This is a genomic window from Colwellia sp. D2M02 (genome assembly GCF_018860755.1).
GTDB lineage: Bacteria > Pseudomonadota > Gammaproteobacteria > Enterobacterales > Alteromonadaceae > Colwellia > Colwellia asteriadis.
Map to the genome: position 1 here is coordinate 63,556 of NZ_JAHKPW010000060.1, position 45,562 is coordinate 109,117.

Here is a 45,562-nt window from a genome sequence, read left to right on the forward strand (position 1 = left end):
GAGTACTTTTAGAGAGTACCTTTAGATAGTACTTTTAGAAAGTACCTTTAGATAGTACTTTTAGATAGTACTTTTAGAGAGTATCTTTAGATAGTACTATTAAAAACAATAATTCAGGTATTACAAAGTCAGATTATTTACTATTTCGCTGCTTTTTGATTTTATATTTAAATGCAGCGAACTTTATTAAATTATAACAAGTATTATCACACTTATAGCCTGTAAATCACTTCAATCTTATACTCCATTCGTAACCACATTAGGCGCAAGCGCTTGAAAGTATATTCATGGACGCCTTAGTATTAGAATGTCTTTTGTTCGTTTATTACTATTAACTTACCACTTCGTATGTGCTTTTTGCTTCCTCATTACCAAGACAGTTAACCACTTGCCTTATCGCTTAACCTAGCAGCTGAGTAGCTAATTATTAGAGAAAGCCACCATAAAAAGAATAATAAAAAAGGGCTAATGCCCTTCTCTATTAACTTTAGCTATCTAAGCTAGGTGCTTAGCAAATTATACTTACTTGCGTAAAATATTATCTACTGTGCCTTGTGCTAAGCCGTGGTAACCAGGGCGAGCTTTATCATATACTCTACTTGCCCATACTTTACTCTCAGGATTTTTAGCTAACTCTTTATAAAGAGGAACAATTAGCTTACGTCGACCTATGCCTTCCAGATACTTTTCCATGGCAGGGTAAACTTCGTTGTAGCCCACTCGAATCGATAATAAATACCAAGCATGTGCTATTTCAGCATTTTTACTATTGGTTAAGTCAAAAGCATTATCTAGGCTCACCATACGATCAGAGCTAATATCAAGTGGTAAGTTATTGATAAAGTGCAACCACTCATGCAAGGTCCAGTTTTTAGTTGGTAGCTCAGACAAGCTAACTTCATCGGCAAGCAATTGTGCTATTTGATTATCAATCACACTAAACGCATTTGATGTCGGCTTAGGCACATAACTTGGTAAGCCTTGCTGGTAAATCCACTCATTAAGCTCTTTATGGCTTACAATACCTGGGTATTTATCAATAAGGTTTGCTTTAATATATTTAACAAAATTTTCAGTCCCTAAACTTTCAAAAGCATGACCATCAAAGTAGTCGAGTACAAATTTATCAAAACGTTCACGTCCATATTTTTGCTCAAGATAAATTAAGAATAGTTGCCCTTTAATGTAAGGTACACCTGAAAAAGCGTCATCGGGATCGCGCCCTTGTAAATCAATATAAAGCTGAGTATCGTTTGGTGCTAGCTCTGCTATTTCAAAGTTTAAGTCTTGCGCCGATAATGCCTGTTCCATAACAGCTCTGTCTGTACCAAATACCGCTTCCATGATGCGATTTTCAACATAGCTAGTAAAACCTTCATTCAACCATAAGTCACGCCAACTTTCATTGGTGACTAAGTTGCCTGACCAAGAATGTGCTAATTCATGAGCAATAAGGTTAACTAAGCTTTTATCACCGGCAATAACGGTTGGGGTAATAAATGATAAGCGAGGATTTTCCATACCGCCAAACGGGAAGCTTGGTGGTAAAATTAATAAATCGTAGCGTCCCCAACGGTATTTACCGTACATAGCTTCGGCTTTATCAATCATCATTTGTGTATCGTCAAATTCAGCGACGGCAGCATCTAAAATATAACTTTCTGCATAAATACCTGTTTGATGACTCATGGCTTTAAAGTGCAAGTCACCTACACCAATGGCAATCAAGTATGGTGGAATAGCTTGTGGCATTGAAAAAAAGTAATCGCCATCACGCTCTGTTGTCGGTTCATTATTAGCGCTCATTACGGCTAATAAATCTTTATCAGTAGTTATACGAGCCGTATAAGTTACACGTACACTTGGTGTGTCTTGAATTGGTATCCACGAACGTGCATGAATAGCCTGGTTTTGGCTAAATAAAAAAGGCTTATCCTTACCCGCTGTTTGCTCTGCAGATAACCATTGTAAACCTGACGCTTTTTCAGTTGAGTTATAATAAACTCGGACTTTTTTCGCTTTAAACTGAGTATTAATCGTTAACTTGCTACCTAAAACGTCATCTCGCTTCGCTAAGTTATAATCAGTTTTTTTCCACTCACCTTGACTATTTTGTGCCATCACCCGGTGAATAACTAAATCACGAGTATCAAGAATTACTGGCGCTGGTTTATCGCTTAACCAGTTTAAGGAAAGATCAACAAAGCCTTTAAGTGATTTTTTATCAAAATCTACATCAAGATCCAAATATACATGCGTTGTTTTTACTTGATCATAATTTGCATAAGTATAAGCATCAGTTAATACTTGAGCTGATACGTTATGATGAGCATGTTCTTGCGCTGACAATGCTGGTGCTGACGATACAGCCAAACAGCTAAGCAACAGGCAAAGTTTTGAAAAATTTTTCATAGCATTTTTACCTTAGTTAGACTAAAAATGGTGGGCTGTATCAAATAATTGAAACAATGTAGCCCAAAACAAACAAGCCCGTAGATTACAGTGTATCTACGGGCTTGTTCAATAATAAATCCGAGTCAATCAATTAAATAACTTAGGATTTTGTTCAAAATCAGTTACGGTTTTTGCATTTGAATAACCACACGTCTATTTTTACCGCGACCTAATGTGGTGTCGTTAGAAGCAATATGACGTTTTTCACCATAACCACTCGCCTCTATTCGGCTTGCATCTATGCCGTTTTGCACAAAATAATCTCTAATTTTTGTTGCTCGACGCTGTGATAATCGTAAGTTAGCATCACGACCGCCATAGCTATCTGAATATGCATCAATAAGCACTAACTCTAATTCAGGATCTAAACTTAAGTATTCACGAATCATATTCATGCGTCGCTGCGAAGCTTTAGTAAACTTGTCACTATTTGATTGATAATTCAGTACGGTATAAGAAATATCATCAAAGCTATAGTTTAATAAGTTACCAATACAGCCGACAAAATCTTGATAAGCTTTTCTAAAGCGTGCCGTAGATAAACCCACTGATATTTTATCACTGTCGCTATACCAGTCGTTATAATAAAAAGTGGGGCTCATGCCCTGCTCTAGTTCACTCAACATAGTCCAAGCCACTTTTTTAGGTAGACTTGGGTTGAATTGTTTATATAACTTCATATCAGCTAAACGACGAGAGCCATTACCTGGCTGCCAGCTTGGTGAAACACTACGTACCTCGGCCAACGAATAATTGTCAGGTAGTAACATCATATCAAGCTCAAACTCCATATTTAATTGACGGTTTGCTTTAGCGTAAAAGCGAGCTTCGCCATATTGAGGTATTTGATGTGATAATGTGCACTGTAAGCGCGAATCGTTAGATAAAAGCCATGTAGAGTTTTGAATATTAGCGCTATATTGACGAATTCCCGCCTGCGCATTGTTACTCCAAAACCCAGCAGTTAAGCTAGTGGCTAATAAAGAAAATAATGTAATTGATATGAGTGTTTTTTTCATAATGTTATGCACAATACTAATAAACAATGACCAACCAATAGTCACTAATTATCACTAATATAGAGTAATATAAAGGATATATAGGTTATCGTCCTAATCTAAGATAACTTTAGCAGTTTCTTCTCAATTAATCGCCATTTAGTGATAAATAATGAGACCTAATACATCAAAATCCTTTTGCACCTCGTTTTTAAAACACTTTTCTGAGATAATTGCTGAAATTTTTGATGCGTGCTTTTATTTATCTTATGTCTAATCCAATACCAGAAATAACACCTACACCAGCCAATAACGACCCATCATCAACAGTTCAGTCTCAAGAACTGACTTCACCTGCCTTAGCCCAACGTTTTAGGGGGTACTTTCCTGTAGTAATTGATGTAGAAACAGCAGGGTTTAATGCACAAACTGATGCGTTACTCGAGCTAGCAGCCTCAGTATTAACGCTAGACGAAGAAACCGGGCTAATGTCGATTGATGAAACAATTCAATTTAATATTAACCCTTTTGAGGGAGCCAATTTAGAGCCTAAAGCATTAGCTTTTACCGGTATTGACCCTACAAATCCGTTACGTTTTGCGGTAGATGAAGATGAAGCACTAAAGTCATTATTTAAACTCGTGAGAAAAAAAATGAAATTGGCTGGTTGCCAACGCGCCATCATTGTTGCTCATAACGCGGCTTTTGATTTAGGATTTTTAAATGCAGCCACCGAGCGCTGTAATATAAAGCGTAGCCCTTTTCATGCATTTGTGAGCTTTGACACGACAACACTGTCAGGGCTTGCTTTAGGGCAAACCGTATTAGCTAAAGCCTGTGTTGCCGCCAATATAGAGTTCAATAATAGTGAAGCGCATAGCGCCTTATACGATACCGAAAAAACTGCTGAGCTATTTTGTTATATTGTTAATAAATGGAAAACTTTAGGTGGTTGGCCAATGCCAACCATAGAAGAGTAATGTCACTCAGCTAAGTCAACCTCCTTAACTGAAAAACAAAAAAACCGCCGAGGCGGTTTTTTTATATGCTAATTATAATAATTAGCGCTTAAAAGCTAATTTACTCGTAGTTAACCAAAAAGACGAGTAAGTACTAACAATTAAAGCTGTTCAGCGTTGTCTGTAAGGTAAGACGCAACACCTTCTGGAGAAGCTGTCATACCTTTATCACCTTTGTTCCAACCAGCAGGACATACTTCACCGTGTTCTTGGTGGAATTGTAATGCATCAACCATACGTAACATTTCATCAACGTTACGACCTAATGGTAAATCGTTAACTACTTGGTGACGAACATTACCTTCTTCATCAATTAAGAATGAACCGCGGAATGCAACACCAGCTTCTGGATGTTCTACATCGTACGCTTTACAAATTTCATGTTTAACATCAGCAACTAATGTGTATTGTACTGGACCAATACCACCTTCGTTTACTGGCGTGTTACGCCATGCATTATGAGAAAATTGAGAATCGATAGAAACACCGATAACTTCAACACCACGGCTTTTGAACTCGTCCATACGGTGATCAAATGCTAATAACTCTGAAGGACATACAAAAGTAAAATCTAATGGGTAGAAAAATACGACTGCTTTTTTACCTTTGATTGCTTCACTTAACGTAAAAGAATCAACAATCTCACCATTACCTAATACAGCTGCTGCTGTGAAATCTGGTGCTGAACGACCAACTAATACACTCATTTTATGCTCCGTTTTTATTTATTTTCAAAAAATTTAATAATTTTTACATCACAATACTGTAAAAAAAACATTGTTATGTAAAAGGTTTACTACTCGGCAGAGTTTTCTTCTGCTGAACTATATTTTGCTGTAGTTTCGGTAAGTAATGTTTGTAACTCACCTTGTTGAAACATTTCAATAATAATGTCACAACCACCAACTAATTCACCATCCACCCATAACTGTGGAAAAGTAGGCCAATCTGCGTAAATTGGCAATTCCGCACGAATATCAGGGTTTTGTAAAATGTCGACATAAGCAAATTTTTCATTACAAGAGATTAGCGCTTGTGATGCTTGTGATGAAAAACCACAACTTGGTAACTTAGGTGAGCCTTTCATATATAGCAATACAGGATTTTCGCTAATTTGTTGCTTAATACGTTCAATTGTATCCATGGTAACCTCTTTATTAATGCTCATGACTTGAAATGCACTGCGTTTATTAAGAGATAGTGCCTAAAAATAAACTTTCAATACCAATCAAAAAAAAATATGACTATTATATGCTAATTAACTCTTGAAACTGAGCTAACTAAGACCAATATAATAATACCTGAGTATTTTACTCAAGTTTTAACAAAAACACAGTAAAAAATAACTATAACCTGGAGAGCAAAATGGCAATTGAATTACCATCACTACCTTACGAGCAAAATGCACTAGAGCCACATATCTCAGCTGAGACATTATCATTTCACTACGGCAAGCATCACAATACCTATGTTGTAAAGCTAAATGGTTTAATTGAAGGCACTGAATTTGCTGATAAATCATTAGAAGAAATCGTAAAAACTTCTTCTGCAGGTATTTTTAATAACGCTGCACAAATTTGGAACCATACGTTTTACTGGCATAGCCTTAGCCCAACAGGTGGCTCTGAGCCAACGGGTTCATTAGCTGACGCAATTAATGCAAGCTTTGGTTCTTTTGCTGAATTTAAAGCAAAATTTACTGACAGCGCAATTAACAACTTCGGTTCAAGCTGGACTTGGTTAGTAAAAAATGCTGACGGTAGCTTAGCTATTGTTAACACCTCTAATGCAGCTACACCATTAACAGATGAAGGCGTTACTCCTTTATTAACCGTAGATTTATGGGAACATGCTTACTACATTGATTACCGTAACGTGCGCCCTAATTACTTAAATGGTTTTTGGGCATTAGCTAACTGGGATTTTGCACAAGCAAACTTCAGCTAAGTGAAATAAACTATTTATAATAGTAAAAATAAAAAACGAGCTATTTAGCTCGTTTTTTGTATTTAAATGCATTGGCATATTGTTTGACATTATGTGCCAGCTTTATAAAAGCTTAACGTGAGGCTAACCTATTTTGTCTTGATTCAAGATAAATTAATAGGTTTTAATTACTTTCACAGAGTCCGTAACACTTTCAGCAGAAATATAACCAATAGCACCTGGGTTTGACTGGATAAAATCAATGACTGCTTTATCGTTTTCAAGCTCTTTTGGCGGTTTAGCTTTACCCGAAAACATTAATTTAGACCAGTACGCCTTTATTTGTGTGGCACTTTTATTTAAAACTTTATCTTCAAATTCAGCTCTAGCTGACTGATCCGAGTTTAAGTTAACTAAAGTAACTTTATCTCCCGTCGAATAACTTTTAATTTTACCTAAAAAAATACGAGGAATATCCCCCTCATCTATTGCTGCTGTATTAGCACTATTAACAATAACCGCTACATCAGCGAGTGCACCTACACTATAAACAAGAAAAAATGTTATTAGTGAAAGCTTTATTTTATATTTGTTAAGTAATTTCATTGGCATCCCCTTAAAAAACAGTAACTAAAGCGGTTCTAAAAACACCCGCATCATGTAAACTATTTAAGTCATCGCTAAAGTCTGTATATTCAAATTTAAGAGCTGCTGACTCATGAAAATTCCAACGTAACCCAAGGGTAATATAGCTCTCATCGGCTTTTTGCTGATTAACTAAACCTTGCGTACTCGCTTTTAAAAAGTCAATACCAGGGTCTAAGCCCCAAGGCACTCCAGCAGTTAAGTCATTTTTACTATTTTCATCAACGCCGTAGGTAACATGTAAAAGCATATTTGAAAAACGCCAACCTGCCATAACATAGTAAGACTCTTCATCCGCTATCGCCATATCATCTAGCGTTAGCTCAGTGTACTCCCCAACAATAAGGAAATTTTCAAAGTCTAACTGAAAACCTAACTCAACGAATAGAGCTTTATCTTCTTCAATTAAAACATCACTTGCAACATCAGTAAAACCGGCTTGTTGCCAGCCATAGGCAATTTCATTTATCCCCGAGTGTGGAATAGTAGTATCGGCTTGAAATATGCCTGCACGTAAAGTTAACCAATCGCGAGTTAAAGTAAATGAGCCGCCAAGTAAGTCTTTAAAATCTGGACTAACGGTTTCACCAAATACATCGAGTTTATCTGTATTACGCCCATACATAACTTGGAAGGTACTATCAAACTCTCCTAGACTAGTACTATAAATAGCGCCAACGCCATCAAAAGTATCAAAAATCAAATCGTATACACCTGCTGGGGGCGTAATCCAAGTATAAGCATAAGAGACATCAAGAAAATCAGAATACATATAAAAAGGCGCTCGTTGACGTCCCACTAAAAAGCGTAAGTCATCAGTCGCATCATAGCTGATATAAGCCCATTCAAAATCGACATCCCAGTCATTTTTACCTCGAGAAATAATTTGCGCAGTTACGCCAATACCATCCGTTAAATCGGCGCTAGCTTGTAAAGCAAATAACGAGTCATTTTTAAAGTCAAAACTGTCATCGTAACCATATAACTCATCTTTACTAGATGTAGTCACTCCTCCAACAATAGAAGAAAAGCCATTAAACACTATTTCTGCGTGTAAGTTACCTGCAAATAACGCGCTAGTAACGATAAGAGCTTTACATGTATGTTTCATATATATCCACCTTAACCGTTTATTATAATTAACTTAAAAACTATTGATTAACCACTACACTTTAAATTGACGAGCAACTGCCTCTAACTCTGACGCCAAACTTAATAAACTATCACTTACCCCTGCAATTTCTTGTGATGCAGAGGAAGCTTCATTAGCACATGTTTGTATATCTTCAACATGCCCAACCATTAACCCCGAGACTTGGTGCTGTTCTTCTGTAGCAACTGCTATAGCGCCATTCATATCAGCAATGATATTCACGGTATCTGTTATAGCAACTAAGCTATGCCCTGCTTCATTGGCACTTTCGACACTCACTTCCACACTTGCTTGTGAGTTTTCCATCATAGTAACCGCCCGCTTAGCTGCACTTTGTAATTGGCTTAACATTTGGTTAATTTCTTCAGTTGACTCTTGAGTTCGAGACGCTAAGCCTCTTACCTCATCGGCAACCACAGCAAACCCTCTGCCTTGCTCTCCAGCTCTAGCGGCTTCAATAGCAGCATTTAATGCCAATAAATTAGTTTGATCAGCAATACCGCGAATAACCTCTAAAACCACATTGACACGACTAGTATCCTCTTGGAGCTGATTTATAGACTCTGCAGCTTGAGTAATGTTATCAGCAAGAACTCTAATGCCTTCGATGGTTTTCTCAACCACCTCCTTGCCTTTTACCGCTTCATTATTAGCATTTTTAGCCGCGTCAGCGGCATCTGCTGCATTGGTTGTTATTTCTGCAACACTTTGACTCATTTCTTCAACTGAGCTTCGAGATTGATCTACGCTATCAGATTGTCGTTTAAACGACTCAATGGTATTATTTGATAACGTTGAAATGTTATTTGCGGTATCTGCAAGTGGTAAGGCGGTATCAACCACATTTTTGATGACGTTTTGTAGCTTTTCTATAAAACTATTAAACCAAAAAACTAAGTCCCCCATTTCATCTTTACTACTAGTCACTAGTCTTACCGTTAAGTCACCATTTTCTTGAGCGATACCTTTCATTGAGCTAATAATATCTTTTAGTTTTTCACTAATAGTATTAGCAATAGGCAAAGCCACAGCAAACAAGCTTAGTAATGTTATAACGCCAAGAACAATCCCCATTGTTGAAGTCGATTCCGCGTTTTCATTAACTGATTCAAATGCTTGGGTGAATGACTGGTAACGCTGCTCTTGAAAGGTATTTAATTCGGTTTGTAAACGCGTTAAGTTTTCCGACATCGCCTGACTACGGGGGCCTAAGGTTTCAAAGTCAGCAGTTCCATCAACCATTTCTTTAGAAAGCGCATGGGCTAGTTGATAGTACTCATTAAAATCTCTTAATAACTTTCGTAAGAAGTTTGCATTACTGGCATCAGATGCAATATTTTCTTCTAATTTAGCACGAGTTTCATCCGCATATTTATCAGCAAGCTCTAATAAATCAACTTCTCCCATGGTAACGGCATTACCTAACGTTTCTTTTATCTTATCCAAACGAACTAGACTGTGTTCTGATGTTTGTAATAGCTGATACTCAACATGATAGGCTTGATTAAGTTGAGTTACTATTTGCGACATAGACACTAAAGTTATTGCTAAATAAACGCAAAAACCTAACGCACCTACCATAGGAATTAATAAAATCTTATAGCGTATAGATAATTTTTTGAAAAAGTTCATCTCATCCTTGCCTTTTATTATTTTTGTGAATTATTACTATTTTTATGTTGTAATTTTAGGTTTCGATAGCAATTATCGACAATCGTGCTCTTATGATTGCCACGCATACATACACGCATACATACACGCATAAAAATAGTCTAGGAAAGAAACCTCTGAATAACAAACCTAAAAATAACTTTTAATGAGAATAGTTATTTGATCTTCTTTTGTTTTTTTTACAAAGTAACAATAAAGTTGCTTAAGTTTCCTAGCTAAATCAATTAAAGCAACTAATCTTAAAATATAACGATTAAAATATAACGAGCACGTCACTTTAGTGACCTTTCACTTAAGCTATAGTGAGTATTTAATCTGAAGTTATGGTTGATTTATTAATGATACTATTTAGATAAAATACCTTTAAACGCAAGCTTAACAATAGATAGAAACAATATGGAAATGCTGTAAGAACTAAACTTTAATAATAATTTGATGACGATAACATTGCGCTTTTTAGGAGACGGTTATGAGTATTTTTCAACATTATCAAACACGTTACGAGCAATCACAGCAAGAAGAGTTAAGTTTGCAAGACTTTTTAACCCTCTGCAAGGATGACAAATTAGCCTACGCCAGTGCCTCGGAAAGATTGCTCAGTGCTATTGGTACTCCAGAAGCAATAGATACCGCAAATGATCCCAGATTAAGTCGAATATTTTCAAATAGAGTAATTAATCGTTACCCCGCTTTCGCAGACTTTTATGGTATGGAAGATGCTATCGAGCAAATAGTCTCTTATCTTAAGCATGCTTCTCAAGGCTTAGAGGAGCAAAAGCAAATTCTTTATTTACTTGGCCCTGTTGGCGGCGGTAAATCCTCACTAGCGGAAAAACTGAAAGCACTAATGCAAAAAGATCCTATTTATATTTTGAGTGCTAACGGTGAGTTAAGCCCTGTTAATGACCACCCATTCTGTTTATTTGATGCACACTCTGACGGTAAAATTCTAAAAGAAGAATACAATATTCCAGAACGCTACCTAAATACTATTATTTCACCTTGGGCGGCTAAGCGCTTGCATGAATTTAAAGGAGATATTGCACAGTTTAAGGTGGTAAAAGTATACCCTTCTATCCTTGATCAAATAGCCATTGCTAAAACTGAACCAGGGGACGATAACAACCAAGACATATCAGCCTTAGTGGGAAAAGTCGACATTAGACAATTAGAGCACTTCGCGCAAAATGATGCCGATGCCTATAGTTACTCGGGAGCCCTGTGTCGTGCTAACCAAGGTCTAATGGAGTTTGTTGAAATGTTCAAAGCACCAATTAAAGTGCTGCACCCGCTACTTACTGCCACACAAGAAGGCAACTACAATCCAACCGAAGGTTTATCTGCCCTACCGTTTAACGGCATTCTATTAGCTCACTCTAACGAGTCAGAGTGGCAAACGTTTAGAAATAATAAAAATAATGAAGCTTTTTTAGATCGCGTTTATATTGTTAAGGTACCTTACTGTATGCGGGTTTCTGAAGAGGTGAATATATACAAAAAACTACTTGAGCACAGCGAATTAAAAACAGCGCAATGTGCCCCTGATACATTAGAAATTTTAGCCCAATTCTCAGTGCTGTCACGTATTAAAGAGCCTGATAACTCCAGTATTTACTCAAAAATGCGCGTCTATGATGGTGAAACACTTAAAGATACAGACCCAAAAGCTAAGTCTTATCAAGAGTACCGCGATTATGCGGGTATAGATGAAGGGATGTCAGGCTTATCAACACGCTTTGCTTTTAAAATATTATCACGTGTTTTTAATTTTGATAATCAAGAAGTTGCAGCAAACCCCGTACATTTATTTTATGTACTAGAGCAGCAAGTTGAGCGTGAACAATTACCACAAGAAACCACTGAACGTTATATGGAGTTTATTAAAGGGTATTTAACTCCTCAATATATTGAGTTTATTGGGAAAGAAATTCAAACCGCGTATTTAGAGTCTTATTCTGAATACGGTCAAAATATCTTTGATCGTTATGTCACTTATGCCGATTTTTGGATACAAGATCAAGAATATAGGGATACCGAAACTGGTCAGCTTTTTGATAGACAATCATTAAATGAAGAGCTAGAAAAAATTGAAAAGCCTGCGGGTATTAGTAATCCAAAAGATTTTCGTAATGAGATTGTTAACTTTGTCTTACGTGCCAAAGCCAATAATAATGGCAAAAACCCAGCATGGACTAGCTATGAAAAATTACGTACGGTTATTGAGAAAAAAATGTTCTCTAATACCGAAGACCTATTGCCCGTTATTTCTTTTAATGCAAAAACATCAACTGATGATCAGCAAAAACATGATGACTTTGTACAGCGTATGATGACCAAAGGCTATACCCAAAAACAAGTAAGGTTATTATCTGAGTGGTACTTACGTGTAAGAAAATCTTCTTAACGGAGGTGATGTATGGCTAATTTTATAGATAGACGCCTTAACAGTAAAAATAAAAGTACTGTTAATCGTCAGCGATTTCTAAGGCGCTACAAAAACCAAATTAAAAAATCCGTTGAAGGGGCCATTAATCAGCGTGGCGTGACTGATATTAGTTCAGGTGAAAATATTACTATTCCTAAAAAAGATTTATCTGAGCCAGTGTTTCACCAAGGTAGCGGCGGTGTAAAGGATAGAGTTCATCCTGGAAATGATCAATTTTCACCTGGAGATAGAATTCCAAGACCACCGCAACAACAAGGTCAAGGTTCAGGTAAAGGTGAAGCGAGTGATAGCGGAGAGGGAGAAGATGAGTTTTCATTTTCTATATCTAAAGAGGAGTACTTAGACTTATTATTTGAAGATTTAGAGTTACCTAACTTAGAAAAAAACCAGTTAGATAAGCTCATTGAATACAAAACAGTACGCAGTGGTTATTGCGCTGAAGGTGTACCGTCAAATATTGATATAGTAAAGTCTTTACAAGGCTCTATTGCACGCCGAATAGCTATGACGGCAAGCAAGCGTAAAGAGTTAAAAGCCTTAGAAGCTCGACTCGCTTTGATACAAAGTGATAAACATGATCATATTCAAGAAGAAAAAGAGCTCAAAGAGAGCATATTAGCGCTTACAAATAAAATAAAGAAAGTCCCTTTTATTGATACTTTTGACCTGCGCTTTAGAAATTATGCACGACAAGCTGTTCCAACCTCAAAAGCGGTTATGTTTTGTCTAATGGATGTTTCTGGCTCAATGGATCAAGCCACTAAAGATATTGCTAAACGATTTTATATTTTACTCTATTTATTTCTTAGCCAAACCTATAAAAATATCGATGTTGTTTATATTCGTCACCATACCCAAGCAAAAGAAGTTGACGAGCATGAGTTCTTTTATTCTCAAGAAACGGGAGGCACTATTGCATCAAGCGCATTGGAGCTAATGAATGACATAATTAATGAACGTTATAATGATAGTCAATGGAATATATACGGCGCTCAAGCCTCTGATGGCGATAACTGGGCAGATGATTCTCCTCAATGTAAAGCCATACTGGAGAAAAACATATTACCAAGGTCACGCTACTTTAGTTATATTGAAATAACACAGCGAGCACACCAAACGCTTTGGCAACACTACCAGCAACTCACCCACACACACGGTAACTTTGCTATTGAGCATATAAAATCGGTCACAGATATTTACCCTGTATTTAGAGAGCTTTTCAAAAAAAATACAAAATCAAATGCCGCATAAAAAGGTGGATGACATTATGAACACTTCATCTAAAAAGAATAATAAAGAACAGCAAAAAGATTCAGTTAATGGTACCCATGAGAAAGCAAAAAAGCCACTAAGTGATAACTCAGATTGGTCATTTGAATTATTAGAGCAATATCAAAGTGAGATAGCAAGAGTTGCCGAGATTTATCGACTTGATACTTATACCAACCAAATAGAAGTTATAACAGCAGAGCAAATGATGGATGCCTACGCGAGTGTCGGTATGCCTATTGGTTATAACCATTGGACTTTTGGTAAAAAATTCATTCAAACCGAGCAAAATTATAAGCGTGGACAAATGGGCTTAGCTTATGAAATTGTTATTAACTCAAGCCCTTGCATTTCATATTTAATGGAAGAAAATACGATGACAATGCAAGCACTGGTGATGGCGCATGCTTGTTATGGTCATAACTCTTTTTTTAAAGGTAATTATTTATTTAAGTCATGGACGGATGCAGACTCAATTATTGATTACTTACTCTTTGCGAAAAATTACATAAGTAAATGCGAGCTTAAATATGGCATAGCAGAAGTTGAGGCAACGTTAGATGCGTGTCATGCGCTCATGAATCATGGTGTAGATCGCTATAAAAGACCACAAAAAATCTCACTCGACGAAGAGTTAAAGCGACAAGAAGAGCGCAGTGAGTACCTGCAATCACAAGTAAATATGCTATGGCGTACACTGCCAAAATCTACAGAAAAAAGTGCAAGTGGCACAGTACAATTCCCTAGTGAACCACAAGAAAACATTCTTTATTTTATTGAAAAAAATGCCCCATTATTAAAGCCATGGCAAAGAGAGATTGTCCGTATTGTTCGAAAAATATCACAATATTTTTATCCCCAAAAACAAACCCAAGTGATGAATGAAGGCTGGGCATGTTTTTGGCACTACACCTTATTAAACCACCTCTATGATGAAGGGTTAGTAACCGACAAGTTTATGTTGGAGTTTTTACACAGTCACACTAATGTAGTTGCCCAGCCAGATTATAACAGCAAGTATTATTCAGGCATAAACCCGTACGCATTAGGGTTTAATATGTTTATGGATATTCGCCGCATTTGTGAGCATCCAACTGAAGAAGATAGAGCTTACTTCCCTGAGATAGCTGGCAGCAATTGGCTCGACACTGTGCACTTTGCCATGGAAAACTTTAAAGATGAGAGTTTTATTAGCCAATATTTATCACCGAAATTGATGCGAGATTTTAAGTTATTTCACATTCATGATGATACACAAAACAATTATGTGGAAATAGGCGCAATACATAATGAGCAGGGTTATAAAAGCTTACGTAACAATTTAGCCAATCAATACAATTTAAGTAATTTAGAAGTCAATATTCAAATTATTGATGCGAATATTGATGGCGATAGAGGGCTAACCTTAAGATACACTCCGCATAACGGAGTAAGTCTAGGAGACTCAAAAGACGAAGTGTTAAAGCACTTACATTACTTATGGCATTTTGAGGTAAAGATAGTTCAAGAAAATAATGTTGGTATTGATGAAGTTATCGCACAATGTCCTGCCAACACAAAAAAAGGCGACTAATGTCGCCTTAATAAAAGTACTGGTTCAAAGCAGAGAAAACTTTATTAGTTATTAGAAAGCTCTTTTAAAACTTCTGCTTTGAGATCAATCCAAAGTTTCCCAGACTCCATGCCGTAATTACGGACCGCCGCCGCTGCCTCATCAAATTTATTATTATTAGCTAAATCAATAAGTGACTGATAATAAGTACGTGAAATTTCACGCCCTTGAGGGTGGGCAAAGTATAATCGACCAATACGAGAATATAATCCACCTAAACCATTTAAAATAAGTAAGTAAATAGGGTTTCCTGATACGACCACTAATTCTTTATTAAGTTGATAGTCAAACTCAGCAAAAGCTTCACCAGTATCTTCAATGTCAGTATACTTTTGCAATAATGCAGCAGTGGCCTCAGGGTTATTTTTAATTGCACCACGAATATAAATAGTACTAATGTTAGTACGTGCTGATAATAAGTTATCAACTAAGTCTGGAATACCTTCTTGGTCAAGCTCTGCCAATGTGGCAAGAATATTTAAGCTTGAGGTTTCCCAAAAATTATTCACTTTAGTTGGTTTTCCATGTTGAATAGTCAACCAACCATCTCTTGCTAAACGCTGTAGCACTTCTCTGAGCGTTGTTCTAGTCACACCAATTAACTCAGATAATTCACGTTCTGCTGGTAAAATAGAGCCTGGAGGGAAGCCACCATTCCAAATAGATTCAACTATGTACTGCTCAGCAAAACCTGCTGGACTTTGAGCTTTTATAACCATTGATTATGCTTACCTAAGTTTAAACGTGGACGACAATATAATAAGCAACTGATTGTACCAGAAGTTTTTTTCTACACAAGTGCAACCGAGGGCATTCGAATACCATAGCTATCCGCTATTCAAGCTATCAATGGCACGAATGCTCAATATCAATAATATTGATTGCAATCAAAGTCTTTGTTGTATCATTTTGTTATGATTTTGATAGAATTCACGCAAAAATAATCATACTTACCTTCAGCCGTATTAATTTTACAGCTTAATAGAGAATAACATGAAACCATTTCTATTGATTTTACTGGCATTTACAGCAGTACTCTTTCCTAGCATAGCATTTGCTTCAGCAGACCTCGGACAAACGCTTAATTTAACTAATCACTGGATTGGCTATACCGCGATTGCTATTTTTGTTGTTGCTTATTCACTTGTTATTTTAGAAGAACAACTTCACTTACGTAAATCAAAACCGGTTTTACTTGCCGCGGGTTTAATCTGGGTTTTAATTGCCATAGTTTACGCTTCAGAGGGCATGCCCCATGCCGCTGAAGTGGCAATACGTCATAATTTCTTAGAATATGCCGAATTGTTCTTCTTTTTACTGGTCGCTATGACTTACATCAACGCAATGTTAGAGCGCGGTGTGTTTGATGCGTTACGTGACTGGCTAGTACATAAAGGATTTAGCTATAAAGCACTATTTTGGTTAACTGGTATTCTCGCTTTCTTTATTTCACCTATCGCTGATAACTTAACTACCGCTTTAATAATGTGTGCTGTAGTGCTTGCCGTTGGTAAAGATGAGCCTAAGTTTATCGCTATGAGTTGTGTAAACATCGTTGTAGGTGCGAATGCTGGTGGTGCTTTTAGCCCCTTTGGTGATATAACAACCCTAATGGTTTGGCAAAAAGGGATTGTACAATTTACTGAGTTTTTTGCGCTATTCTTACCATCAGTAGTGAACTTTATTATTCCAGCGTTTATTATGCAGTTTTTCCTTCCTAAAGGTCACCCTAGCCCTAATGAAGGTGATGGTGCTGTCATTAAAAAAGGCGGCTTAACCATTGTCGGATTATTTTTATTAACCATTGTTACTGCAGTATCTTTCCATAACTTCTTACACTTACCCCCTGTATTTGGCATGATGTTAGGTTTAGCTTACTTAAAGTTCTTCGGCTACTACATACGTAAAACAGGTCAAGGTGAAATTGATACCTCAGATTTACCGACCAGCCACGCGCCTGAAAACAGCTTCGACATTTTTGATAAAATAGCAAAAGCAGAATGGGATACTTTATTCTTCTTCTACGGTGTTATCCTAGCGGTTGGCGGTTTAGGCTTTATTGGTTATTTAGGCATGGTTTCTGAGTTCATGTATGGTGAGCTTGGCGCGACAAATGCCAATATATTAGTAGGTATTTTATCGGCAATTGTTGATAACATTCCCGTAATGTTTGCAGTACTAACAATGAACCCTGATATGTCACATACCCAATGGTTGCTAGTAACATTAACCGCTGGTGTTGGCGGTAGCTTATTATCTATAGGCTCCGCTGCTGGCGTTGCCTTAATGGGTCAAGCAAGAGGCTATTACACCTTTTTCGCACACCTAAAATGGATGCCTGTTATCTCTTTAGGTTATGCTGCCAGTATTTACGTGCATTTACTTATAAACTAAATACCCTATATAAATCTTGTTATTCATATTTAATTACAAGATTTTTAATAATTATAATTAGCTTATAACCGCTAAATTGTTATGATAAAGCCCCTAAATGCAGGGGCTTTTTTTATGGCTGCTAAAATACTTACTTTAAAACTTATACGTACCTTTAAGGAATTTTTTTGAACTATCTCAGCAAAATAACTACAACCAGAACCCCCTGGTTACTACTCGCATTATCAGCACTTGGATTAGAGTTAACGGCATTATTTTTTCAATACTCCATGGACTTAGCCCCATGTATTATGTGTGTGTATCAACGTTTAGCTATTTTGGCGATTGTTATCGCCGGTATTATTGGTGCTACTGGGCACAACAATATCATTGCTAGGGTTACTGCGTTTTCATTATGGGGGACTGGTGCTATTTGGGGTGGTTTGATCGCACTTGAGCATATTGAAATGCAAAATAATAGCGGCTCATTATTTTTTAGCTGTGAATTTATTCCTAACTTCCCAACTTGGGCACCGCTTCATGAGTGGTTACCTTTTTTATTTGAGGCAACAGGTGATTGTGGTGAAATTAGTTGGCAATTTTTAGGGTTTAGCATGCCACAATGGATGCTAGTTATTTATGCATTTTACAGTATAGCTTTCGCTGTTATTCTACTTAATAGATTGGTTATTGCTAAAAAACCTTAGTTTATTATCTGTTTATAAAAACAGGTAAAGCATGCTCACTTATCAATAATCATAAGTGAGCATGCTTCTCTCAATTTTTCACCTCTTAAGCTTTTCAGTTATTCTGCAATAATAGGCGCGCCAACCCCTGCGGCGACATAAGGGATAACCTTATTTATTAATGTCTCAATCGATACATCATTATTAAAATCATTACGCGAGATATCCATTAATGCATCACTTGACGACATCGTAAAAACAATAGTTCCCATGGTAAAGTGCAAACGCCAAAACATTTCCTGTGTGGTTAACTCTGGATAAGCTTTATGAACGGCTTTGGTGAAATGCGTAAAAACATTTGGATACTGTGTGGTTAAAAACCAACGTAAGAAGCCTTGGCTATCGGTATAGCCTCGTCCTAATAATTGTAAAAAAATACTAGTACCATTAACTTTAAATTCATTTAAATACAGTAACGGCTCCACAAAAGCAAAAAATACCTCATCAAGATTAGGTTTATCATCACTATGCACAATAACTGACAAAGCGAGCTCTAATTTAGGAGCCAGTTCATTCATATAACGAGACATTACCGCTTTAATTAATTCCTTTTTTGAACCAAAATGATAGTTAACTGCCGCTAAATTAACCCCAGCAGAGCTAGTAATTTCTCGCAACGATGTGCCATTAAATCCTTTATCTGCAAAGAGTAATTCTGCTGCATCTAATATTTTATTCTTTGTACTCATAGCTGTAACACTCTCTATTATTCATAAGCCATTCAAATATAAGTGTTAAAACACCTAGTTCAAACATCTGTTTAAAATAGCTTATATCCCCCTTAGCTACAAGTATTATCCTTACCTTGTGTTGAATTATTCAATATGCACAAACAGGATAAAAAATTAACCATAAAAAATAGAATAAAAGTTGAACTTATTTATAGTCAGCACCTCTAATAATACGAATACATGTTATTTCCTGACTCAGCGACCTGATCTGTCAATCACTCCCTGAGTCATTTTTTTATCTAATACTTCACCTTGGTTGCATTACAAATCGTTACGATAGCTATACAGTAAAGATCAACCATCACCGATATCATATTGTTAGTTTTCATTCTCCCTTGTAGTAACAATATGTTTATTAAGTAACTATTTCATGTTGTGTCTTTAGCCCTCTTTTTTAAAGAGGGCTTTTTTTTATTATTTACTTAGCTAAAATCCTCATAGTTAATTTTGCTAAAAAGTTGAATCAATTCAACTTTTTTATATACTAGCAATCACCAATATTCTAATAAAAATTTAGTTAATCATAATGAAAAACATAACAACAACGTTTAAGTTAACGGGCTTAGCTTTAGTTATAGCGGCTTCATTAACTGCCTGTAACAAAGAAACCGTAACCGCACCGGTTACTCAAAATAATGCAGAAAAAGTTGCCGCACCATTAACGGCTAAAGACGCACAAGTATTTTTAGATGATGTCGCCAAAGAAATGGTAGCGTTAGGTCTAGAAGGCGCTAGAGCACAATGGATTTATGCTAACTTTATTACCGAAGATACTGCATCACTTGCAGCAGAGTCTAGTCAAAAATCAACTGAAGCTGGTGTACGATTTGCTATGCAAGCTGCCAAGTTTGATAATGTTGAAGTGAATGCCACTCAACGTCGTCAATTAAACTTTTTAAAGCAAAGTTTAGTATTGCCTGCACCACAAGACTCTAAAAAATCGGCTGAGTTAGCGCAAATAGGTGCTAAGTTAGGCAGCATTTATGGTAAAGGTAGCTACACAACTAAAACAGGTGAAAAACTGAGTTTAGGTGATATGACCTCAACAATGGCAACATCACGTGATTACGATGAGTTACTTGAGTTATGGACAGGCTGGCGTGAAATTAGCCCTGAAATGAAACATTTATATACTCGTCAAGCTGAGCTTGCTAACGAAGGTGCCAACGGTTTAGGTTATAAAGATTTAGGCGCTATGTGGCGTTCAAATTACGATATGCCTGCAGATGACTTTGCGAACGAATTAGACCGCTTATGGGGTCAAGTTAAGCCACTGTATGAAGACTTACACTGTTATGTTCGTACAGAGCTTGGTGAAACTTATGGTACTGATAAAGTTGCACAAGACAAACCTATTCCGGCTCATTTATTAGGTAACATGTGGGCACAATCGTGGGGTAACATTTACGATTTAGTGGCACCTGAAGATGCTGATCCTGGCTACGATGTTACTAAGCAGTTAGCAAAGCATAATTACGATGAAATAGGCATGGTTAAAGGTGCTGAGAAGTTCTTTACTTCATTAGGCTTTGCACCACTTCCTGAAACGTTTTATACACGTTCTTTATTTACTAAACCTGCAGACAGAGATGTTATTTGTCATGCTAGTGCTTGGGATTTAGATGCTAAAGATGATTTACGCATTAAAATGTGTATTCAAAAAACAGGGGAAGAATTCAACGTTATTCATCATGAATTAGGGCATAACTTCTACCAACGCGCCTATAAAGACCAACCAGTGTATTTCCAAAACAGTGCAAATGATGGTTTCCATGAAGCGATTGGCGATACAATTGCATTATCGGTAACTCCTAAATACTTAAAAGAAATCGGCTTAATTGATACTATTCCAGATGAGTCAAAAGACATTGGCTTATTAATGAAGCAGGCTCTTGATAAAATAGCCTTTATTCCTTTTGGTTTAATGGTTGATCAATGGCGCTGGAAAGTTTACTCAGGTGAAATTTCCCCTGAAAACTACAACACAGCATGGTGGGAATTACGTGAAAAATATCAAGGTGTAACAGCACCTGTAGCGCGTGACGCTGATGCTTTTGATCCTGGCGCTAAATACCATGTTCCTGGTGGCGTTCCTTATAGCCGTTATTTCTTAGCGCATATTCAACAATTTGAATTCCACCGTGCGTTATGTGAAATTTCAGGTAATACCGACCCTATTCACCGTTGCTCTATTTACAACTCTAAAGAAGCGGGTAAAGCATTAAACACTATGCTTGAAATGGGCTCTAGTCAACCTTGGCAACAAGCTTATAAAGTTGTAACGGGTAGTGAGCAAATGGATGCAACAGCCATTTTAGATTACTTTGCTCCTTTACATGTATGGCTTAAAGATAAAAACCAAGGTAAGCAGTGTGGTTTCTAGCACATAGTGCTATTGGGCTAATTCGGCTCTTATAGCACTCTTAGCGAATCAAAAAGCCCCGTTATTCATGACAATAACGGGGCTTTTTTATTCCTTTGAAGTACTTTTATAGTAAACTTAACGGCTATAACTTCACTGCTATAACTTCACTAGCTCATATGCACTAGCATGTTACTTGGTTGCTCTAAGAAAGATTTCCATAAATTACAAAAACGCGCGATAGTCCCACCATCAATAACACGATGATCACCAGACCAGCTAACTTGCATAATACTGCGCGCTTGTACATTACCAAACTCATCAAAGCGTGGTAACTTTTGTACTTTACCTAAAGCAACTATAGCAACTTCAGGCTTATTAATAATTGGAGTTGCAACTGTCCCACCAATAGCACCAATATTTGAAATAGTAATAGTTCCCTCTTTTAAATCACCTGCCGCTACTCGTCCATTACGAGCATCAGTTGTTAAACGAGAAATATCATGTGCTAAATCAATAATTGACTTAGTTTGTACTTGCTTGATATTAGGAACTAACAAACCGACTTTGGAGTCAACCGCCATACCAATATTATGATCGTTAAAATAAGTTATTTCAGAGCAATCCGCATTCACTTTTGAGTTGATAACGGGGTACTCTTTCAACGCTAACGACATTGCCTTCATAAAAAATGGCATCATGGTTAGTTTAATATCTTGCTTTGCATATTGCTCTTTTAACGCACTACGTAATGCAATAAGCTCTGTTAAATCAATCTCTTCACAATAAGTAAAATGTGGGATGGTGCTAACGCTGTCTTGCATTGCATTAGCCATTACCGCTTTAATACCACGAATTGCTTCTACACGTGTACCGCCAACGCTATGTTGGGCCGGTAAGCTTGCTGGCGTCATACTCTGTTGAGTAAAGGCAACAACATCATCTTTATATACTCGACCTTTTTTACCGCTACCATCGACCTCATGAATGTTCACATCTAATTCACGGGCGACACGACGAACGGCAGGACTAGCAAGCGCTTTTCCTTGAGAGTTTTTCGATGGGGATAGTTTTTCGGGTGTTTGCTCAAGCTTACTCACTACAGTAGCAACTTGCTCAGAACTTGTTGTCGGCTCTATTTTGCTCGCTTGGGCCTCACTTGTATCCGAGTGACTAACCGCATCCTTATCTTCATTCGGCGTCATTGAAAATAACGGCGCATGTACTTTTGCAATATCACCTTGTTGATAATAAAGCTTTTCAACAACCCCTGAATGCATTGAGGGTATTTGCACCATTGCTTTGTCTGTCATTACATCAGCGATAGGCTGATCTTCTGCAATGGTTTCACCTTCTTTAACCAGCCATTCAACCAGCTCACATTCAACAATACCTTCACCAATATCAGGTAATATAAAATCAATACTCATGTTCTGTTCCTGTAGTTGGGTAAATATTAAAAGTTAATACTCGTTTTAATGGCTTCATAAACCTTCAAATGATCACTAATATATTCTTTTTCAAGCGCTAAAGGGTAAGGTGTATCTAAACCACAAACTCGCGCAATAGGTGACTCTAAATGAAGAAAGCATTCATTTTGAATAGTTGCCGCTATTTCACTAGCAAAGCCTGCTGTTAAAGGGGCCTCTTGACTCACCAATAAACGACCAGTTTTCATCACAGACTGAGTAACGGTTTCAATATCCCAAGGGATTATGGTGCGTAAATCAATAATTTCACATGAAATACCATCTTCGCTTGCCATTTTAGCGGCCTTCTCAATGATCTCCATTTGAGCGCCCCAAGCCAATAGCGTAATATCTTTACCCGTTTGTACCACCTCTGCTTTACCTAAAGGTAATTGGTAATCTTCTTCTGGCACTTCGCCAACCGATGCACGGTATAAACGCTTCGGCTCAAAAAACACCACGGGGTTATCATCTCGAATTGAAGCAAGCAATAAGCCTTTGGCTTGATATGGGTTACGAGGAATAACCACTTTTAGCCCTGGCGTATGAGCAAAGTAAGCTTCTGGCGATTGGCTATGATATAAACCACCAGCAATACCACCACCATAAGGAGCACGAATAGTTAACTTACCCACATCAAACTCATTACCAGTTCGGTATCTAAATTTAGCGGCTTCATTCACAATTTGATCAAACGCTGGGAAGATATAGTCCGCAAATTGTATTTCGGCAATAGCAACAGATCCTTGCGCAGCTAAACCATTGGCAAAACCAATAATGCCCTGCTCTACTAGCGGACTATTAAAACAACGGGTTTTACCATACTTTTCTTGTAAGCCACTTGTAGCACGAAAAACACCACCGAAATGCCCAACATCTTCACCAAAACATACGGTACGATCGTTATCTGCCATTGCGATATCAAGGGCATTATTAATTGCATGTAATAAATTCATTTGAGCCATGATTAAAATTTTCCTGCCGTAAATGGGTAAGATTCAGGGTACTTATTAACGTGCGCTTTAACAGCTTCAAGCTGTGCTTTTAGTTGCGGTGTTGGCACATCGTAAACATCAGTTATCATGGTATCTATATGAGGTTTATCTACTTTTTCAGCAACTTTCACAGCGGCAAGTATGTCTTCTCTAAGTTGCTCAAATAGTATTGTTTCTTGTGCTTCATCCCACCACTCCTGCTTAAGTAGCCAGTTTTTCATACGTAAAATAGGATCATTGGCTTGCCATTTTGCTTCTTCTTCCTTGGTTCGATAACCTGATGGGTCGTCTGAAGTAGAGTGTGCACCAAGACGGTACGACATTGCCTCAATAAGCACAGGTTTATGCTCACTAACCGCATACTCACGAGCCAATTGCATTGCTTTAAGCACGGCCAGGATATCATTGCCATCAACACGAATAGTTTTAATACCGTAACCAACACCGCGTGACGCTATGCCGTTACCTTTGTACTGTTCATCTGCTGGTGTTGAAATAGCGTAGCCATTATTACGACAGAAAAAAACCACAGGAGCTTCTTGCACTGCTGCCATATTTAAACCAGCATGAAAGTCGCCTTCAGATGCTGCACCCTCACCAAAATAACATAAGGTAATAGCGTTTAACCCTTGAACCTTCTGCCCATAAGCATAACCAGTCGCTTGCGGAATTTGCGTCGCTAATGTTGAAGATACTGTCATACAATTAAGCTCTTTAGAGCCGTAATGGATAGGCATTTGACGCCCTTTACCTAAATCTTTAGCATTGCTAAACAGCTGATTCATAAAGTTTTCAAGACTAAAACCACGAAACATTAATACCCCTTGCTCACGGTATTGCGTCATGATCATATCTTGTGGCTCTAATCCAGCAGCGCCGCCAACGCTGGCAGCCTCTTCGCCTAACGCCGTCATGTAAAAGCTTAATCGGCCTTGGCGCTGTGACGCAACCATGCGCTCATCGAGTACACGGTGAAATGCTAAGGTTTTATATATTTTTATTGCTAGGGTTTTATCAATGTCAGGTAAATCTGCACCAGGATAGGTATTACCATCTTGGTCTAGCAGCTTTAACTCAGGAATGATGACACTATTACCATCAATAAAGGTGGCTTGATGCACTATTGGTCCGTCATTATAAAGTTCATTATTCATAATGTTCTCTTATCTTTGTTCGCTCAGCGTAGAGATACGCTGCCGCAGGATAATTTATTAGCATCTACTTTTATGCTCACCTTACTATCGAAATGTAGTATTGAGTGAGGTTATTTAGTTGTTGAGTATAGCTAATAAACCGTAATAATCTTCACAAACCTTACCTTTACGTTAACTGACAATCAAGAATCACACCTAATGACTTAGCTAATATTTTCGAACAAGTGAGCAATTTTGTTTACACCTTAATCGACATTGTCATCATCTAGTCATAAAAAGCCAATAAAGTTGTCGTTATTACTCTATGTTCTGTTAATAGGCTTACACCATGCGCGCCTCTCGCTTTTTTAAACTCTCGTCTTTTGCCATGATTATTTTTATTTTAGCTTTTTTATATTCACTCTTTTGGGTCGGTGATTCACTTACTACCAGTAAGCAACGTATAAAGGCTTACCAACAGTTAAAATTTGCTGTCGCAATTGATTTCAACCGAACAATAAGCCAATACCTTGAACACGGCGATGCAACGCTACTCACTAAAGCAGAAACACAACTTGATGCAATTATTAACCAAGCAAAGTCAATAAACCAACAAGCGCTACAGCAACAAATAATTGATTTCTCTTTAGCGCTTAAAACTCTGTTAGTAACCAAGTTTCGCTCATCGGGAAAGCTCAGTGGTAACTTAGACGCGCTACTTATTAATAGCGAAAGCAGTTTAATTAGCCTTAACCATCAACTAGCCACTTTTGCGGTAGCAAGCTCTACTATTACCGAAGCACAACGTTTACATTATTTAATAACGACTGAACAATTAGCCAGCGCTTTAAGTGCTTTGGTTATGGCGCGAGCAAAAGCATTACAAGGAAATAATGACAATAGCTTAGCTATAATAGAAGTTCCGCTTACTGAGGTAAAAACGGCTATAAAAGCACTTTCAACATTTCCAGCGTTAGGCATATTAGAAGAGATTGATGAGGATGAGTTGGTAGACAATGATGACGATGCTGTTGATTTAAGCAATGAAGCCCTCGCTGAATTACAAAGCATTAGTAAACGATACCAACAAGAGCTCAATCGTACTTTCAACTTATATCAACAACAAAGTGACACTTTACGTTTATTAAAAAATAACATTACAGTATTTGAAAAAATTATCTTTGATGCTGAAAAAACAATTAACGCTCAACAAGAGCAAGACCTTAACGACTTAACCGTCATTATTATAGTCTTATTAAGCGCTATGGTTGTCTTCTTACTGATTAATCACTTCTTACAACATCGTATTATACTAAAGCCACTACGCTTACTTCGAAACAGCTTTGTCAATTTAATAGAGAAAGGTCAGTTTAATATTATCGAAAATATTAATCCTAATAATGAGCTTGGTGAAATTGCCGCCAGTTTTAATCAAATGGTGCAACAATTAGCACAAGAGGCCACACAAAAATCACAGCAGTTAAGCTTAGTTTCTGGTGCGCTAGAAACCATGAAGAATCAAACGGCCATCATTCAAACTACAGCGAATAATACCAACGATGAAGTAAATACTGTCCATCAAATCATGCTTGCATTAACTGAGGCGAGCGACCAAGTGAACGAGTTATCTGAACAAGCTACTGCCAATGCACAGTTAACTCAAGAAGCCATGTTAGCCAGTAAAAGCGAAGTAGATGATGCTTTATCAGCAAGCCAATCAACGAATAGCGCCGCACAATCGGGCAAAGCAGCTATTAACCAACTTGCGCTGTCAGTTAACAGTGTCGGCTCAATTATTGAAGTGATTAGCGCGATTGCTGATCAAACTAATTTACTAGCATTAAATGCCGCCATTGAAGCAGCACGTGCTGGTGAACATGGGCGTGGTTTTTCCGTGGTTGCTACTGAAGTGAGGCAATTAGCAGGAAGAACCCAAGACTCACTGCAACAAATTAATGACCAATTAAAACAATTGCAGTCTGACAATCACTCGATTAAACAAACCATGGAGGCTATTGAAATAGCCTCAGCTAAACAGCAACATGTTGCTCTAGCGTTAAAAGAAAATGCCCAACAAGTCAGTGAACAAGCGCAAATATCAGCGAATGTAGCCCGCGAAACTTTAGGGCATATCACAGAGCAAAAATCGCATTTTCACGCCTTTGAGCAAGCAATGTTACGCGTAAATAAAGAGGTTGGACAATCCAAAGAACTCGCTCGTGAAATATCATTACAAGTTCATAACCAAGTTGAAGATATTAACCAAACTCTGAAAATTGCTAGCTAAGCACAGCTTAACGTAATTATAAATATCTTAGCAAATAACCTGAACTAGCATTTAACATTTAATCGAAATTAACCGCTGAAATACAAGTAACTAAAACCTTCTTAGCGACTTGTATTTCAGCGACAGTTTTACTAATAATTTTTAGTTGTATAAATATCTAACCGCTTGCTATTGCTAATCATAAAAGTTAGGTGACATGTTTTTTAATTTAGCTTCTTCTGGGTCATGCTGAATCCATAAACTGGCTGAGGTATTATCTAAAATATGGTCAATTTTGGCAAATGATTGAATTGTTTGTTTTTTATCATTCCATACTGGTATACCATAATTAGCTCTATTTTCTGCAAAATGATAAAGATCACCACTTAAGATAACATCGCCTGTTTTCACTAGTTTAAGGTACAGTGACTGATGTCCAGGTGAATGCCCAGGAGTACTTAAAATAATAGTAGAGCCATCACCAAAAACATCATAGTCACCATTAAGCGGCACATGTTCAGCACTTTTAAGTTCAAAGTAGTGATTAACATCAAAACCATACTTAGCAGCATCTTTTGAAAAAGCTAACTGGTAATCACTGTTTTGCATTAATAATTTACTCTGCGTGAAATAATTAGCATTACCACTGTGATCTAAGTGCAAGTGGGAGGGAGCAAAATAAGTAACATTTTTTGGCTCGCCCCCTATTTCTTTTAACTGGGAGAGCATCGTTCTTTTTACAGTTAAATGGAACACGCCTTGATGCGCTTCTACACCATGGCTAGATTTCGCGATGTCATCTTGTAAACCAGCATCCCACACCAATATACCTTTAGTGGGGTGTTTAATAACATAGCAAGGAACAGCCATATTCATCGGTTTTCGTGTAGAGAGCAAAGGGTTAAACAGTGACATATCTCTCGCTTGAATCGTGCCACAGTCAAGTACATAAAGTTTAATTTTTACCGTACTTTTAGCGTTTAAACTTTCTATAGATATAGTCTTAGCACTTACGGTTGCTGACAACAGCATTACGCAAGACACTGTTATTATTTTGCTTATTAATTTTTTCATCTTTGAACTCCTCTTTAAGTTGAACCAAGTATAGGGCAGTTAAAAAATGAAAAAAAGTGATGTATAATCACAATAAAGGTGAACAAATGGAACCTTAAAGAGAAGTCAGATGGATAAATTAACTTACTATAAAAGCTATGTAGCGATAATCGACAAGAAAAGCTTAAAAAATGCGGCTCATTACTTAAATCTAAGCCCATCAGCGGTGAGTAAACACCTATCAATATTAGAAAAATATTATGGTACAGATTTAGTTATACGTGATGCCAAAAACATCAAGGTAACGGGTGAAGGTAAGGCTTTTTATCATCAATGTAAGAGTGTATTAACGAGCTTAGCCCAAGCTGAGTCGGTATTTTCCAACGATACACGAAATACCGCGAGTATCCTACGCATCACTTTGCCACAAATATTGACTCAAGGTCGCGTTATGTCAATGTTAGCAATGTTTACTAAGCAATATCCACAAATAAAACTCGACATTATAACCTCCAACAATAATTTGGATTTAATTGAGCAAGATATTGACTTTGCTTTTCGAGGGGGCTTTTTAAGTGACTCTCAAGTACGCTCTACTAAACTCTTTAGAGCCTGTACTATTTTATGTGCTCCTGCTAGCTTTACCAAAAACTTAGCCCCAGCTGATCAGCTACGAATGATAACCGACACACTGCTAATCCCCTCTTACGTCAACTTATCAACCTTACGCACTTATTTGCAAAAAATTGGCATTAAAAAACCTCTTGATCAATTCACTACGATTAACGACGCTTTTAGTTATAAGAACGCGGTACTTGCTGGTATGGGGGTGGGAATATTTCTGGATTTCTTTATTAAAGATGAGCTTGAAGAGCAAAGTGTATGGCAAATTACAGAGCCACATCATTTCCAATACCGAACGTTAGATTTCAATATGATATTTCATAAAAATATACAGTTAGCAACCTCTCATGAATTGTTTAAAAGCTTTGTAGTCAATTACTTTAACGATTATATTAATTAGAAATATATCGACTTTCCGCAACTACGACTAATCACTAACTTTAATACTGTAGCTAAATAATCGATTCACATGAGAAATAACATTAAATAATTAAACAGCAGATTTATGACTAAGACTTTTATTAATATTGCTCAATGAAGGTAGCTCTAAATTAAAGCACGTGCCTTTACCTAAAGTTGACTCTACTTTGAACTCACCATTTAAATTATTTTTAATAATATTATGAACAATACTTAAGCCCAAGCCGGTTCCACCTTTACCACGCTTTGTGGTGTAAAAAGGCTCAAAGATATGACTTTTCACTTCATCTGTCATCCCTTGACCGTTATCACTAATGTTAATCGACAAAATATCGTTACAGACCTTTGCTGAAATAATAATTTTGCCCTCATTACTCTCCTCGTTTGCTTCAAAAGCGTGTACTGCCGAGTTTGATATGATGTTGGTAAAGACTTGCGACATTTTAGCAGGGTAAGTTGTAAAACTTGTCATCTAACAATAGTTCAACCGGAGTGTCATTCCATATTTTGTAATCAACGATAAATGATTTAATTAATTCTTCAGGTGTGCTCACCACATACTCCTTTAAGTTTTACGCAACTAATGGGTCGCGAGAAAATTCTCGTAGGATATTAAGTTAATTCTACTAACGCTATATTTTAATAAAAATAACGCCTCATTCAGTGGCGAATACCTATTTGACTAGAAAAGCTTAGCTCGAGTGAGAAGAGTTAGCTTAACCCGTCTTTACTGCTTACTAAAGGTGTTACTCGCTAGTACTTAATGGAATAGTTCCCACTATTTCCCCTTCTTCCATAACAAAGAGCATATTCGCTATAGGAGCATTACCGTAACTATCATCACTCCATGCATCATGATGTAAATAGACAAACATATTTAATAACTCTTCAGAGGCCTCTTTTGATATCACCATCAAGCCTGTTCTTCTTGCAATTGAAACCAATAATTTTTCAGCCTTTAACATCTTGTGAGCTTTTAACATCTGCTTTTTAGATAATATCGCTTCACTACTAAAAGATTGACCACTGGCGGTTAGCACTTGGTTATCAAGTGCCTCAGCGGCGATAAAAGTGACGTCCATTGCATCAATATTGCTAAAGGCTGTTGCAACCGCAACATTTAAGTCAATCTTTTTACTCTCTTGGTGCGTTAAAAATATAAAATTGTCAGTGGTCTCGTAACCAAAACCTATGACTACTTCGGGGCTTTCTTTAGTGCCAACCAAGGTTGAATAAACCGCACCATGTTTTACTCCAACCCAGTCACCAGGCTTAATAATGGGATATAGTGTTCTTTCTTTAATGTCTACCGACACTTCTTCTTGTAAATGTTGAGGCAAAGGCTCTGTACTTTGTGTTGCCATAACTACTCCTGAAAATACCGTGATTAATAAAAGTAATACCGTTTTCATCGTGAAATCCTTTTGCAAAAAAGGCACATAGTGCCGAAAAATTTAATTGAACATATAGTTAGAGTATTCTCACATATACATTAGTAAACTCTATATTATTCCTAGGGTTTAATAACAAAACCTTTTTCTATACCGCTTTTAAAACCTACAGTTTCATAGACAGAATGAGCCCCTTGTAACTGCTCCCCAGACAACAGCATCACTTTACAGCAGTTACTTTTCCAAGCTAAAGAAATTGCAAACTCTAGCGTTTTTTTACTTAACCCTTGGCGGCGAAATTTATTTAACGTAATAACGTGTTCGATAATGCCAAAAGGCCTTGCTTGATTAGCAATACTTTTATTGAGACTCAAAGCGCATGTTGAGGCTAATTGACCGTTAATATCGGCGACCACGATAAATGTTTGGCTGTCATTAATGATATCGGCCCACTTTTCTTTGGCAAAGTCAGCCTCTAGCTTTGGATCAAAAGGACGGAGTTCCTTGTATAGGCGAAGAATGCCCTCTAAGTCATGCATGGTTGCAATTCTAATCATATAATCTGAAATCCATTTAACCCCACATAACGCGGTTTTGACCGTTAGTTAACATAAATAATAAACGAGGAAAGCGCTATAATTTAGCAGTACTATGACCAGAATTTCCACAATGGTTTAGTCTCTCTAGTCATGACCTCAGCGTTAACTGAGGACTCAGTTACTAAAGGTTGAGTAGCTGAATCGGTGGTTTCATCTTCATCTTCATCTTCATCTTCATCTTCATCTTCAGACAATTCAACAACATGAAAATCGGTATGTATCGCAATAAGAGTGCCATCTGCACTGTAACCACCAACAACGGGATAAAACCCGTCTCCCCAACCAGAGTGAAATAATATTAAATTATTATCACTATTAGTTAACGGCAGCCTAATATTAGCAATACCACGACGGATTAATTTTTCATCATCCATTTGGTCAAACCAGCTATCATGATTTTCACTTTCAAATAAATCGTCATACCATGTATCTTCGTCAGGCATATCCGACTTAATAGTTTGTGCATCCGCAAAGCAAGCGGTACCAGCATCAACACCGTAACCATAAAGCTCATCGTCTTGTAGAGGTTGTTGAGGTGGCTCCTCTGTAAGGGTAAGCTCAAGAGGTTGTCGCGTACTTTCAGCCTGGGTTTCATCAAGAATTAAACTCGCGTAAGCTTCACGAAAATGACTACCATCTAAATCAGCACTAACATCAGCAACGGTTACAATAACCTCGTATTCCCCTGGCTTAACTTGAATAAATGCATTACCTGACTTACTCATTGCAGCAAAAGGGTCACAAACCATTAACTGCCCAGAAGGAAGCTTTAACTTGCCACAAGCAACAGTACTTAGCTCAATTTTACCATCTTCATTAGTGATGATTCTATTTTGTAACGCTGCCCATTCAGGTCCATTTGGGTATGGCATAAAATATCCTTATACTGCCTGATGCCATAAACCATGGCAAAAATAATTAACTTAACCTGAACTTTTTGCTAAGCACTACACGCCACCATAAATCATTGACACTGGTTGGCTATAACTAAAGTTAAATAACTAGCAATAATTAACATGAAAAAGCCAATGAAGGTTACAACAATAGTATTAGAGATAGCAAAAATATTTTGCTTATTACTAACAAAGATTGAGCGTTACTGGGGTTCAGTGTAAACGGATATTATTTCAAACAGTTGCAATGAAACATAAAAATCAAGTGACAAAAATAAGCGATTATTTCTCCTCAAATAACCGCCTAAGTAGCCCCCCAAAATAACTACTAAGCATTATGCGCCAACTTAAGGCCAATAATACCCACACAAATAAAACCCAGGCTCACTATTTTAAGTATATCTGCTGACTCATTAAACAGCATAATACCTAATATAGCTGTGCCAACAGCGCCAATACCTACCCATATTGCGTAAGCTGTACCAACAGGTAAGTCTTTCATTGCGATACCTAACAATATAAAACTGGCGACGAGTGATAACACTGTACCAACACTCGGCCAAAACTTGGTAAAACCATCAGAATACTTAAGCCCAATCGCCCAAAAAATCCCAAGCAGCCCCGCTATGAAAAGAATAAACCAACTCATATACACCTCTATTAATATAGGGGTCGTCCACACTTCTAAGAAATATAGTTTTCTAGCTAACGAGTAAGAGCCACTACCATTGATCATCAAGTTAAATAACCATTAAGTAACTGTTGGGTTATATTATTAGGTAAGTTATTCAGTGCTTACTCTAAGTCTACGACTTTTTTAACTTTGTTTTAAGTGCTGCTATTTGCGAGGTTGCTGCTGGTGAGGGTAACAATTCAGCATTAATGGTTGCGATGGTATCTAGCCCTTCAGCAACAATAGCATTGGTATTTACATTTAAACTACGTTTAGTTGCCTGAACCGCATAGCTAGGTAATTCGGCAATAGTATTTGCTAACTTAAAAGCGGCTTTCATTAACCCTTTACGCGTGAAATAGATATTATTGATCAAGCCCCATTGTTTCGCTTTTCGCCCTGAAAAAATAGCGGCAGTAAAAGCTAATTCACGTAGTTGCCCATTAGATAAATTACTATGTAGCCGTTGTAAGGTTCCCATATCAGCAGGAATACCTAATTGAGTTTCCATAATACTAAAATAAGAGCGGTATGACGCTAAGCGAATATCACAGGCAGAAATCAAATCAATAGCACCGCCAACACATACCCCATGAATTGCGGCAATAGTAGGTACAGGACATTCAGCGATAGCCGAAAAAGATTGTTGCATATTCAAAATAGCTAAACGTAAGTGTTCAGTTTTATCACCTTGAAAGTTCTCTGTTGACTCCATCACTTGCAATAAGAAATTAATATCAGCTCCTGAAGAAAACTGTTTACCTTTACCGCTTAATACCACCGCATGAATGTTGTCCTGAGTGGCTATCCAGCGATACACCTCCCCTATTTCAAACCACATAACTTTATTCATCGCATTTGCCTTTTCAGGGCGAGCAAGCTGTAAATGCAAAACACGATTAACGAGCGTTAAGGTTAGAAATTGAAAAGTAGGCATATTGATAGACTCAGTTTATATACAAAGTAATTATTATCAATTGAAGATGTCACACTCTCGTATATTAATGCAAGAAAAAGCATTTAGGTAAGGTTGATGTCTTATTTTTTTGAAGTCGATGGTGCTTATTTAATCATGGTAGCAATATCACTTTATCAACACATAATACGCGTTCAGTATTGATAAAATGCTTGCTACCGTTCAGGTTTTTCATTTTATTTCGCCCTATCTTCTTGAGCCTAATACCTATAAGTTACCTTAAGGTTTTATATTATCAGCCGATTTTGGCGAGTCCGTTTGCTCCACATCCCACTGGCTAATTGATAAGTAGTTCATATTACTTAACAAACTTACTACAGAAGAAATATTATTAATTATAACTTTTAGCATGTTAAAGCTCCCAATTAACTGTTATATCCTATTATAAGCTTGACGTTGCTGTTAAACGGTCAGTAACTGAGGTATATAAATGCTGTTTAATTACATTTAAATTACTCATCGCAATTGTATTTGGGTCAATAGAAACGGCGGTATTTAAATCCTCAATAGCACCAGATATATCATTATTTTTATAACGAGATATAGCGCGGTTGCTATAGCTTAAAGACGTTAAATAGAGTGCTTTTTCGCTTTCTAAACTCATCGCTTCAATACTATTAATTGCAGCAGTACAAGCTGACTCAGACTTTTTTAATTTGCCTGCCTGTAAATAAGCAACGCATAAGTTTATTTTATCGTCATTGGTGGTAATACCCTTAGAGCTACTTTTTATTTTATAAATGCTCGCTTTAGAACTTCCTTTTACTAAGTCATTCGTTGCCGTTGCTCCTTCAATAACAGCTACCTTTAACGGGGGAGTACTTGCAAAAGCTACAACTGAATGACTCAATGCTAAAAATAATGTGGTTAAATAAATAGGTTTACAATTCATGTTTATCTCTCTTAAGCAGCACACCTTGTTGATGCAGCTTTACTATAAGAGTTAATAATTGAGTCGACAAACGATCAAAATAAACCCATTGAGTGAATAATTTTCACCCATAGTGACATAGCTAATTTAACTACTGTGCAAATGTTGCTTTAATCCAATTTGAAAACAATGTGAGTTCAAGATTTTTTTCCATATTGTCATGCTGTATTAAATAATAGCGATCGTTTGTATTTAACTCCTCATCAAACAGCTTCACTAATAGTTGTTCACTAAACCATGTTTTGGTTATAGGCATAGGCACTAGTGCAATCCCTAGCCCTTGTTGCGCTGCGCGGGTTACGCCATACATACTGTCAAACTGAATGATTTGTTTAGGGTCAAAGTCGTGTACATTTACATGATCTGCCCATTTATGCCAAGACCAAGGACGAGAACTATGTAAAATTAGTGGAGTATCTTTTAGCGCTTCGTGCCCTTTTATTTTTAATTTTCGATAGAGCTCTTGGTTACAAGCAGCAACATAACGCATAGGAAAAAGTTCGTGAACGATACTCGCATTAGGCTTACCATTTGCAAGCATTATTGATAAGTCAGCTGTTTGTACTGCTGCATCATCAGCTTTAATGGTTTGTAATTGAAGATTAACTTCTGGGTTTTTATCTGACCATTCGTTTAAACGCGGAATAAACAACTCACTAGCAAAAAACTCAGGCAAACTGATGGTAATAGTTTTATTTTTTTGGCTGCTAGTAAACTCAGAAATAGTTGACTCTAATTGATGGATGATAGGCTGTATTGATTGATAGAAATGCTTTCCTGAGCGAGTTAACTCAATTGAACGAGTACCACGTTCAAAAAGAATAAAGCCTAACTGCTCCTCCAACTGCTTTATTTGATGGCTAACTGCTGAAGGAGTTAAAAATAACTGTGCAGCCGCATGTTTAAAGCTTAAACATTTTGAAGCGACGCAAAAAGAACGTAAACCACGTATTGGTGTTTGAATTGGCATAATTAATCTATATTGATGACGACAAACACATATAGCAAAATACGTTCCAAAACATAAAGCAATGATTTTAAATAATATTTTTTATTTTTACGGTCGTTTAATTTTGAAGATTGCACCAATTAAGATTGTTTGCACCATTTTAGCTAGCTTATAAAGTCAGGGGTTAATGGCAAAAAAAAGGGCATAAAAATGCCCTTAAGTCTACAAATGAAACAATTTATCAATTTAATAACCACCTTAAAAAATAATTTTTAGACAATTACCACAAACAATAACTTTCAAATAATCGGGGAGACTAAGAAAGTGAAACTATCTTATGCTTTCCAATCCTCATCAACAAACGAGATAATTTCACTTTACTGGTGAATTTTTCTCACCTGTCTACCAACCTCTGCTGAAGGTGAAAACCAACCTATAAATTCACGCTAACACACTCATAAAATAACATTTATTTGTAGATAATAACGTCGAGTGATAAGTTAACTTTAAAGCCACCTTTAAATTAAACGGTAAGCGCGATAATGAGCAATATGAATAAAACACTATCCCTGTATCACAAGCTCCAAAAATATCCGTTCGGTAAAAAAATATTCTCTATAATTGTCAGCCGTATAGCACCTTATTTTGCAACAATTAGCCCGTATATTTCAGAGTTATCCCCTAATCAATGTACGTGTTTAATTAAAAAGCGAAAGAAAGTTTTTAATCATATAAAAACCGTGCATGTTATTGCGATTTGTAACGGTTTAGAAATGGCGATGGGCGTAATGGCTGAGTCATCTATTCCAAAGCACCTACGGTGGATACCTAAAGGGATGACCGTAGATTACACCGCCAAAGCGGGCAGTGATATTCGTTGTGTCGCCAAAGTGAATGCCGAGGATTGGCAGCCCGGCGATATGCTGGTTAATATTACCGCTTACGATGAAAATGATGTAGTTGTCGTGAAAGGCACTATTAAACTTTGGATATCAGAAAAGCCAAGCAAATAAATTCCCTACTAATAAATATGCTTTAAAATTAAGACAATAGTAAAACAATAGTAAAACAATAGTTAGACAATAATAAAAACACATTTAAGGATAAAACATGAGCAACATTATTTCCCCCCCTGAGCAACCTGAAGCCTCTGAAATAACACGCGAAACCAGCGCACAACAATTCAAATTGGCGTTAATAAAAAATACTAAAACCATTGGTACTATAATGATATTGATTGGCGTTTTAGCTATTTTAGCGCCTAGCTTTATAGGCATTGCGCTTAACGCTTACGTTGGTGCTATGTTTTTATTAGCAGCATTTGCATTAGCTTTTAACGCTTGGCATAACAAAAACAGTAATATCTCGTTATGGTTTAAGCCTTTTGTACTAACCGCGCTAGCGCTTATTATTTTTACGCATCCTGCAATTATACTTGGGGTATTAGGCTTATTAATTGCCATTTATTTATTAATCAGTGGCTTCAGCGCTATTGTGCTTGCCTTTCAGTTACAATCTTCAGCCAAAATATTTAACATACTCAATGGTATATTGTCTTTCATACTCGGTGTTATTGTTCTAACAAATTGGCCATTTTCCAGCGCTTGGATTGTTGGGCTAATTATTGGCGTAACGTTTTTGTTTGATGGCATTGCCTTGTTAACTATTGCTAATCACATGAGTAAAACACAAGAAAAAATAATCAACTAACCTTAGCACTTCTAATTGTGAAATTAATATTTATAAAATAACGCCAGCATAAATGCTGGCGTTATTTTTTGGCTTACTTTGCTTTACTCAACTAGTTAATTCACTCACCAGTTTCAACGATAAATGCTTATATTAATAACGATGGTGCGCATAACCACCTTGCATATTACCAACATTATTAAAACCTAAACGTACTAACGCCTGAGCAGCTAGTAAAGAGCGACTACCGCTACGACAAATGAGTACTAATGGTCTTGATTTATCGTAGCTATGCTCTTTTACAAACTGTACTAAACGCGTTAACGGCACATTATAAGTAAACTGTGCGTCGTGCTGTAAGGCGTATTCATGTGATTCACGAATATCAATAAGTAATAGCTCTTTTTGCTTGATAGCCTTTGCGAGAGAGTCACTATTATATTGCTCTATAACAGTCTTTTGCTTAGTCGCAGCAACGCTATGTTCATTATTAATACTTGTATTAGTACATGGCTTAATACTGAGTGCGCCACACATAATTTCATGACCAGTTTCATCTATAATGGTTTTATCTAAATTAGCCTTTATACGCGAAAACTCGTCTTTACTTATTTCATTGTTCATCACTTGTGCAAGTAGAGTATTACGAGAAACTTCACCAGCGATACTGGTAGTAAACTCATGATGATAATCGTGACTAGGACAAATAAGGCTATTAACACCAATAAGTGATTGTATGTGCTGTAAACTTTCATACATTGCGAGCGCACTACTATTATCAAAATTAGTACGACCTAAGCTGCCCATTAAAATCAAATCACCACAAAAGGCATAATACACCGTTAAATGCGTTGATGATTTAGTCACTGGATCACACAACAGCAAACTAATACTGTCATTGGTATGTCCTGGCGTGACAACTCTTAATAACCATTTATCACCAATCGTTATATATTGGTATTCTTGCTCGCCAAAAATCACACTATGCGCGTTAAGCGGCCAACCTAACTCATCACTCTGTTGTGTACTTAAGCAAGCTTTAGCAATGTCAGTACGGCAAGATTGATGATCTGCATGACCATGAGTATCAATAACGGCAGCTAAGTGCAGCCCTTGACAGCTAAGCATAGTGCTAAGCCTATTAGTTACTTGCGCTAGTGGGTCAATAATAAAGGCTGACTTTGCTTTATTATCAATATATAACCAAGTACAACTGCCACCGACTTTATATTGTACCAAGCCATTTATTTTGGCTTTATCTCTGTTGTCATCATGACTATTGACGGCAGTACTGATAGCCACTTTACTATCAGGCGTTAAACAGCTATTGGCTAGCGTTTGAGCGATTAGCAAGATGCGCTCACAAGCAATATCAATGTCAGCAGGTGTCATTGCTGGGCCAAAAGACATTCTAATTGCAGACTCACTTTGCCACGCTGGTAGCCCCATAGCATCTAGCACAAAACTACGCGTCACCTTAGAGCTACACGCAGATCCTGAGCTAACCCGTACATTAGCAGCATCAAATAAGTCCATTATTTCTTTTGAGCTAAAACCTGGAATGGCAAAATTCAGCGTGGTCGCCACCGAGTTGTCAAAACGATGATTAAAAACAATTGTCGGAAAAGCTTTTTGCAAAGCAGAAGCTAACTGCTGACGATATAAGTGTAAGGTTTCAATGGGAGCAAAAGGTGTTTTACTTCGCTCTTGTTCTTCTACTAACGCACTTTTCTGCGCATTTTTTTGATGATCCACAGCTAAAAGCATATCAAAAATTACACTTAATGCCGCTAACCCTGGAAGGTTTTCAGTGCCAGATCGTAAGCCACTTTCTTGACCACCACCAGCAATGACTGGTGTAAATGGTGCATGCTCTTTAACATATAAAAAACCTATGCCTTTAGGGGCATAGAGTTTATGACCACTAAAAGGAGCATAATCAATACTGGTGCTAGCTAGGTTTAAAGGTGTTTTTCCTAATGCTTGTACGCAATCTACCATCCATGCAACTTGAGGATTATGTTCACGTATCGTTTTATCTAATAAAGCAATATCTTGGTAAACCCCTGTTTCATTATTAACAGCCATAGTGCAAATCATTAACGCATTCGGAACTTCTTTCGCAATAAAGCTTAAATCAAGCTGGCCGCTACTATTGACCGGTATCGCTTTTACGGTCGCACCAATATCTAGAATATCGTTCCAATGTTTGAGGGATTCAGCTACCGCTTTATGCTCTGTTGCACCATATAATAAACTGTAACTCTTAGCGTCATTTATACGCGTAGCACGACTTTTTTTCACAGCAAGCAATGCTGATAAAATAGCAGTTTGAATACCTTCGGTAGCTCCGCTGGTAAATATAACGCTCCCTTCATCAGCGCCGATAACTGCCTTTGCTTGCTGGCGAGTTTTATCCATCATTTTTTTTGCTTGTAGTCCGCTAATATGGCTACTACTTGGGTTGCCAAACTGTGTTTCCATGGCTGTTAGCGCAGCAGCTGCTGCTTGCGGTAACACTTGAGTCGTCGCATTAGCATCAAGGTAAACTAAACTAAAAGGTTGCGTATTGTTAGGCATTATCATCAGGGTAAAATCTCTTATGTGACTTTATAATACGGGTAGCTACTTTTAAGCGTTACTCGCGTTAATATTCATAAGATAATTGTGTCATGTCATAGGCAGTTTTATTTTGCGTATTAACGTACAAATCAGAACAAAAAGGTATTTAATTTCAAAAAAAAGCAAAATATAAAAAATAAAAACTAACAACTACATTAAATAATATAAATACAACTAAATTTAATTTAATTAATAGAATAAAAAACAACCCAACATTTTAATAAGTGATAGGCTATAACTGATACACTATAATTACCCATTAATCTCCAGTCGAGTTAGCATTATCAGCCCCAAAAAAACTGCAGATGAAAAGCTTATTAATTACGCTTCATCATTGAAAAACATTGAAAATACTCAACTTAAAATAGCCACGTTCAATTTATTTAATTATCTTGAGCCTCCTAATGCCTATTATGAATTTGAACGTATTTATAGTGTCGAACAGTGGCAGAAAAAGCAGCAATGGATCATCAACTATTTACAAGAATACCAACCTGACATTATTGGTTTTCAAGAGGTTTTTAGTGTTGAGTCGTTAAGAGTATTAGTTGCTGCACAGGGCTATAAATATTTTGCAGTGGTTGATGAGCCTCAAGTCATTGATGACTTTATTTATAAACACCCTGTGGTTTCCCTCGCCTCACGCTACCCTATTATTGAAATCAACGCGGTAAAGCCCGATATTGAGCTTGCGAAAGTGCTTGGGTTAAGTGAAGGTTTTGCTTTTAGTCGACAAGTATTAAGAGCAACTGTTGATGCTCCTCATATTGGGCATTGTGATTGCTATGTTGTGCACTTCAAATCAAAGCGTTCAATGCTAGATTTTGATGACAGTAATAACAGTTATTCTGGTGAGCAAAGTATTATTGAGCAACTTAAAGCGCAAGTTGCTGGAAGTTGGGGCTCAACGGTACAGCGCGGCAGCGAAGCGGCATTACTAATGGTCGATATAATAAAACGACGTGAAACTACCAATCACCCTATGGTACTCATGGGTGATTTTAACAACACCTTAGCAGATGGAGTATTAAGCCACCTACTCACCCACAGCTTACGCTTTGCCTCTACAATTGATAGTGAAGCTTATCTTGCTAAATATTGTTTATATGACGCATGGCACTTATTTCAAACACTACTCAGTAATGAAAACGATGAGCTAGATGAAACTGATAAAATTAAGCACAAAGCGTTAACTCAAAATGAAGATGAAAACCAAAGTAAAACACTAACCCGTAATGCCACTCACTATTTTGGCGCCAGCAGCTCAGTGCTCGACTATATTTTACTTTCGTGTGAATTTGATGCTAGTTATCATGACAGCTTGTATGAGGTGAGTCATTATCACACCTATGATAGACATTTAATTAACCCAATATTCGATCGTGACGGTGAAAGCACTGATCATGGCATTGTTTTAATTACCCTAACACTAAGAGAGTAATTAACCACAACACTATAACTTAACTATAATTTAAAAAGATTCACCCTAAGTTAACAGCACTCCCCGCAGTAGTGTATTAAGCTTTTTTTACATACTTAGCGGTGACCATCATTTCACCAACACCATCGACTTTGCAATCAAGCTCATGATCTTTACTGTCTTTTATGCGTCTGATCAACGCTTTAGTACCAATTTTGATTACTTGTGAACTTGCCTTGATTTTTAAATCTTTAATCACTGTAACCTTGTCTCCTTCTGCCAATAAAGCGCCGTTTGCATCTTTAACATTAATATTGTCGTCAGCGCTCGCTTCAACAGGATCCCACTCCAACCCACATTCTGGGCAAACGAGTAATGATTGATCTTGATAAACATATTCAGACTGGCATTTAGGACAAGGGGGCATTATTTCACTCATTGTTAACTTATTTAATTAGTCTATTTCACCGTTATTTTATCAGTGAAAAGTTACGATTAAAACCTACACACTAAGCAATATTAAGCCCTTGTGCGACTAGTTTTAGTCAATTAGTTATTCGTAAGTAATTGCTGATTAGTTAGTGCTAACAGCGCATGAGTAGGGTGAGTGGTTTCACGTAAGTACTGTGATATTTCTTTATGAGCACGGCGAAACGGTTTATAAAGATGTGCTTTTAATGCTTTTTTAACCGGCTTAATATCACTACCTTTAAGCACACAAAATAAAGCTAACGCATAAACGGTTTCTAATTCAGGTAATGCCGCTTGTCGGTTAAGGTTACGGTTATTACACGAACCACAACCGCCTTTAAATTGATAGGCAGTATTGGCAAAAATAACACCAAAGCCCATAAAACAAGCAACCAGATCAACAGTTTGCGCAAACGCATCTTTGCCACCAGGCGCTATAACTCCACGCTGATTGACTAAAATCCCTGCTTTTCGCTGGACTAAGTAGGCGATTAAATCTTGAGGTTGATTAAGCTGACTAACATGAAAAGGAATGTCTATGGTGTCAATTTCAACCTGATTTGCTATCTGACAAGTATCCCCGCGTAATGCTGTTTTAAAAAGCAACTGCGGCATAGCTTTTGGATAAAAATTTTCATTTGATACTAACTTAATTGGCCATGAACTCATGCCGCTATATTTAAGAGTATTAGCAAAAATAATATCGGCTAAGGCAACCGCACTGCTAGCGCTGCCTGGGTAAAAACTATTATTGGGCAGCACTAATTCACTGTGCTGGTAAAAAAAATCACCGTCAAGTTGTTCAATGCACCAAACAAAGCTATCAAAAATCCACGCCCTACTTGCTTCATCAACAACTGGCTGGTTTTGAAAAGGGCTTACTTTAAACAGCGAAGATAACATTAACGGCTAACCTTTATTAAAAATAATAGTTAAATATAACTAATTGAAAATAGATAACTAAAAAACGTAATTAACTTTATCACCGCATTATAGCCTTATTACTATTTAAAAAGCAGCGTTAACTCAAGGTTAATAAAACCAGCAAAAGCTTAGGGGCTGTTGCTCTTTCGCGGTTAAGTTTTGTTCGAGATAAAAGCGTTTTAATCGCGGCGGACAGCGTTTGTTGGTCATTTTTACTGTGTTATCAACTTTTTATGTGACGCTACATGGGTGTAGTTTATTAGACAATGCAGGAGCTTATTGTTCTGAATACCCACACGACAAAGGCTCTGCCTTGTATAAATACCCAACACAAAAAGCTGTAAAAAACTGCAAAAACAATCACGAAAGATCAACAGCCCTAATGTTATAAACATATTTTTAACCCATTTTCTTTTTATACGCCGTTGGCGTTAACCCTGTTTTTTGTTTAAAGACCCGATAAAAGCTCGTTCTGTTATTAAAGCCTGCTTGATAAGCTAAATCAGCCATCGTTAACTTAAATTTATCATTGTTTAATAATTCCAACGCATAATTTAAACGCCACTCATTTAAGTACTCATAAAAACTTTGATTAATGACGTTGTTTAACAACTCGGATAGCTGATGACTACTTATATTAAGCCTTCCTGCAAGTTGGGCTAAGCTAATATCGCCATCTAAGTATAACTGCTCAACACTCATTAAAGACGCTAATTGTTGCACTAACTGTGTTGATACTTCAGCACTGAATCCATCATAAGATGATTGACTATCATTAGCCGAAGCTTGCTCAATGTTAATATTAATGAGGTGATTAAAAAATAAATTAGGCTGATATAGCGAAAATAACGCGATAATATTAGTCAATGCGATAATTAGTGAAGCTATTACATTAACAAGCGAAATATTTGGCGAGCCACTGGTTAGCGTATATATCCATATCGCCACATCAAAAATGACTAACCCGAGTAGCGTCATCGCGAGAAATAATAACCAATAAAAGCTGGTAAACTTATGCGCGCCAAGAAGCCTTTTCAGTTTATGCTTATGTTCAAATAATACTCGTATAGATAATACTGTATAACTCAGTAGCTGTAGTGCTAATAGCGGTAAATAAACATTAAAAGGAAACTGAGTGTTGATAATAAGCAAGCTATTAAAAAACACAAAAGGTAATGTATGGCTTAACTGCCAATACCACGGTTGCTTATTTAACACGATACGATTAATAATTATCCATAACAGCGGGCCATAAAGTAATGTTAACGTAACCCGTGCATGATATAACCATAATGGCGTTTCATAGCCTGCCTGAAAAAGATAAGCGTCAATACTTGGTATACTTAAACAAAGTACAAACAGCGACATTAATCGATTAGCAATAATGTCGCCTTGGGGGCTGCGCAATAAACTTAGAAAAGTCCACAAGCCTAGCGTAGCACTCATAATATACCAAACTTGACTAAGTTCATTGACTAACATTTACAGTGTCCTTAAATGAGCTTGCTGTGATAAAGCGCTTTATTACTCACTCGCAAAAAGATCAAACGAGCCTGAAAAAATAATTAAACCATCGGCAAAATTTTGCGACCAAGTGCCTGAGTTTTTCGTTTCAAATTGATAAGTCATAATGTACGGTAATGAAAAGTTCTCCGTAATTTGCAAATTTTGCTCTACTGCCGTGGTTTTGGAGGTACGATTAAACTGATAATTGCCCGTAAAATTTACCGTATCTTTACCAAAGCCACGTCCGGTCATAGTATCAACGTCATAGCGCTGAATAACAACCGCATCTTTAGGGTACCCGCCAGGTAATACTGACTCAGTATGCTTAATGCGTAAGGCAACGGTGTAACCGGCTAAACTCTCGGGTGCTAATAATTCAGTTTGCTTATTTTCAACAGAAAAGTCGCCCTGTATTACCGTTTGACCACCCGAATAAACTTGTCTGAATACACCAGAGTCTTCATCGTCAAAATAGTAATCTACTGTATATGCCCCTTTTTCAAATGACACACTTTGTTCAATAGCGTGGGTATTACTTAAGCGATGATATGAATACAAGCCGTCACTATTTACATGGTCATTACCACCTGAACCACTAATATTAAGTTTACCTTGCTCTGCAAAAGCATGAATCTTCAAACCTTTACTCGCAAACCCTGGAGCAAATGTTGATTGGCTCGCGTCAATATGTAAATTAAACTGGCTATGAGCAACCTGCGCAGGTGCCATAACCGTATTACATGGCGTTGTTTTCGCAAAAGCACTACTGGTCATTACGGTTGTTGAAAGTGTTAGCGCGAGTACTATTGTTTTTTTCATTATTATTCCCTCAAATCAATGTCGTTATTGACGAGTAAACTATGCATGAAAATTTTTTTTCGTTGTCACTCTCGATAAAAATTAACAACCTAAACGTAAAAAAATAAAAAGAAAAATAAAAACAATGAGTTAAACATGACATATTTAACTAACTTCAAAGAAAACTTACGCGCCAATAGGGAACTATTACAAGTAAATCTAACGAATAAGTTAGTTAAATAAGTTAGTAAAAAAGGTTTATTAAGCCAAGTTGAGGTTAACTACACTATTTAACCTGAACTCGGCTTAAGAGATATTTAACAAATTGAAATATCTGTAAAAATTACTTTTATGA

At 37.1% G+C, this 45,562-nt stretch carries 40 protein-coding genes and 1 pseudogene; 14 read left to right on the forward strand and 27 right to left on the reverse strand.

Annotated features, from left to right (window positions below):
- Positions 1–522: 522 nt before the first annotated feature.
- Together KO495_RS10805 and KO495_RS10810 are read right to left on the reverse strand one after the other, a co-directional pair.
- Positions 523–2,412: a M1 family metallopeptidase gene (locus KO495_RS10805; protein WP_215980421.1), complete on the reverse strand. Its 1,890-nt coding sequence runs from the start codon at positions 2,410–2,412 to the stop codon at positions 523–525.
- Between the two features lie 164 nt (positions 2,413–2,576).
- Positions 2,577–3,473 (reverse strand): OmpA family protein, encoded by an 897-nt coding sequence (locus tag KO495_RS10810; RefSeq protein WP_215980422.1) that lies wholly within the window; start codon positions 3,471–3,473, stop codon positions 2,577–2,579.
- Positions 3,474–3,721: 248 nt separating this feature from the next.
- On the opposite strand from KO495_RS10810, the gene rnt reads away from it, so the two are divergent.
- Positions 3,722–4,432, forward strand: a complete 711-nt coding sequence (gene rnt, locus KO495_RS10815; RefSeq protein WP_215980423.1) for a ribonuclease T — start codon at positions 3,722–3,724, stop codon at positions 4,430–4,432.
- 140 nt (positions 4,433–4,572) lie between these two features.
- On the opposite strand, the gene KO495_RS10820 is transcribed toward rnt, so the two are convergent.
- Both KO495_RS10820 and KO495_RS10825 read right to left on the reverse strand, forming a co-directional pair.
- Entirely contained in the window at positions 4,573–5,178 is a 606-nt protein-coding gene (locus tag KO495_RS10820; protein ID WP_215980424.1) for a peroxiredoxin C, read from the reverse strand.
- 89 nt (positions 5,179–5,267) lie between these two features.
- Positions 5,268–5,615 (reverse strand): Grx4 family monothiol glutaredoxin, encoded by a 348-nt coding sequence (locus KO495_RS10825; protein WP_215980425.1) that lies wholly within the window; start codon positions 5,613–5,615, stop codon positions 5,268–5,270.
- 221 nt (positions 5,616–5,836) lie between these two features.
- Here KO495_RS10825 and sodB point away from each other — a divergent pair, with 221 nt between their 5' ends.
- Positions 5,837–6,418: a superoxide dismutase [Fe] gene (gene sodB, locus KO495_RS10830; RefSeq protein ID WP_215980426.1), complete on the forward strand. Its 582-nt coding sequence runs from the start codon at positions 5,837–5,839 to the stop codon at positions 6,416–6,418.
- Between the two features lie 153 nt (positions 6,419–6,571).
- On the opposite strand, the gene KO495_RS10835 is transcribed toward sodB, so the two are convergent.
- The 3 genes from KO495_RS10835 to KO495_RS10845 are packed head-to-tail and all read right to left on the reverse strand — an operon-like array spanning position 6,572 to position 9,827.
- Positions 6,572–7,003 (reverse strand): phosphate ABC transporter substrate-binding protein, encoded by a 432-nt coding sequence (locus tag KO495_RS10835; RefSeq protein WP_252738911.1) that lies wholly within the window; start codon positions 7,001–7,003, stop codon positions 6,572–6,574.
- Positions 7,004–7,013: 10 nt separating this feature from the next.
- Positions 7,014–8,153 (reverse strand): porin, encoded by a 1,140-nt coding sequence (locus KO495_RS10840; RefSeq protein ID WP_215980427.1) that lies wholly within the window; start codon positions 8,151–8,153, stop codon positions 7,014–7,016.
- A gap of 54 nt (positions 8,154–8,207) precedes the next feature.
- Positions 8,208–9,827: a methyl-accepting chemotaxis protein gene (locus KO495_RS10845; protein ID WP_215980428.1), complete on the reverse strand. Its 1,620-nt coding sequence runs from the start codon at positions 9,825–9,827 to the stop codon at positions 8,208–8,210.
- A 508-nt stretch (positions 9,828–10,335) separates the two neighbouring features.
- Between KO495_RS10845 and KO495_RS10850 the strand changes: the two genes are divergently transcribed.
- Genes KO495_RS10850 through KO495_RS10860 form a run of 3 tightly spaced genes read left to right on the forward strand, consistent with a single transcriptional unit; the run spans position 10,336 to position 15,154 of the window.
- Positions 10,336–12,270 carry a PrkA family serine protein kinase gene (locus tag KO495_RS10850; protein ID WP_215980429.1) on the forward strand — a complete coding sequence of 645 codons (1,935 nt, stop codon included), beginning with the start codon at positions 10,336–10,338 and terminating at the stop codon, positions 12,268–12,270.
- A 12-nt stretch (positions 12,271–12,282) separates the two neighbouring features.
- On the forward strand, positions 12,283–13,563 hold the full coding sequence (locus KO495_RS10855) for a YeaH/YhbH family protein (RefSeq protein ID WP_215980430.1): 1,281 nt from the start codon (positions 12,283–12,285) through the stop codon (positions 13,561–13,563).
- 16 nt (positions 13,564–13,579) lie between these two features.
- Entirely contained in the window at positions 13,580–15,154 is a 1,575-nt protein-coding gene (locus tag KO495_RS10860) for a SpoVR family protein (protein WP_252738912.1), read from the forward strand.
- A 44-nt stretch (positions 15,155–15,198) separates the two neighbouring features.
- On the opposite strand, the gene fadR is transcribed toward KO495_RS10860, so the two are convergent.
- Positions 15,199–15,912: a fatty acid metabolism transcriptional regulator FadR gene (gene fadR / locus KO495_RS10865; RefSeq protein ID WP_215980432.1), complete on the reverse strand. Its 714-nt coding sequence runs from the start codon at positions 15,910–15,912 to the stop codon at positions 15,199–15,201.
- Positions 15,913–16,186: 274 nt separating this feature from the next.
- Here fadR and nhaD point away from each other — a divergent pair, with 274 nt between their 5' ends.
- Entirely contained in the window at positions 16,187–17,587 is a 1,401-nt protein-coding gene (gene nhaD, locus KO495_RS10870) for a sodium:proton antiporter NhaD (RefSeq protein WP_215980433.1), read from the forward strand.
- 167 nt (positions 17,588–17,754) lie between these two features.
- Positions 17,755–18,273, forward strand: a complete 519-nt coding sequence (gene dsbB, locus KO495_RS10875; RefSeq protein WP_215980434.1) for a disulfide bond formation protein DsbB — start codon at positions 17,755–17,757, stop codon at positions 18,271–18,273.
- Positions 18,274–18,371: 98 nt separating this feature from the next.
- Here dsbB and KO495_RS10880 read toward each other — a convergent pair whose 3' ends face one another.
- Entirely contained in the window at positions 18,372–19,001 is a 630-nt protein-coding gene (locus KO495_RS10880) for a TetR/AcrR family transcriptional regulator (RefSeq protein WP_215980435.1), read from the reverse strand.
- A 568-nt stretch (positions 19,002–19,569) separates the two neighbouring features.
- On the opposite strand from KO495_RS10880, the gene KO495_RS10885 reads away from it, so the two are divergent.
- Positions 19,570–21,426: a M2 family metallopeptidase gene (locus KO495_RS10885; protein ID WP_215980436.1), complete on the forward strand. Its 1,857-nt coding sequence runs from the start codon at positions 19,570–19,572 to the stop codon at positions 21,424–21,426.
- Positions 21,427–21,575: 149 nt separating this feature from the next.
- Here the strand turns inward: KO495_RS10885 and KO495_RS10890 are convergent, their stop codons facing one another.
- From KO495_RS10890 to KO495_RS10900, 3 genes are read right to left on the reverse strand one after another with little or no spacing between them, the layout of a single operon-like run.
- Positions 21,576–22,835, reverse strand: a complete 1,260-nt coding sequence (locus tag KO495_RS10890; RefSeq protein WP_215980437.1) for a dihydrolipoyllysine-residue acetyltransferase — start codon at positions 22,833–22,835, stop codon at positions 21,576–21,578.
- A gap of 26 nt (positions 22,836–22,861) precedes the next feature.
- Positions 22,862–23,839 carry a transketolase C-terminal domain-containing protein gene (locus KO495_RS10895; protein WP_215980438.1) on the reverse strand — a complete coding sequence of 326 codons (978 nt, stop codon included), beginning with the start codon at positions 23,837–23,839 and terminating at the stop codon, positions 22,862–22,864.
- Between the two features lie 2 nt (positions 23,840–23,841).
- Positions 23,842–25,023 carry a thiamine pyrophosphate-dependent dehydrogenase E1 component subunit alpha gene (locus tag KO495_RS10900; RefSeq protein WP_215980439.1) on the reverse strand — a complete coding sequence of 394 codons (1,182 nt, stop codon included), beginning with the start codon at positions 25,021–25,023 and terminating at the stop codon, positions 23,842–23,844.
- A 328-nt stretch (positions 25,024–25,351) separates the two neighbouring features.
- On the opposite strand from KO495_RS10900, the gene KO495_RS10905 reads away from it, so the two are divergent.
- The gene (locus tag KO495_RS10905; protein ID WP_215980440.1) at positions 25,352–27,289 is read left to right on the forward strand and encodes a methyl-accepting chemotaxis protein; all 1,938 of its coding nucleotides are present in this window, start codon (positions 25,352–25,354) and stop codon (positions 27,287–27,289) included.
- 174 nt (positions 27,290–27,463) lie between these two features.
- On the opposite strand, the gene KO495_RS10910 is transcribed toward KO495_RS10905, so the two are convergent.
- The gene (locus tag KO495_RS10910; RefSeq protein ID WP_215980441.1) at positions 27,464–28,342 is read right to left on the reverse strand and encodes an N-acyl homoserine lactonase family protein; all 879 of its coding nucleotides are present in this window, start codon (positions 28,340–28,342) and stop codon (positions 27,464–27,466) included.
- Between the two features lie 109 nt (positions 28,343–28,451).
- On the opposite strand from KO495_RS10910, the gene KO495_RS10915 reads away from it, so the two are divergent.
- Positions 28,452–29,345, forward strand: a complete 894-nt coding sequence (locus KO495_RS10915) for a LysR family transcriptional regulator (RefSeq protein WP_215980442.1) — start codon at positions 28,452–28,454, stop codon at positions 29,343–29,345.
- A 90-nt stretch (positions 29,346–29,435) separates the two neighbouring features.
- Here the strand turns inward: KO495_RS10915 and KO495_RS10920 are convergent, their stop codons facing one another.
- The 9 genes from KO495_RS10920 to KO495_RS10955 form a co-directional block, all read right to left on the reverse strand.
- Positions 29,436–29,837 (reverse strand): HAMP domain-containing sensor histidine kinase, encoded by a 402-nt coding sequence (locus KO495_RS10920; RefSeq protein ID WP_215980443.1) that lies wholly within the window; start codon positions 29,835–29,837, stop codon positions 29,436–29,438.
- Between the two features lie 274 nt (positions 29,838–30,111).
- The gene (locus KO495_RS10925) at positions 30,112–30,777 is read right to left on the reverse strand and encodes a hypothetical protein (RefSeq protein ID WP_252738913.1); all 666 of its coding nucleotides are present in this window, start codon (positions 30,775–30,777) and stop codon (positions 30,112–30,114) included.
- A gap of 101 nt (positions 30,778–30,878) precedes the next feature.
- Entirely contained in the window at positions 30,879–31,313 is a 435-nt protein-coding gene (locus KO495_RS10930; protein ID WP_215980444.1) for a GNAT family N-acetyltransferase, read from the reverse strand.
- A 92-nt stretch (positions 31,314–31,405) separates the two neighbouring features.
- Positions 31,406–32,227: a DUF4241 domain-containing protein gene (locus KO495_RS10935; protein ID WP_215980445.1), complete on the reverse strand. Its 822-nt coding sequence runs from the start codon at positions 32,225–32,227 to the stop codon at positions 31,406–31,408.
- 349 nt (positions 32,228–32,576) lie between these two features.
- Positions 32,577–32,897 (reverse strand): quaternary ammonium compound efflux SMR transporter SugE, encoded by a 321-nt coding sequence (gene sugE / locus KO495_RS10940; protein ID WP_215980446.1) that lies wholly within the window; start codon positions 32,895–32,897, stop codon positions 32,577–32,579.
- Positions 32,898–33,054: 157 nt separating this feature from the next.
- On the reverse strand, positions 33,055–33,858 hold the full coding sequence (locus tag KO495_RS10945; protein ID WP_215980447.1) for an enoyl-CoA hydratase-related protein: 804 nt from the start codon (positions 33,856–33,858) through the stop codon (positions 33,055–33,057).
- 258 nt (positions 33,859–34,116) lie between these two features.
- On the reverse strand, positions 34,117–34,248 hold the full coding sequence (locus KO495_RS17675; protein ID WP_289847620.1) for a hypothetical protein: 132 nt from the start codon (positions 34,246–34,248) through the stop codon (positions 34,117–34,119).
- A gap of 31 nt (positions 34,249–34,279) precedes the next feature.
- Positions 34,280–34,789, reverse strand: a complete 510-nt coding sequence (locus KO495_RS10950; protein ID WP_215980448.1) for a tetratricopeptide repeat protein — start codon at positions 34,787–34,789, stop codon at positions 34,280–34,282.
- A gap of 130 nt (positions 34,790–34,919) precedes the next feature.
- Positions 34,920–35,792 (reverse strand): LysR family transcriptional regulator, encoded by an 873-nt coding sequence (locus KO495_RS10955; RefSeq protein ID WP_215980470.1) that lies wholly within the window; start codon positions 35,790–35,792, stop codon positions 34,920–34,922.
- A 527-nt stretch (positions 35,793–36,319) separates the two neighbouring features.
- On the opposite strand from KO495_RS10955, the gene KO495_RS10960 reads away from it, so the two are divergent.
- Entirely contained in the window at positions 36,320–36,790 is a 471-nt protein-coding gene (locus KO495_RS10960) for a hotdog fold domain-containing protein (protein WP_215980449.1), read from the forward strand.
- A 97-nt stretch (positions 36,791–36,887) separates the two neighbouring features.
- Positions 36,888–37,487 carry a DUF308 domain-containing protein gene (locus KO495_RS10965; protein ID WP_215980450.1) on the forward strand — a complete coding sequence of 200 codons (600 nt, stop codon included), beginning with the start codon at positions 36,888–36,890 and terminating at the stop codon, positions 37,485–37,487.
- Positions 37,488–37,619: 132 nt separating this feature from the next.
- Here KO495_RS10965 and KO495_RS10970 read toward each other — a convergent pair whose 3' ends face one another.
- A complete protein-coding gene (locus KO495_RS10970) occupies positions 37,620–40,052 on the reverse strand; it encodes an aminotransferase class V-fold PLP-dependent enzyme (protein WP_215980451.1) in 2,433 nt (810 codons plus the stop codon).
- Positions 40,053–40,422: 370 nt separating this feature from the next.
- Here KO495_RS10970 and KO495_RS10975 point away from each other — a divergent pair, with 370 nt between their 5' ends.
- On the forward strand, positions 40,423–41,529 hold the full coding sequence (locus KO495_RS10975) for an endonuclease/exonuclease/phosphatase family protein (RefSeq protein WP_252738915.1): 1,107 nt from the start codon (positions 40,423–40,425) through the stop codon (positions 41,527–41,529).
- 76 nt (positions 41,530–41,605) lie between these two features.
- On the opposite strand, the gene KO495_RS10980 is transcribed toward KO495_RS10975, so the two are convergent.
- A complete protein-coding gene (locus tag KO495_RS10980; protein WP_215980452.1) occupies positions 41,606–41,947 on the reverse strand; it encodes a zinc ribbon domain-containing protein YjdM in 342 nt (113 codons plus the stop codon).
- A 110-nt stretch (positions 41,948–42,057) separates the two neighbouring features.
- Entirely contained in the window at positions 42,058–42,882 is an 825-nt protein-coding gene (locus KO495_RS10985) for a hypothetical protein (RefSeq protein WP_215980453.1), read from the reverse strand.
- A gap of 211 nt (positions 42,883–43,093) precedes the next feature.
- Between KO495_RS10985 and KO495_RS17545 the strand changes: the two are divergent.
- Positions 43,094–43,294: pseudogene (locus KO495_RS17545) on the forward strand (hypothetical protein); the annotation flags it as partial.
- Between the two features lie 8 nt (positions 43,295–43,302).
- Here KO495_RS17545 and KO495_RS10990 read toward each other — a convergent pair.
- Positions 43,303–44,385: a helix-turn-helix domain-containing protein gene (locus KO495_RS10990; RefSeq protein ID WP_215980454.1), complete on the reverse strand. Its 1,083-nt coding sequence runs from the start codon at positions 44,383–44,385 to the stop codon at positions 43,303–43,305.
- 42 nt (positions 44,386–44,427) lie between these two features.
- The gene (locus tag KO495_RS10995) at positions 44,428–45,228 is read right to left on the reverse strand and encodes a hypothetical protein (protein ID WP_215980455.1); all 801 of its coding nucleotides are present in this window, start codon (positions 45,226–45,228) and stop codon (positions 44,428–44,430) included.
- Between the last annotated feature and the right edge of the window lie 334 nt (positions 45,229–45,562).

Coding starts and splice junctions, on each gene's coding strand:
- KO495_RS10920 (WP_215980443.1), bottom strand. CDS start 29,837: ATGACAAGTTTTACAACTTACCCTGCTAAAATGTCGCAAGTCTTTACC.
- KO495_RS10950 (WP_215980448.1), bottom strand. CDS start 34,789: ATGAATTGTAAACCTATTTATTTAACCACATTATTTTTAGCATTGAGT.
- rnt (WP_215980423.1), top strand. CDS start 3,722: ATGTCTAATCCAATACCAGAAATAACACCTACACCAGCCAATAACGAC.
- KO495_RS10905 (WP_215980440.1), top strand. CDS start 25,352: ATGCGCGCCTCTCGCTTTTTTAAACTCTCGTCTTTTGCCATGATTATT.
- KO495_RS10965 (WP_215980450.1), top strand. CDS start 36,888: ATGAGCAACATTATTTCCCCCCCTGAGCAACCTGAAGCCTCTGAAATA.
- KO495_RS10935 (WP_215980445.1), bottom strand. CDS start 32,227: ATGCCATACCCAAATGGACCTGAATGGGCAGCGTTACAAAATAGAATC.
- KO495_RS10880 (WP_215980435.1), bottom strand. CDS start 19,001: ATGAGTACAAAGAATAAAATATTAGATGCAGCAGAATTACTCTTTGCA.
- KO495_RS10990 (WP_215980454.1), bottom strand. CDS start 44,385: ATGTTAGTCAATGAACTTAGTCAAGTTTGGTATATTATGAGTGCTACG.
- KO495_RS10855 (WP_215980430.1), top strand. CDS start 12,283: ATGGCTAATTTTATAGATAGACGCCTTAACAGTAAAAATAAAAGTACT.
- KO495_RS10995 (WP_215980455.1), bottom strand. CDS start 45,228: ATGAAAAAAACAATAGTACTCGCGCTAACACTTTCAACAACCGTAATG.
- sodB (WP_215980426.1), top strand. CDS start 5,837: ATGGCAATTGAATTACCATCACTACCTTACGAGCAAAATGCACTAGAG.
- KO495_RS10820 (WP_215980424.1), bottom strand. CDS start 5,178: ATGAGTGTATTAGTTGGTCGTTCAGCACCAGATTTCACAGCAGCAGCT.
- KO495_RS10985 (WP_215980453.1), bottom strand. CDS start 42,882: ATGTTATCTTCGCTGTTTAAAGTAAGCCCTTTTCAAAACCAGCCAGTT.
- KO495_RS10885 (WP_215980436.1), top strand. CDS start 19,570: ATGAAAAACATAACAACAACGTTTAAGTTAACGGGCTTAGCTTTAGTT.
- KO495_RS10845 (WP_215980428.1), bottom strand. CDS start 9,827: ATGAACTTTTTCAAAAAATTATCTATACGCTATAAGATTTTATTAATT.
- KO495_RS10915 (WP_215980442.1), top strand. CDS start 28,452: ATGGATAAATTAACTTACTATAAAAGCTATGTAGCGATAATCGACAAG.
- fadR (WP_215980432.1), bottom strand. CDS start 15,912: ATGGTTATAAAAGCTCAAAGTCCAGCAGGTTTTGCTGAGCAGTACATA.
- KO495_RS10825 (WP_215980425.1), bottom strand. CDS start 5,615: ATGGATACAATTGAACGTATTAAGCAACAAATTAGCGAAAATCCTGTA.
- KO495_RS10945 (WP_215980447.1), bottom strand. CDS start 33,858: ATGCCTACTTTTCAATTTCTAACCTTAACGCTCGTTAATCGTGTTTTG.
- KO495_RS10805 (WP_215980421.1), bottom strand. CDS start 2,412: ATGAAAAATTTTTCAAAACTTTGCCTGTTGCTTAGCTGTTTGGCTGTA.
- KO495_RS10890 (WP_215980437.1), bottom strand. CDS start 22,835: ATGAGTATTGATTTTATATTACCTGATATTGGTGAAGGTATTGTTGAA.
- KO495_RS10850 (WP_215980429.1), top strand. CDS start 10,336: ATGAGTATTTTTCAACATTATCAAACACGTTACGAGCAATCACAGCAA.
- KO495_RS10900 (WP_215980439.1), bottom strand. CDS start 25,023: ATGAATAATGAACTTTATAATGACGGACCAATAGTGCATCAAGCCACC.
- KO495_RS10860 (WP_252738912.1), top strand. CDS start 13,580: ATGAACACTTCATCTAAAAAGAATAATAAAGAACAGCAAAAAGATTCA.
- KO495_RS10835 (WP_252738911.1), bottom strand. CDS start 7,003: ATGAAATTACTTAACAAATATAAAATAAAGCTTTCACTAATAACATTT.
- KO495_RS10810 (WP_215980422.1), bottom strand. CDS start 3,473: ATGAAAAAAACACTCATATCAATTACATTATTTTCTTTATTAGCCACT.
- KO495_RS10895 (WP_215980438.1), bottom strand. CDS start 23,839: ATGGCTCAAATGAATTTATTACATGCAATTAATAATGCCCTTGATATC.
- KO495_RS10910 (WP_215980441.1), bottom strand. CDS start 28,342: ATGAAAAAATTAATAAGCAAAATAATAACAGTGTCTTGCGTAATGCTG.
- KO495_RS10980 (WP_215980452.1), bottom strand. CDS start 41,947: ATGAGTGAAATAATGCCCCCTTGTCCTAAATGCCAGTCTGAATATGTT.
- KO495_RS10970 (WP_215980451.1), bottom strand. CDS start 40,052: ATGATAATGCCTAACAATACGCAACCTTTTAGTTTAGTTTACCTTGAT.
- nhaD (WP_215980433.1), top strand. CDS start 16,187: ATGAAACCATTTCTATTGATTTTACTGGCATTTACAGCAGTACTCTTT.
- KO495_RS10960 (WP_215980449.1), top strand. CDS start 36,320: ATGAGCAATATGAATAAAACACTATCCCTGTATCACAAGCTCCAAAAA.
- sugE (WP_215980446.1), bottom strand. CDS start 32,897: ATGAGTTGGTTTATTCTTTTCATAGCGGGGCTGCTTGGGATTTTTTGG.
- KO495_RS10930 (WP_215980444.1), bottom strand. CDS start 31,313: ATGATTAGAATTGCAACCATGCATGACTTAGAGGGCATTCTTCGCCTA.
- KO495_RS10925 (WP_252738913.1), bottom strand. CDS start 30,777: ATGAAAACGGTATTACTTTTATTAATCACGGTATTTTCAGGAGTAGTT.
- KO495_RS10840 (WP_215980427.1), bottom strand. CDS start 8,153: ATGAAACATACATGTAAAGCTCTTATCGTTACTAGCGCGTTATTTGCA.
- KO495_RS17675 (WP_289847620.1), bottom strand. CDS start 34,248: ATGCTAAAAGTTATAATTAATAATATTTCTTCTGTAGTAAGTTTGTTA.